Origin of the sequence: Nostoc linckia z4 (assembly GCF_002608075.1) — a bacterium.
In the GTDB taxonomy this organism is placed as follows: Bacteria; Cyanobacteriota; Cyanobacteriia; order Cyanobacteriales; family Nostocaceae; genus Nostoc; species Nostoc linckia.
Genome location: NZ_LAHA01000034.1, coordinates 1 through 57671 on the forward strand (window position 1 = coordinate 1; position 57671 = coordinate 57671).

Here is a 57671-nt window from a genome sequence, read left to right on the forward strand (position 1 = left end):
CACCACCTACTCCCCACTCCCCTGTTCCCCAGACATTGCTTTGAGTTTAGACGTAAAAGACTCAGAACGACGATCGCTTTTTTCTGGAGTAAATTGTCCTATTGGGGGACGAATAGGGGCAGGTGGTAGTAATTTTGGCGGTTCATGAGAGGCTGATGATGTATTTTCTGATGAAGTTTGTCTTTGACTAACAGCTGGGGATCGTCCAAGTGTTGCCAAAGAAGCGGAGTTGTTTGCTGTGGTGGATTTGAGGGCGGTTGTATCTTCTTCTTGGGGTGGAGATGTCTTTTGCTGTTCGCCCCTCAGTTGTAGAGTTGCAATATTACTTTTTTGATAACCATTGCTAATTTTTCCAGGTGGTAATTGAGGCTTTGTTACCTTCTCAAAAACGGGATTTTTCTTGACTGGCGGTAAGGCTGGTGTCGCTACTGAAGTTAGGCTTTGGGGAAACTTGCTACAAACCATACGTTCAAATTCCATGTTGAAATGGTATGTAGCCTGTTGCCGACGCTGCCAAAATACTAAAATTTGCTGTACAGAAACCGCTTTATAACGACCTTGATATAGTGCTTCAATCACTGCCAGGTGTAGCCAATTCAGTGGGTATTGCGTTTGCCAACGTTCAACCAACTCATTGGCAGTATACCCGCTCAGATCGAAACTATAGTGAATTAATAACGCGATCGCCAAATTGGCAGAGGTGTCTGGAAGTGTTGTTAACATGAGGCTGTTAGCTTTTGGCAATAGGTCTAAGATTTTTCACCCATCGCATATAGCGTATCGTGCTTTTAACTACATGGTTTTTTCCCAGAGTTTTCAAGTCGATAGGCAGTGTTTCCCATTCTACTTGTCAACTGCTCAAATGCAAGAGCCTAGAGATTGATTTAATAGTTATCTTCATTACTTAAGCTGTTTTGCATTTAACTTGCACATTCACTAGAGGGGGAGTTTTTCCGGGTTTGCTCAATGAGAGTGTTGACTGTTGACTGTGAATGGTCAACAGCTATGAGATTCGGTGACATTAAGTAGAGTTGACAACTGTATGTTTGTATCATGGATTGTATCCAAACCCCATCGATCCCCGATTAATTGATTCTAAATTCTTCTTTAATGGCAGATGTTCGCCCAATGGCAACTAACGCCTGATAAACCATCGCCGCAGTTTCAGCGTATGTTGCCGGACGTAAAGGTGCAAGCAATTTTGGGTCTGGATAGTTGACAATTATTCTTTTATGTGTTGCAGTTGCAACAGCTTTTTCGGCATAGTCGGGAATTGTATGGCGATCGCTATACACTTCTAAAACATTGCTATCAGCCTGCGGTAGTCCGAGGCCGTTAACTAAAGAGACAATGACTTGTAGCCGTTTGACATTTTGATGTGGGTGGAAAGTGCGATCGCTAAATCCGCCAACAAACCCACCTCTAGCTGCAACTTGGATAGCATTATACGCCCAAAAATCTTTTGATACATCTACAAAATCCGCTGCTGGGCGTTTAGCAGTAGGCTTAAAAGCAATTGCCACCAAAGCCGCGTATTCAGCGCGAGTCATCGGTTTATCTAACTGATACGTATCATCAGGCAAATCGTGAATTAAATCCAGACTCCGCAATGCCTGAATAAATGGTTCTGCCCAATGACCATCTAGAACAGACGGGGAGAGTGAGGGACGCTCTGACGCGGAGAGTGTTTGTGATAAATTCCCCTCGTCCCCATGTCCCCGCGTCCCCGCGTCCCCATGTCCCCGTGTCCCCGCGTCCCCATGTCCCCGCGTCCCCGCGTCCCCATGTCCCCATGTCCCCGCGTCCCCATGTCCCCATGTCCCCGCGTCCTCTTTCCCCGCAATTAGTTCTACCAATCCCTTAACAAGGGAAGGATTCAATTGATTACCTACACAAACCAGCTTTTGTGTAGTGACATTGTGTAAATCAAATTCAGAGTTATTGCGAAAAATATTATCACCAGGATCTTCGCTAGTACCTAAATTGGGGACTGCATTACCGTTGACTAATAAACCACCTTGAGTATTTTTAGCAATGAGATTTTGACGCAGTAGGGGATGGGCATTTCGAGAAAGTGCGATCGCTGTGCGATTTTCTGATAATTTGTTATTGGCAATGGTAGGAGCCGCAAAGTCACTAATTACTATTCCCCAAGAATTTCTTTGAAATATATTTCCCAACACTTCGCCCTGGCTATGACCCGCCATCACTAACCCACTGGCAGTATTTTGCACAAATACATTATCCCCAATTGTTGGTTTAGCAGTGCCAGTGACAAACACACCTTCACGTCCACAGTTACTTAAAGTATTGTTGGCTATAGTAGGTGCAGCCGATTCAATCCAGATACCAGTACCTTTTGCTGAAGTATTCGTGACAGTTACACCTAAAATACTGGCATTTTCTAACAACAGCAACGCAATATTTTGCACTCCAAAACTGGGGCTTTGATACTGACCACTTCCAGAAATTACAATCCCCGCTCCTTTGTTATCTTCATTACCTATAACCTTCACACCTCCACGGATAACTAGAGGAAATACCTCGCCACTAGTCATACTGTAAATACCAGCAGCTAAATGAATGATTGTAGGGATTTTAGTTACTTTTAAAGCACGGGTGAGACTTTTAAACGGACTTAACTTGGAACCGATATTAGTATCATTCCCTGTCATAGGGTTGACATAGAGTGTGAGAACAAGGGTAGAGTTCACCATTGATGATTGAGGGTCAGTTGTTTTAATTATGACAATCATAAATAACACTACTTCTATCAAACTTTGGGAAACTAGTATCACTGTGTGTACAAAATGTATCCACTTTCCTCTTTCTCGCAAGTAGATAAGCCATAGCAAGGAACTGGGGACTGGGTGAAAAGTCTTGTTATGTCTAAGTTTTATCGTTTGTTAATGTCCTCAACCCTTGGTTTTGCTATATTAGGCTGTTAAACTGCACAGTCTTTATGCTGTTGACATATAGCAAATTGCAACTTTGTAAGGTACAGGTAATTTTAAGGGCGTATGGCCATACGCCCCCATGTGTGTACTTTATTTACCTGAAAAACGCTGTATGACGGTTAACAACCAATACAAAAATATATTCAACACCAAACCTAAGAGCAGCTTAATGCCTACACAAAAGCTATAGACTCTTATGCAACACTCCAAGTTCTCATAAAAAAAACCTTGCAAGTTCTGGGAAATGAGCGAATGAAACAGCCTTACTCCCAAATATTCCTGTATTTATACCATTTAAGTTTATAAATGATATAAGTACAAGGTTTTAACGTAGACGCGCAGCGGCTTGCCGCAGGCTACCGCAAAGACGAGGCAGTGCGTTGGGCGGGTTCCCCGACTTGTTCGCGAAGCGTCTCGTAGAGAAGCAACTGCCCTGCAAAGTACACAAAGGAAGAGAGAAACAAGAGAAGTTGAAAAGTTGATTAACCCATCAAAATTAATGCGATAGACCATTAGTTACGAGGGGTAAATAAGTTTGTAGTAAGCACTTTAGTCCTTGATTTTGAAGCACTGAAGTGCTTACTACAAACTCATCAAAATTAATGCGATAGACCACTACTACCACAATAAATTAGAAAAAATAGCAATAAAACTGTTCCCCCAACACTGTTAAGAGTTCTCTACACGCACCAAAGAATTTTTTGTGCAAACCTTACTTAAATACTTTCGAGAACTTTTAGTACTTCTGCTGCTGATTGATATCTTTGAGTAAAGTCGAAATGTGCCATTTTATTTAAAATAACAACTAACTCATTTGTCACCTCAGCTAAATCTCGCCAACTGTGCCAAACATCTGTATTACCATCAGGTTCGGTTTGGATAATAATTTCACCAGTATTTGTATCTCTGCGAAATACTCTTGGGTCTACTCCGGTTAAAGCTTGTATACCCATAATTCCCAATGCATAAATATCGCTGTTTAGTTTTGGTAACCCGCTCATTTGCTCAGAAGGTGCATAACTAGGAGTACCTATGGAAATAGTTTGATTTTCTGGTTGTTGGGGGTGAATTTGTTTAACAGCACCAAAGTCAATTAAAACAATGCGCCCATCTGATTCTCGTCTAATTAAGTTACTAGGTTTGATATCTCGATGAATAACACCATAGCTATGAATAAAAGCCAGCACTTGTAAAACTTCTTTGAGTATCTCCACAACTTTAGTTTGTTTGAGTCGCACGCCAGAGGTTAGCTCCTTATCCATAGCGTGACCCTCGACAAATTCTTGCACTAAAGAAAACTGACGTTTTTCTTCAAAAAAAGCCAACAACTGGGGAATCTGTGAATGTTTACCCAAAATTTCTAAAATTTCAGCTTCAGCGTCAAATAAGCGTCTGACAACATTTAAATATTCTGTATCTTGGCGGGGGGGTCGTAATTGTTTAACTACACACTGGGGATTACCAGGGCGCTTGGTATCAAGAGCTAAATAAGTATTACTAAATCCTCCAGAACCCAAGCGTTCGGTAATTCTATAACGGTTATTTAGTAGCGTCCCTAATGCAATTTCTTGCCCAATAGAATCAGCAATTACTGTTGGCGCTTCATTGGAAGCATCACCCCGTTGGCGTAAAAGACCTTGTAATTCAATAATTAATTGTTGGTGTTCTTGGACTCGTTGGGTGATTTCTTTTTGTTCTTGTTTGGTTTGATAAGCAGTATAGGCAAGGACACTCCCACCACTAAATACTAAACCCAAAATTGGAGGTATTATTGGTAACCATCCTGCTTGAATAAAAATCATAAAATTACCTAGAAATAAAACTGACAAGGCTATTGCTCCTGCCAATCCTAAAGCTAAAGGATGTTGAATTCGCCATACTAATAAACCACCAACTACAGTCCATCCCCAAATCCAAAGAACTTTACCCCACTCAGGAATAAACCAAAATAAAGGCTGTTGATTCAGAACAACACTGAGAATTTGACTAATACTCTGGGCATGAATTTCAATTCCTGCCATCTTGCCAGAATTATCTGACTTACCACTAGCAAATGGCGTATTTAAAATGTCAAGTAAACTACTTGCTGTGGAACCAACTAAAACAATCCGGCCTTTGACCAAATCTGGTTTAACTTTATCTTCAAGTATCTCTGTAATTGTGACTTGTTGGGCAATTTGATGACCAGAACGATAATTAAGCAAAATTTGGTAGCCGCTGGTATCAGCTTTTTCATAACCGCCAGCATTACTTTTTAGGGGTTTAAATACAATATTTCGTAATTTTAATTCCTGATTCGCCGTAAATTCTGGTTGAATACCACCCACTTCTAAATATTTGAGTGCTAGCTGTAAACCGAAGGAATATGTACTTTTACAAGGGTCAGATTCATCCGAACTTACTAATAATAAATTGCGCCGAATAGTAGAATCAGTATCTTCTACAACATCACTAAATCCCACTCGCTCTGGTTCAATACCTTTAGGAGGAGCAATTCCCTGATTTTTAAAACCAGAATGTTTGCATATAGGAATGATGAGATCGCTTTGTTGTAGACGCTGTAGTAGTTTGTCGTGACCAGGCTGTACTGGTAAATCGCGAAAAATATCTAAACCAATAGCTCGTGGTTCGTATTCTTCAAGTTTGCCTAACAGTCGATCTAAAAGTTCACCAGACAGCGGCCAAGTCCATTTTTGGAGATCGTTTTCAGTTAAAGCAACAATCAACAGACGAGAGTCTGGCCCTTGGTCAGTGCGTAATTGCACCATCTGGTCGTAGACTCTCATTTCCAGAGTTTCAAAAACCCCAAGTTTTTGAATACCTACTAGTAAAACTGTAGCGATCGCACTGGACAAAATAACCGGCTGTCTCAATAAATTTTTGAACTTGGCAAACATTTTTTTTCATCAGGGCATTGGGCATTGGGCATTGGGCATGGGAAGAGGCAGCAAAGCATGGAGCAGAGAGGAAAATTTTCTCCGCTGCCCCCTACCCCTCTCCCTCATCTCCTCCACTCTCCATTTAGTGCTAATTTACTACCTGTTTCAAATAATGCACGATCGCTTCTGCGGTTGGTACGTTAGTTGCTAGTAAAACTTGATTAATTGTGCATAATCTCAGCAAGGCTTCTTCATTTGCTTGGCCTGGTTGAGGTTGTAGCAAATCTCTCAAGAAAATCACTGCTAAAATTTCTCCTGAACCAACCAATGAAGCAATTGTTTGAAATCCTCCAGAAGTTGGGGCGGGGGTTTGTTGACTAACAGTTATACCAGCTTGTTGATGTAAAACTTCGCTAACTGATGGCCAGGTAATTGTATGACTGTGTGAGAAAAATTCCTGATGCTCAGCTACAAATTCTCCAAGTTCTGACTTCTTGCTTTCGTGAGCAATGAGTACTATGTTTCTTTGAGCGATGGCTTTTTCAGGCTCAGTGACATCTATTTGTTCTGCAATTTCCTGAGATTCAGTTGCTTGTGGTTCAGAAACTTCTGCAACGGTTGGAGTGATGATTTCAGGAGCTTCGTTTTCTACTGGCTCGAAAGATGGAATTTCCTCCAAAGTGGAAACTTCATTGACATTGATTGCTTCTGGACTTCTATCACTCAAATCAATATATTGATTGCTGAAAACTTCTGAAACGTTATCATCAGGTGCAGTCAATTCTTCAGGAACTTCGCTGACTGTTTCATCAACTGTGACTTCATCTGCATCCGCAGAATCTACTGAATAAGTTGGAGTATCTAAACTTACTAATTCTTCGTTAGTTTCCTCTATAACTTGGCTGGATGTGTCCTGATGTTGAATGTCTACGTCTTCAGGAACTTGGTTGACTGTTTCATCAACTCTGACTTCATCTGCATCTGCAAAATGTACTGGATGAATTGGAGTGTCAAAATTTACTGGCTCTTCCTTGGTTTCCTCTATAGCTTGGCTGGATGTATCCTGATGTTCAATCTCTGCGTCTTGATGAATTTCAGCAGTTTCAGGAGTAACATTACTTGTCACTTCCTCAACATCTGCGGTGTCTGTTGTAGTAATTGGTGTCTCTAAATTTACTGGTTGTTCTGGAGTTTCTTCTTCAATAACTCCAGGAACAACATTCTCCTGGGGTACTCGATTGAATATGTCACGGGGCTGCACGAAGGTAACTTCTGCCTCTAGTGCGGCTTCCAATTCGGCATCGCGCTCCTCAGTAATTTGTGAAACATCATCAGCAGTAATATCACGTGGCTGGACAAAGGTAACTTCTGCTTCGAGTGCGGCTTCTAGTTCGTCGTCCCGCTCCTCAGTAGCTTCGGGAACGGCACTTTCGATTTCACGCCGTTGTTGTACAAAAGTAGCTTCTGCTGCCAGTGCTGCTTCTAAATCTGTAACTTCATTCTCAGTAGTTTCCCTTGGTGTAATTTCCTCCTCAGGAGTTTCGATAACATCTTGAGTTTCATGAGATGCAACTTCGCTGCCTTCTGCAAATTCTACGTTATCTAAATTTACGGTACGTTCTTCTTCTACAACTAATGTACGCAAATCTACAATATCATTACGGACATCGTGTGGAATTTCGCTGATAGGTTCTGGTGGCTGGACTATGTTTTCTGGAGTGGTGGCTTCCACAACAGGGATGTCATCATCAGTTTGAGTAGAAGCAACTGCTGAAACTTCGCTAATTGGCGTTGAAACTTCGTTGACTACCTGTGGTGGTGGACTAGCAACATTAGGATTACTGATATTTTCAGGCGATCGCGATCGAGAAAATAAAGAAGGATCTATAATTCTGAAGACAGTTTCAGGTAATTGCTCAGTCATCGGAGCGATCGCTTCCATAATCAGAACATAATCTGCAATACGGATCACATCTCCATCATTCAAAAGATATGGTCGTTCCTTTTCAGCTTGTTTACCATTAACTATCGAGCCATTTCTACTACCAAGGTCGCTAAAGTAATAAGTGCCACCTTTGATAAAAAACTTTGCATGTTGCCGACTAACATCAGGGCTGTCCAACACCAAATCAGAAGTAGGAGAGCGACCCACAGTCCATTCTCCCCTCGTTACAGTGTCTATGGTTAGGTCAACTTCATTGATTTCACTAAGAGTTGGTGAATAGCTAACTTTTACTTTCATATTAATTTTTGGTTAATTTTATTGATTTCGGCTACCCAACGCTGACGGGTAGTATGTTCTAAATTTAAAATATCATCTTGTGACCAATGAAAATGATAAGCAACAAAAGCTACCTCCTCATATAAATTATCAGAGGGGTAGCTTATGACTCCCCCGCCAGTTCTAGCTCCACCGAAAATTGAGTATTGCAGTGCGGACATTGTGTCGGAATATGTGCATTACCTTGCTGGTTTATTCGATTGTAAAATTCCCGTAGATAAGCAATATCATGTAACAGCAATCCTTCAAGTAATTCCGGGCTAACAGAATTCAAACTACCCAAGCGAGTAATCACACGTGCAAGCATCACCAACACTCCGTAAGCTGGATTTTCTTGCACTTTACGTTCTTTTTGTACCAAAATTTCATCTTTAGCAGTGGCTAAACGCATTACTCCTTGACGATGTACTCGATTTTCACCATCACTCAAACCTCTAGGGAGAGTGAAAGTAAATTCAGTGCAGAGATTATCCTTTTTACGGGGCATTGCGTCGCTTCGCTCCGAATTCAAAATTCAAAATTCAAAAATACAATCCCCATCATAAATTTTGGGGCTTGTATTTTTATTTTTATTCAGTCATTTAAGCAAACAGGGCATTGGGCATGGGGCATTGGGCAAGCAGGAAGTGTGGGAGGTGTGGGAGGAGACGGAGGTGTGGGAGGTGTGGGAGGATGGTGAAAAAATCTTTCCCCCCACACTCCCCACACTCCCCACACTCCCCATGGGCATGGGGCATTGGGCAAGCAGGAAGTGTGGGAGGTGTGGGAGGAGACGGAGGTGTGGGAGGTGTGGGAGGATGGTGAAAAAATCTTTCCCCCCACACTCCCCACACTCCCCACACTCCCCATCTCCCCATCTCCCCATCTCCCCATCTCCCCATCCCCCCATCTCCCCCATCCCCTCAACTCTGAAGCACCACATCTTCTACTGAAGAATTTTCCGCTTCCAAGCCATTAATTCGACGATAAAAATCTTGGAGATAATTTAAATCTTGGGCAAAAAAGTTTTCTACTATTGCAGGACTAATATCAGTTAAAGCACCCAAGTGGGTAATCACGCGGGACAAAATAATAATAGTGGCATAAACTGGATTAGCTTTTACCCTTGGGTCGCGCAAAGGTGCAATCTCATCTATGGCTGTTGATAATCGCATTACACCTTTGCGGTGGAGGTTGCCTTCAGAGTCTAGATACCCTTTAGGCAGTGTAAATTCAAACTCTGTGGGAAACATATTTCTCCTAAATTAATTACATTTCTCGCTTTGAATGGGGAAAAGGGGAAAGGGAAGATTCTTCATTTTCCCTTTAACCTTTCACCTTTTCCCTTTTCCCCTCCCATTTATTGTGTGCGTTGAAATTCCTCAAAAGCAATCTCCAATTCTTCAATTTCTATTTCATGGCTGTTAGCGTTGACATCAGCAATTTTGTAACTGGTAGGCCAAGCCCCAGCTAATTCAAATCTAGCTTCTTTATTAGATGCCTGATCGTAAATAGATAAAGAAATAAATTCACGTTTTTCGGCCCACTTGCCGGCTTCAACATCTTCAAACCACTTCCATAAATCTTTGGAAGCGTTCAACCCTTTACGCAAAGTAATATTCCCACTTTTAGCATTACCAGGAAGTTTTGTTCTCACTGCTTTACCTTTGGAAGCAGTCCCCCATTTTTGAGAAGTGACTTCACAAATTTCAATTACTTCCTGCGTTCTTTTAAAGCCTTGACATTCCAAAAAATAGCCGTCGCTATCATTTTGACCGATGTCTAATCTTAAAAAGAAACGATAATTAGTGAGAATTTCTGGTATGGCAGCCATTGTTTTTGATACTAGTTAAATGGGGACTGGAGAATGGGTAATCAGATTAAAAATATGAGGGAACTCCAGTGGTTAACTGTTGACCGTTGAGGGTTCACAGTCAACAATCAACATTGAAGAAGAATTCAGAAGTCAGAATTCAGGAGTCAGAATCAATTAGTGGGGGATTCAGACCCGCCACTAATTGTTCGCGTAGCGTCTCCCCTTGGGAGAACACCACTAAATCGTTCGCGCAGCGTCTCTGAAAGAGAAGATTTAGTGGAGATCTTAAACCCGATTATTCAGACGCTCCTACGTCGCTCTAAGCGAAGCCATGCCGCAGGCTTTACGCTGCGCTATCCGCCACTCGTACAGAATTCCCAAGCTGAATTCTGACGACTGACGCCTTTATTCTGTTTGATAACAATAGAATATTTTTTGACTTAGAAGTCCCTTATTTCACAATTCCCAATATCTAAGCTCTGACTTCTTTTTGTTGTGCGATAATTTCATAACCCTCAATAGATACTTCAATTTTTTCTGTTGCCGGGTCGTTTTTCGTCACATCAAATTCTGGGCCTGTATATGATTCAGGGAAGCAAGATTTCAGGTTATAACGAATGACTTCAGTTTTCTTATCTTGGGTATAACCAACAACGGAAATTGCTTTGCGATTTTCATCCCATTGACGAGGTTTTCCATCTTCGCTACAAGCTAAAAACCATTTGTGCAAACTTTCATCACCGTTGTAATTCATGGTAATTGTGACATTATTAAACTCTGCCTGCCCTGGAAGATTTTGTCGTAATGTCTTACCATTTTTACTTGAGCCTCTAACACCTTTAGTGGCATTATTTTTTGCACCCAATCCGGTGACTGATTGAACGAATTTTTCAGTGATACCGTCTGCTTCAAAATAGAACACAGACGCAACTACATATTCTCCAGGCATATTTCATCTCCTAAAATAAGTGAATAGTCATTAGTCATTGGGCATTCCAGGGAATGGGGAAAGGGAAAGGGGTAAGGGGGAAAGGGTAAGGGGAAAAGGTTAAATTTATCCCTTTTCCCTTTAACCTTTAACCTTTCCCCCACCTCCTCATCTCCCCATCTCCCCATCTCCCCATCTCCCCATCTCCCCATCCCCCATGCCCAACAATTTATTGCTGTTCGTCAAGTGCATTCCATTGGCTGATACGGAAGATGACAAACTCGGCTGGTCTTACGGGACAAACTCCGATTTCGACATACAAACGACCTAAAATTATGCTTTCTGGTGGATTAAGTTCGGCATCGCATTTAACATAAAATGCTTGTTCTGGTGAATCGCCAAATAAAGCACCTTCACGCCAAATTCGTTCTAAAAAGTTGCTGACGGTACGGCGGACACGGGCCCATAAATCTTGGTCGTTGGGTTCAAAAACTACCCATTGTGTACCTAATTCAATTGATTTTTCTAAGTAACTAATCAACCGCCGGACACTGATATAACGCCACTCGGTTTTATCTGGTTCGACTAAAGTCCGCGCACCCCAGATGCGGATACCCCGATTTGGGAAGCTACGAATGCAGTTGATACCAAGGGGGTTCAATAGTTCCTGTTCGCGGAAGTTGGTGTCGTAACCCAGACCAATTACGCCTCTGGGTACTTCGTTTGCAGGTGCTTTGTATACTCCTCTGGTTTCGTCGGTGCGTGCCCAAACGCCCATGACGTGACCGCAAGGAGGTACTAAAATGGGATTGCCGCGATCGCGTGGATTGGGTACTTTGATCCAAGGATAATACAACGCTGCAAACATCGAACGACGGTTAAATCTATTCAACCAATCCACTGCTTGTTGCGGTTTGACAGCATCAGGTGGTGTATCAAGTAAAACCATGCGGTTTGGTGGATTGGGAATATCACCACTGGCGGAACCTTCGCACATGCTAATCATTAGTTCCATGATGCCGTGGACTTGATCCAAATTCAGCACTTGCTCTTGATAAGCCCGCATCAAGTCAGGACAAGCCAGCATTGTGATTTCATCAATTTCAAAAATACCGCGTACCCCGGTGCGATCGTCTCGTACCCCTTCTAAATCTCGTGAAAATCTGTCCGGCGGTGTAGCAACAATGGGTGGTGCTAATTCGTACTGACCATTAACCGGACGGCGAGTTAAAGGCTGTCCGCTTTGAGTCAAATCTTCTACGGTGACATACATAGAATTTCTCAAAGCCGCTAGCGCATAAGTCGCAACCTGACCGGGTTCGCGGTTCATGGTCAAGTTTTCGTATTGCTCTAAAACTTCATCTCCCCGACGAATTTGAATAGTGAAGTATTCCCCAGTATTTGGAGGAGCTTCTCCTTCAGTACCTTCAGGTAAAGCACGGGGAGAACCATCGGTAATAATGATGTTTACTAATCCCCCTGCTGCTTGTTCGGGGCGCAAAGTAAAGCGCAAAGCTGGACGATTTCCACGAGAATTAATTCGCAGAGTCGCAGGTTCGGGAGCTGTAGGTTTGGGTGCGCCTGGTAATTGAGTTCCGATACTAGTTACCCAGCAGCGACCGCCACCATTCATGAAGTAACCATAAACCGCAAAGGGTAAGTAGGCATTAAAATCAGTGAAACCATCAGAATTAGGACGAGCAAAATAGTTGAGATATTGCGTCCAATTCGTCACCAACATCGGCTTAAATAGCTCAGCATCATCTCGAACATCTTCTGTAAAACCTACAAATCCGGCTACTGCTGTGCTAACACCTTCAATTGGTCGGCTCCCTCGGTCAAATTCTTCAATATAAACACCAGGAGCAAAGTAATCAAGTCGAGCCATGAAAATTCCTCCAACTCTCTTAAGAGCTTAATTATTCAGGATTTAAAAATATTTCTTTGAAAGTATGGCTTTGGTCATCTACCAATGCATTAACATTTTGGGGTAAATAGCCAGGACAATCTATATTTAAAACATAGTTACCCATCTCAAGGTTTTCAAAAAAGAACAACCCTTCTTTATTGCTTTCCATGAATTTTCTAGTCCGCAGCAAAGTAGTTTTTGCCCCCATTAATGGCAGATTTGTTGTTGCACTCTTGACAACACCTGCAATTACTACTCGCCTAGCCATAATTTGGGTACTACCATTACCAGTGCCATGCATTTGATTTCGCAAATCGAAAATTCGTTCCCAAACTAAAGGTACTGTGGTCGCTTGGGTATCAAGAGGCACGGTAACTGTTAAATATAAAGCTGAGCGCAGAGGTACATTCAAAGCGCTCCATAAACTCCCCGGTTCCAGCGAAGGTTGTAGTCCAACCATCATTGGCAAACTACCGTAACCCCGCAATTCAGGAACTAAAAACTCCTCTTCTAAAGCTCGATGACGCATCAGTACGCTTAATGCTTCACTCAAAAAGTGATGCTCGCCTAAAGTCGTCCTATCCCAAGCTGTTAGTAACACCGAAACATCAAACCAAACAGGTGCCCAATTGACAACACCGGCTTGCAAATGGCGCGTAATATTACGTTCAACTTGCCTTCCGGCCTGTTGGAACTGCTTACTCTCACGAATATCATAAATATATAGATTAAGAGTCGGGCCGGCTCCCTCTTCCCTACGATTACTCGGATGGCTGAAGTCAATCTGCTCTGTACTGGTAAGTGAAGTTCCTCCAGCTAGAATTTCCGCCAAAGTTTGAAGAACGAAGATAAGCATGAAGGTGTTGTGCTGGTAACTAAATCCAGATGCATCTAGGTTATCTGTATCACCCTTGTAAAGTAATTAGACTTTTGTCGATATTTTTGGATGGGGCATTGGGCATGGGGCATTGGGCATTGGTTATTCTCAGTGTCTTTGCGTTCCCGCGTCTTTTTTATGAAGATAAGTAACAAAAATTATTGGCTTATACAGGAGTTTTCATGTATTTAGACCACAACCCTATTTCTTTATGTGTATCTTTGCGCCTACACGAACGCGAACGCCTAAAGGCGAATGCATCAGATACAAATCATCTGGTTCATTTACCTGAAAATCACTGTAAATTGCACAGTTACTCATAAGCTTTGTTGATAGTTCACTGTCAACCGTCAACATTTATTACAAACTATAAGCACTATAAAATTCATATTTTATTTTTAAAACAACTTTCTAGAACTCAAAAATTCTACTTTCCCGTTACCTATTGCTTATAAATCAAAACTAAAAACTATATATACTTACAAAATTAAGTTGCGTTTGTGAATAAAAACTTAATAATTCTTTGTAATAATTTGGTTACAAAAATAACTTAATAAAAAAATAAACATTGATGAGACTGCATAAAATTATACTAGACAACAGAAGAGTAAAAATATTTGCTACAAAAAGCGAGTGAAGCTATGACGCTAGGCTTTTCTCAACATAAACTAGAAAATGTCTCTAATTCTTTGAATTCTTCAGATATCAAAAGTTTTTGTCAACTTGAGTCTGAACAATTAACTAGTCAGGAACCAATTTTTTTCGCTCGGATTGTCTATCATGATTATTTACTGAAAAATCATCAAGAAGTTATCAATTATCGTCAACACCAATCTCCGTTTTCTCAAAAAACTTTAATTTATTTGCGTTCAGAAGCTTGGCTGACAGACTTTCCACCTGTGTTTACTGTCAAGAAATTTGAATTGAAAAATTTTTCATCCATTTGTTATATTTGCCCGATAGGCTATAGAAACCAAAAACCAGAATACATCCAAATTATTGCTGATGAATCTATTTCAGATAATTTACAATTATACATAAAACGCTCTGCCATGCTCTTGGGTAAGTATGTAGATATTTACTTAGGCTATGGAAGACAAAAAACTGAAATTCAACTTTTAGAAGATATTTTGCATCGAGTCGGTCATCAATTGCGTAATTCCTTAGGGCTGATTGGATTATATGCACATAATTTATGCTTGGGTTTAAAGGAAAACCCTTGGCAAGAACAAGCAACAATTATCAGCAAAAGTATCGAAGATTTAGATATTAATTTAACGGAGCTTATTGATTGCGGTCAAAGTGTAAAATTAAGGGTTGCTCCCCAAGATTTAAGAAATTTAGTTCTGGAAAGTATCACTCATTTACAACCGTTAATTAATGAAAAAAACCTGCAAATAAATCTTCCTGATACATCGACTACTTTAAAAATAGATAGACTGCAAATGAAGCAAGTATTTGATAATATTCTGAGTAATGCTGTTCATTTTAGTCCGAATTTTGGAATTATTAACTGTAGTTGGCAGATTTTTCAAGAGGAAGTTTTAATCAAAATTTCTGACCAAGGGCCAGGATTATCTCCAGAGGATTTACAAAAAATATTTACCCCTTTTTATTCCCGTCGTCGAGGAGGTACAGGACTGGGTTTAACTATTGCTAAAAAAATTATTTTGGATCATCAAGGAAGTATTTGGGCGCAAATTTTAGCCGAACGTGGGGCACAATTTTCGGTAATTTTGCCGAGGCCAAGAAGTGGATAGATAATTCGTAATGGGCTAACGTAATTCGTAATAAAAAATATGCTTAATAATCAAAAGCTTTCGGTTTTACTGGTGGATGATGAAGAAAGGTTTCGGCAAGGGTTACGTACTCTGCTGAATTTTTATAATACTAGTTCTGCATTACCTGTAGAAGTTGTGGGTGATGCAGATTGTGTAGAACAAGTTTTAAAATTCGCTAACCAGAAGACTCCAGATTTAATTTTGTTGGATATGCAATTAACGGGATGTGATGGAATTACGGTTTTGGCACGTCTGAAAGAAGTTGCCTTTGCTGGTAAGGTTTTAGTATTGTCTGCTCATCAAGAAGATGATTGGATTTTCCGCGCTATGCAGGCGGGAGCTTCTGGTTATGTGTTTAAAAATCGCTTAGCAACTCAATTGTGTGAAGCAATTAATACTGTAACTAAATCGGAAATTTATTTACCTTCAGAAGTTGCGAGTCGATTTTTTCGGTTTTTTCAAGCTTACTCAGATGCGTCTATTAGAGCATGTCAGCAAGTACATTTAACAGAAAGAGAACAAGAAGTTTTATATTGGTTAACTCAAGGTGCTTCTAATGAAGAAATTGCTAAGCATTTATATGTGACAGTTGCTACTGTGAAGGCGCATCTCACGAGTATTTTTGAAAAATTGAAGGTTACTAGCCGTACTCAAGCGATTGTGGCTGCACTCAAGTTAGGATTAGTTAAAGGTTGAGTAAAACGGAATTAGTCGGCGCAATTCACGAAATTTCTCTATGCCTTCACTAGAATCTTTTTATCAAGAATACCCTTGTTCGTATAATTCTCCCTTAAATTGCGATCGCCCTTTTCAAACAGCACAACAAATCAAGGGTGCTAAATTTTGTTTGGAATGTGGTTTTCTGGCGACTTTACCACAGGAAGCTGAGATTAAAGGAAGCCAGGGGACTTATCAAATAAATAGTTATTGTGGCGTGCGGGGTTTAGGTCGTTTATACTCAGGTATCCAACTAAAGGACAAACAACCTGTAATTATTAAAGAATATTTACTACCCAGTCGTTCCTTTAATGAAAACGAAACCATAAAACGTAAAGAAACGTTTAAAAGAGTCGGTGGAATAAGTTTAGCTGATAGTCGCATTCAAAACTTCCGGCTGGTGGAAACTAAAGAAGCGATCGCTGATGATAAAATAGAACGCTGTTATTTAATCGCTAAAGGCATAGACTCATCCCAGACTTTAGCTAAATATATCATTGAAAAGGGAGCAATGACACCCCTCCAAGTGCGGGAATTCCTCAATCAAGCACTACAAACTTTGCAATTTCTTCATACCCAAAAACTGCGTTTTCCTTCCAACCAAGTACAACTCGGTTTAACTCACGGCAACATTAATTTAGATAGTATTTTAATTAAATTAGAAGCACATCAAAAATTTTCTATATATTTTTGTGATTTAGCCATCTGGGAAAACTTATTTATTCCACCGATTATTCCTCAACCAACCCCCGCAAGACCAGAACAAGATTTACAATCTTTAGGAATGGTAGCCTTTTATTTATGGGTGGGAAGAACAACTAATTTATCTTCTAACCAGCCTTTAGATCCTAGAGACAATCAACAATGGCCAGATACAGATAATCATTTAAAACAATTTATTTATCGTTTAATGGGGTTGGAAACTTTTTTTGCAAGTGCAGAAGCGGCTCGTCAAGCACTGTTACAACTTCCCAAAGAAGATAATACTAATATTCCAGTGGGTTCCTCTGGTGCTGTTGAAGTCCAAAAGCGTTTACCAATGCCTTTAATTTTATTGCTGGGAATTCTAGCTTTTTTACTACTAGGGGGAGGAATTTGGTATTGGTTGTTGTCCGGTAAGAAAACAAATGAACCGAATTTGACTCAATGGCGTATGCTTCTACGAGCTTTCGCAGAAGTTCCCAATCTTCCTTCAGGAAATTTTACTTACACAGGAGAAAAAGATAGTACATGGAGTTTTATTTTAACCCAACCAGTAGACGACAGCCGTTTAGGAAATTTATTAACTAAACCCAGACCAGATGCGACAGCAATATATAAATATGAGTCAATTTTATCAGCAGATGTCAATAATCCAATTAAAGGTATAGAAGAAGTACAAACAGGGAAAAAAGACTTTGCAATTACAAGTTTAGAAAATCGCATTACCAGTCAATTGAAAAAAGAACAAATTGCCTATGATGGATTAATTGTTTTCGTGGCATTTAATAAACGAGACTCTAATCTAGCGAATGCTCTGGGAGGGCAAATTAGCCTTGAGCAATTGCGTCAAATTTACACAGGTAAAATTACTAATTGGCAACAAATTAATCCCAAGTTAGCCAATCCTCTGGAAATTAAACCCTTTGCTCCCACCGAACCGGAAGCCATCGCTAAATTTCAAGAAATAGTTTTGCAAAATAACCCCCAAGACAAAGCTTTATTTGCAGCGAAAGTTACTCAACAAGACACCACAAAAACCCAAAACCAAATACGTAGCGAGACTTTAGAGGGACGAGCTACCGGGATTATTAGTTTTGGGATTATCAGTAAAACGTGGAAACAGTGTAGTGGTTATCCCCTAGCCATCGCCAACGGTAACAAGCCAGCTACCCAACCATTGTTTCAAAAACGCGATCGTCGCTCCATCAATCCCTCAGATGACTTGTGTCAGCATGATGATTATTATGTTGATGTTACTACTTTCCAAAGCTATCCTTTGGGATACCCTATTTTTGTAGTGTACCCTCAAGACAGCAACCGCCGAGTCGGTGGTTCTACATTTACCCGGATGCTCACAACTCGTCAGGGTCAGTGTTTACTTAGCAAAGTAGGTCTTGTCGCTTTACAACCTATGCCTGATGATATAAATTCTTATGCCTGCAAATCGGTGCCCTAATCCTAGTTGCGAATATTTTAACCGCGCCCTGCCTAACAATGCTAAGGTTTGTCCCTGGTGCTCCACTCCCATAGGGAATGTAGTGACTCCTACACCACAACCACCTATTCAGCCACAGCCCAGTCAACCACCAATTCAACAACCACCAATTCAACAACCACCAAACCAATACCAGCGAACAGAACAACCCAACTACCAAGTTCCTCAACAAACCCCGGCAGATTATTCAACAGTCTATCAACCACGGGTTTCTTATCCACAAACACCTCCTGTTTATACCCCCCCACCTCAAAGAGCGCCAGTTTTAAAGCTAATTCATAGCAGCGGTAGAGAATTTCACCTCGTTGGTGAAGGAGGTTTTATTGGTCGTCGCAGTCAAAGCCCAGGAATAGCACCGCCAGAAATTGATTTAACTGGTATTCCCCATGAAGGAATAGTCTCTCGTCGTCATGCGCGAGTCGATTGGGACTGGTCGCAAAATGCATATATGATTGTTGACATGAGTACAAATGGTATTTATTTAAATAACAGTCTTCTAACTCCTGGAATGCAATATCGTTTATTAAACGGTGATGCGTTAAGATTTGGTCAAGACAATCTAGTTAATTTTACTGCTTATGTCATGTAACAATTTGTATTTATTGTTTAAGGACAAAGCGCTTTCGTTTGAGCCAAGGCTTCCTTAAAACAGAACTTTGTAACAGAAGACTTTTGAGTTAATGTGCAATTTCAATAGGTAACAACTTACATAGCAAGTTGCAGTTGAATAGACTACAATAATAAAGGTGAATATCTCGGTTTTTACTTAAAATACCATGATTACAGCACAAAAATAACTGGATGTGCTTTCAGCAAAAGAGCGTGACAAGATCGAATAAAATCGAATTCCCTTCAAACTTGGGAGTCGGTTTGCCAAAAACAAGTATAAATAATGACTTGAATTCTGTCGGCAGACGCACGTTGACTCTGAAGTGGCATCTTGTGTTACTCGTAGCAGGGGCTTTACTCCCAGTAGTCCTTTTCGCTGTTGCTGTTGTATATCAACTTTCGCTCAAGGAGCGTGCAGCATCAGAACGCCGTCTGGTTATAGCAGCACGCAATCTCACTGAAGATATAGAGCGCGAGTTTTCCAGCACAACCAGGACTCTCCAAGCACTGGCAGCCTCTGACAGACTCGACCAAAGTGAATTAAAAGCCTTTTATAACGAGGCACTGCGTACAGCACAGACACAGCCGACTTGGTTGAGTGTGGTTCTCTTAACGCCAGACGGACAACAGGTTTTCAATACCTTTCGTCCCTTTGGCATCGCCTTACCAAAAGCAAATGAGCCATTAAGTGTGCGGCGTGTTGTCGAAACACAAAAGCCCACAGTGGGTTATCTTGCCTTTGCACGTCTGAAGCAAAAATGGGTTTTCCCCGTGCGCGTTCCCGTCATCCGCTCAGGCAAGCTACGGTATGTGCTTAGCGCCCTCATCACCTCAGAAGCAATCACTAGTACCATTAAGACCCAGACACCTATTGATGGAGAGTGGACGCGTACTATCATTGATGGTAATGGTGTTGTTGTAGCCCGGACTCGCCATCCTGAGCGCTTTGTCGGGCAGCAAGGTACTCCGTCTTTTTTAAAGCGAATCGCTTCAACAACTGAGACAGTCTACCGCGAGACTACCTTGGAGGGAGCAACAGTGTATGTTGCCTTCAGCCGAACCAATTTTTCTCACTGGACGAGTGCCGTCGTTGTTCCCGTGGAAATCATTGAAAGTCCCACTCGTCGAGCGATGTGGCTTGTTGTTGGCTCTGGCTTGGCATTGCTTGTGGTCAGTGGTGTGGGCGCTCTTATCCTGTCGCAGTGGATTTCTGAAAGTATTGCTTCGGCTGCTTGCGCCGCAGAATCCCTTGCCAAAGGTGAATATCCGCACATCGAACCCTCGCCTATTAAGGAAGTAGCTTTGTTAAGCGAAGCTTTAAAATTTTCCGCTGGCCTACTGCAACAGCGCCAGCGAGAACGGGACGAACACTTAAGGCAGGTGGAGACAGCGCGGGCCCAAGCAGAGAAAGCTAACCGTCTCAAGGATGAGTTTTTAATTACCGTTTCCCACGAACTCAAAACCCCTCTCAACGGTATCTTAGGCTGGGCCCAGTTACTACGTGCTGGGAAGCTCGACCAAGAAAAGACACAACGAGCGATCGCTACCATTGAGCGCAACGCTAAAGCCCAGGCGCAACTAGTAAATGACCTCCTTGACACATCGCGCATCGTGATTGGGAAACTCCGCCTCGAACCACAGCCGCTAAACTTAGCCACTGTCATCATCAGTGCCATAGATTCAGTACGCCACGCCGCCGAAGTTAAAGACATTGATTTACAGCTACAACTTGCCAATGTGGAACCCATCTTAGGAGACCCAAATCGGCTTCAGCAGGTAATATGGAACCTCGTTGCCAACGCTATTAAATTTACCCCCCAAGGTGGGCGCGTTGAAGTGCAGCTTCAGCCTGCTAACTCATTTGTCGAGGTGATTGTACGGGACACTGGTATGGGCATCAAAGCAGAATTTCTTCCACACGTCTTTGAGCGCTTCCGCCAAGCCGACGGCTCAACTACAAGGGAGTTTGGCGGCTTGGGACTTGGTTTGGCCATCGCCCGTCACTTGGTCGAGCTTCATGGAGGCACAGTGGAAGCCCAGAGTGAGGGAGAAGGTAAAGGAGCAACTTTTACTGTTAAACTTCCCGTGGCTACTTGCCAGCAGAATATGAATTCCAAAAAATAAATGATTCTGGTTTGGGCTGTTGACTGTTGACTGTTGACTGTTAACTTCCTTCGGGAGAGAGAACTCTTAACAGTTCGTTCGTTCCCTCTCCCCACTAATATCGTGTCTGCTTGATTAATTATTAAACCCGAAAAACCCCACCCCGCCTGCGGGGTGGGGTGCAATGGCTGTGGGAATCATAACTAATGATGCGGACATGATATTAAGACGGTTTGAGTCCCCCGCCTACAGGCGGAAAGTCTTGGTGCTTGCTCAAATCCCCCACCACAGACAGTCCATGTTCCCTATTCCCTATTCCCTATTCCCTGTTCCCTGTTCCCCGTTAACAGTCTTTTATTTATCAACCAAAATTTTATTAAAATTTTATTTTTTTACGAAATACTATGAATAGAGTTAACGGTATGACATTTTATATCATGTCCGGAAGCCATGTTTGAGGTGTCTACGTTGGACTCGCAATGATATATCATAAGTAATTTATCGGACATGATATTTAGATATCTGTATATTTCCGTATCTCCGCTGATGAGAAGTGATTGCTAAAAACATGTTAGTCAGGGGTAAAATTCTCTGGTTGAGGCTTTGGCGTCAGTTGCTTCGACCAAAGCGCTTTGCTTTTTTAGAAGCTTGCTTGATTGGTTTAGTTTCTGGATTAGCAGCAGTTCTATTAGGACAGACAGTAGACTGGGCAGGTGCATGGCGAGTACGTGTTTCTTATCATTGGCCTGCGTACTTAGTGCTACCAGGTATTGGACTGGTAGGAGGAATTTTAGCTGGTTGGTTAGTGGAGCGCTTCGCCCCTGAAGCATCAGGTAGCGGCATGTCGGAAGTGAAAGCAGTATTGGCTCGCGTACCGATGCCGTTAAATCTGCGGATTGCTTTGGTCAAGTTGGTGAGTGCTACACTCGTGCTTGGTTCTGGAATGCCTCTAGGACGGGAAGGGCCCACTGTGCAAATAGGGGCTGCTTTGGCTAATCAATTGAGTAATTGGGTGCCGACTTCTCCAGAACATCGTCGCCAACTCATCGCCGCCGGAGCCGGGGCTGGGTTAGCTGCGGCTTTTAATGCACCGATCGCAGGTGTACTTTTTGTCGTAGAAGAATTATTACAAGATGTTTCAGGCATTACTCTTGGCACTGCGATTTTAGCTTCTTTCATCGCTTCAGTTATCTCTCGACTCTATGGCAGTCACAGCTTAGATTTGAATCATCTAAATTTAGTACTGCCAGATACAACCTTCTTCGCCCAGGAAATCCCTTTCTACCTCATATTAGGAGTGTTGGCTGGGTTATTGGGCATTGTCTTTAATCAGGGTGTTCTTGCCAGTCTGGCAATTAACCGCCGCGTACTAAACTTGAGTTTACCTTGGCGAATTGGAATTGTTGGGTTAGTTACTGGTGTTGCGATCGCTTTATTGCCCGTAACTTTTCGCAATAATGCCGGACTGAGAGAAATTTTACTTGTGGGTAATGCTGACTGGGTATTTGCAGCGATCGCTCTTTTAGTCCAATTTACCCTCATTATTGTCACTTACGGTTCTGGAGCGCCAGGGGGTTTACTAGTTCCCACTTTGGTGTTAGGAGCTGCCCTTGGCTATTTGGTGGGTACTGCACAAGAGCATTTGCTGGGAATGAGTGCTGCAACAACCTATGCTCATGTGGGTATGGCTGCGTTTTTTAGCGCCGTCTCCAAAGTACCAATTACAGCAGTAATCATTGTGTTTGAAATGACAACAGATTTTAATCTGGTGTTACCGTTAATGATTGTGTCTGTAGTTGCCTATTTAGTGGCGGAAAAAATTGACAAGCGATCGCTCTACGATCTTCTACTAGAGTGGAAAGGAATTCACATTACAAAAGAACCAACTACAGAGGGGCTTTTAGCACAATTAACCGCCGCAGATGTCATGCAACCGCGTGTTGAAACCCTATCTAGTCAGATGAGCGTTGATGAAGCAGTACAGGCATTTTCTCAATCTCACCATCGCAATTTCCCTGTTTTAGAAAATGGTAAAGTCGTAGGCATTATCACCCAAAAAGATTTAATTGATATTGCCTCCCAACAGTTAAGTGGAGATAGAACTGTCAGGGAAATTATGACACCAGAGCCAGTAACAGTCAGTCCCACAGCGACACTAGCCTATGTGCTGCACATACTCAATCGCTATCACCTCAGCTGCTTACCCGTTACAGAAGGCCGAAAACTAGTAGGAATTATCACTCGCAGCGATATTATCCGCACAGAAGCAGAACGCCTCAGTGGTAATACTGAACAGATAGAACCAAAATCAGCACCTTCTTATGTGGTTTACCAAACTCATGCACCAGCCACAGGCAAAGGAAGGCTATTAGTACCGCTGTCACATCCCCAGACAGCCGAGACTTTACTACAAATGGCAGTAGCGATCGCCAAAGATCGCAATTACGAAATAGAATGCTTGCAAGTGATTATCGTTCCATCTAGCCGCGTCCCATCTGAAACACCAGTAGAAACCACCAAAAGCCATCATCTTTTGCAAAGGGCAACACTATTAGCAGAAAAATGGCGAATTCCCATCCACACCCAGATCCGAGTTGCCCATAATGTTGCTGAGGCAATTTTGGAGACTGTAAAAGAACGACATATTGACTTAGTATTGATGGGTTGGAAAGGTACTACATCAACACCTGGTAGAGTTTTCAGCAGAGTAGTAGATACCGTCATTCGACAAGCACCTTGTGATGTTGTTCTAGCTAAATTCGATGATAAAAGAGCTTTCGATCGTTGGTTGCTGCCAATGGCAGGCGGCCCCAACTCCAGACAAGCAATTAAATTATTACCTGCCCTGACTTCTCTAAGTACATTCCCGCAAATCAATGTATGCCAAGTATTCCAATCTCCCGAATCTTTACCCGATACAACATTACTAGATAAATCTGTTCGCTTTCTGCAACGTAGAGTTAAAGGTAAGGTAACAGCTACACCAGTCCTAGCTGATTCTGTTCCTGAAGCTGTACTTCAGTGTGCCGAACAAGAAAATAGTGATGTGATTGTTTTAGGGGCTAGTCGCGAAAGTTTACTACAACAGGTTATTCAAGGAAATATTCCAGAGAATATTTCTCGCAAAAGTAATTGCACAGTGATTATGGTGAAAACTTAATGCTGTTCGTGGGGAATGGGGAGATGGGGAGTGTGGGGAGTGTGGGGAGAGGGGGAGATNAGATGGGGAGATGGGGAGATGGGAAGATGGGGAGATGGGGAGATGGGGAGATGGGGGGACAAGAGAAACAAGGGAAAGAACTTTTCACTTGTACCTATTGCCTTCTAACTCTTAACTCCTAAATTTCTAACTCTTAACTCCTAACTCCTAACTCTTAACTTGTAATGGCTAGTGGTTGTAAGGACGATAATTTTGGACGAAGAATATAGGGATCGATGCCTGCTTTATGTGCCACTAATATGCCCACTGCCTCTAAATATGAGTTTACCTTTATGGCTTTGATCCCCAAAGGTCGGGGAGGAACTTTTATAACAGTTTTATTTTCTTCTACTGTAATTATTTGGCATCGTGTTTGGCTGAGGCTGAGTAAGGCGCTACTACCACAGGCGTTTGCAGGCACGATGGCAGCATCTACTTCATCTGCCCAGATATCATCTTGTTTTAATCCTATCGCTTTTCTTTGGATAAATTGTGGGGCGCGACTCAAACCGACGAGAACGCATGGTAAAAATGTGTAACCCAATTCCTCAGCTGCGGAACGGGGTGATAAGTCCGGTTCTGGGGGAGTGCTAGCGAGAGCAGGTGAATGAGCGCAAGGAATTTGAAAGGTTCGTACTAGTAAATGGCTAATTACGGCTTCTGCGCCGGCTATGGAATCAACTCCTTCACCTTGGCGGTATTTTTGTAGTGCTTCCTCATCCATATCATCTGGGAAACGGGCGACAACTGCGATCGCTTCTGCCCCGGCTTTTTTAATCAGTGTTTCCCCTGCCCTTAACAAGCTATCCGGGTTACCAATTGTCCCCCAACTTGCACCCGATGAAGTAGTCCGTAATTCTACATTCAATGGTGCATCTGTAATTACATAATCTGTTAAAGTCAATCCTAGTGTGGCTCTAGCTGCGTCTGCTGCTTGCAAATGTCTGAGGCGTAACTCTGGCTCAATACCTTGGTCTAAAAGTAAACCTATCTTATTATTCCGCACTGGACGCAAACCCCAACATCCGGCGGCAAATTTATCGAGTCCAAAACCTTCAACATAGAAAGCATTGGGGAGATTCCAGTACAAACTTGCGCCATTGAGGACATTGGGGTGAGTAATCAGGCGATCGCAAACCTGTGCTACAACTTTAGCAACAGGCAAAGCATCACCAGCGTAACCGCCAATAGCAGCCCCAACACCAGTTGGTACGATTAAAATAGCAGTGTATGGATGCATAATTATGGGCATTGGGCATTGGGCATTGGGCATTGAAAGTTAGGAGTTGAAAGTTAGGAGTTAGGAGTTAAGAATTTTTTCCTCTGCTCCCCATACTTCATGCTCCATACCCTATGCCCCATGCCCGACTCTAACTCTCGACTGTCGTCACAACGGCTTCAACTTTAGCCTTTTGCTGGGCAACATCTACAGAGGTAACAGCCCAACGCAGGGGTTCCCCTTGTTTTTTTAACTCTGTTTCAATTGTTTTGAGTAATTCTGCGGGAGTCTCTTGCAGGTCGATTTCTGCGGTAATAAAATGAGTTGTCATAGCCCTAAATCCTGTTAATTTTTAGTTTATACAATAGCTTATCAGGTGCAATGAAATACTGATATGATTTTCCAGTTTTTGTAATCATGGGAGTGAACAGTCATTCAGCTATCAATAAATCAATAGACTTTTTCCAGAAGTCGGGAAAAGTGGAAAGGTTTGTTATTTTTCCTTTTTCCACAAGAGTGCAAAAGTTCTTTTTGCAAAAGTTCTAACATCTATACTGATAACTGTTCACTCACAAAATATTTCAACTTTATGGTGTACGCAACTTCAGTTTTAAAGCCAACCATAAAGCTTGTTCTACTCGTAAATTCTCAATCCTGAATCCTGAATTCTGAATTCTGAATCCTGAATTCTGAATTCTGAATTCTTCTCTAATTACTAGTCTTTGCCAAATTGCAATTGATAAAGTATGTCTTCTTTTTCAGTCTCGATTTTCAAATCAGAAAGGGGTTTAGCAACACAAAGTAATACATAACCTTGTTTTTGTAAATCTGGACTCACACCCATGCCATCAGCTTGATTTACACTACCCTGGCTGATTTGACCGGCGCAAGTTGTACAAACCCCTGCATGACAAGAAGCCGGCAATTCTAAACCCGCAGCTTCGGCCACTGATAAGATGGTTTCATTTTCGGGGACTTGCAAAGTATGAGTTTGACCTTGGTGATGAATTTCTACGGTGTAAGTTTTGGGCATATTGAAAAAAAGTTTTAAGCAAGGGGCAAATTTCTTAATATATCGGAATTAGTTAAAAATATCCAGATATCACCATAAAATTTTAGGTTAAACAGTGATAATTATAACAACTATAATTGCACTCACCAAGAAACTTTGGTCATCAATGTTACAACGTTGACTCTTAAGGTTACAACATCAAGCCTTAAGGTTACAACATGAAGCCTTAAGGTTACAACATGAAGCCTTAAGGTTATAACATTAAGTCTTAAGGTTACAACATGAAGCCTTAAGGTTACAACATGAAGCCTTAAGGTTATAACATTAAGCCTTAAGGTTAAAGCGATCGCAGTTGATTGCAACTAAAGGACTTGCGGTAAAACAGTGTACCAAAAGAGCGGGCTTTTCTACCAGACGGTGCGCCCACGACTAACGTTCAGCCCTTGAATTCCAGCCAGTGGGTTGAGTGTAGTCGAAACTCACAATTAAGTAGGTCAACTTAATTAAACATAAAACAATGGTAGGGTGCGTTATCGCAAAGCGTAACGCACCTCAATTGCTATAGTACAGTCTACAGAGGTGCGTTAGCCTACGGCATAACACACCCTACATTTATTGACATCTACGTATGACGTTTTTTTAGGTTGAGCTACTTATTAGACCTCTTGCAATCAATTGCTTTTTGGACTCTTGTGTAAAGGGGAAAGGGAAAATACCAAACCGTTCCCCGGTTGGTGAGCTTGTCGAACCATTACCCTTCCCCTTTTCCCGACTTCTCTTAGAAGTCTATTGTAGGTTTCGTACAACTTAAACTCAACCTTTGATGATTAAAATACGAAAAATCACGGACATAAATCAAAAATTTTGCTACGAAAAATGTGCTTTTTGCTGAACCAGAATCCAGGTTAATTGAGACAAAATAGCTTTGTAAAACTTTTAAAAGTGTAAATTTATGACTCGAAGAAAACGTAGTTCCCGAATTCTAAAAAAAGCTGAATTTAGAGTTGCGGGGCTGAAAGCTATCGATCCAAATATCAATTTTGATGATACTTACAACTTGCAAAACTTAAATCAATTAATAAACAGTTTTCACAATATGCTTGATGAGTATAACGCTGCTATAGCTATGATTGACTCTTCTAGAAAAAAACTGGATGAGATGGAAAAAACCTTAAGTCATGTTTCAGACAAAATGCTCATGGGGGTTGGTTTCAAGTACGGTAAAAACAGCAATGAGTATGAACTTGCAGGTGGCGTTAGAGACAGCGAACGTATCCGTAAAAGTAGATTGACACGCTTGAAATCTAATACAGATAAAACATCAGATGAAAATGCAATAACCGCCACGCCTTAACGGTAAATCAAAAGTCAAAAGATTTATAGAATCTGCTTTTAACTTTTGTAGAATGGGAACTGTAAAAATTCAAGATGTCCAGTCCCCGACTTATCAAATAAGTCGGGGATATATTTCATTACAAATGATTTACGACTGCTATATAATAAAATTTTGCATTAATTCCAGAACTTCCACAATCTTAACATCGAATGACCCGTTTCATACACGATAAATTTGCCAAAGACTATCTTGAAGAATTACTAAAAAACTACGGAGAAATCAAAGCATCAGAAAAAGTTTCAGGAGAGATTAAAGAAATAGATGTTTTATTCACTCCTGTCAAACAGCAAAGCTCTAATATAGAAATACTAGGTTTGTTAGGAAGATTTGCAGAACATCCTGCACTCATAGAACCCTTCCGTAATCCAGCTTCTATCGATGAAATATGCGACTGTATTCTAAAATTATTAGAAGTAAAGGCTCTTTTACGACGAGAAGCTAAAACCAATAAAACTAAACTCCAGGACTCAGAAATTCCTAAATTGTGGATTCTGACACCTACCGTATCTGAAACTAGGTTGTCTAGCTTTGGAACTATGCAACAAGCAGGTTGGTCACCAGGAGTACATTTTCTGCCAGATGCCTTGCGGACAGCAATTGTGGCGATACATCAACTACCGCCAACACCGGAGACTTTATGGTTGAGGCTTTTGGGTAGAGGAAGCGTGCAGTCACAAGCAATTATTGAGTTGCAGACCTTACCATTAGATCATCCATATCAAAAAGCAACCCTGGAATTAGTTTACAACTTGCGTGAAAATTTAAGAGTAAATCAAGAATTAGAAGCAGACGATCGGGAGTTAATTATGCGACTAGAACCACTTTATCAAAGAAACAGAGAACAAGCCAAAGAAGAAGGCAGACAAGAAGGAAGACAAGAAGGCAGACAAGAAGGCAGACAGGAAGGCAGACAAGAAGGCAGACAGGAAGGAGAAAGAGATTTGATACTGCGTCTACTTAATCGCCGTATTGGTGAAATTAATGCGTTATTAATCGAGCAAATTACAGGATTATCAATTGAACAATTAGAAAACTTAGGAGAAGCGTTATTAGATTTTTCTAGTATTGCTGATTTAGAAGTTTGGTTAAATCAACAATCAGAATAAATTCTCAGTAAATTAATTTATAACTAAGGTAGAGTTTACAGCAACACTTAGAGGTTGTTTTGAAAGTGGTTAGCTGTGACTTTAGGCACTTATCGATCCCCCCTAACCTTTCTTAAAAAGGAAGGAAACAGAACCAAAGTCCACGCCACGTGCTTCTCTACGAGACGCTTCGCGAACAAATCGGCAGAGCCGCCCAACGCAGTGGCTCCCCTTTTGAAGGGTGATTTAAGGGAATCTAAAAGTATTTTCCACATCACTAAGGAGTTTTAAAAGATCCTCTAAACGAGTTTATTCGGAGTCTATAAAAAGTGAAAAATATTTGAGAGACGATAACTAAACTTTCAGTATAAAACTAAATTGCTAATAAGCTATTACTAGTAAAGCTTTGAGTAATAAAAGTAAGGTAAACTTTTATAGCAAAGTCTTGCCTAAAAATATTTCATAATTAAGAGTAGAACAGGCCAACGGAGAATACAAAAATGCTAGAACAATACCGTCAACACGTCGTCGAAAGGGCAGCATTAGGAATTCCCCCCTTACCGTTGGATGCGAAGCAAACCTCAGAATTATGTGAATTACTGAAGAATCCGCCCAAGGGTGAAGAAGATACATTATTGCATTTATTGAGCGATCGCGTCCCCCCCGGTGTCGATGCAGCGGCTTATGTGAAAGCTGGATTTCTTACAGGTATTGCCAAAAAAGAAATCACTAGTCCTTTAATTTCCCCCATACAAGCGGTGCAATTGCTGGGCACAATGGTGGGTGGTTATAACGTGCAAGCTTTAATTGATTTGCTGCAATTGCCCACCGTATCGGTATCCGACTCTTCCGAAACTCCTTTGGTAATGGGAGGACAAGGAAAGGAACCCATCGCCGCCTACGCCGCCAATGCCTTAAGTAAAATTTTGTTGGTATACGATGCTTTCCATGATGTTTTGGAGTTATCGAAAACCAATCCCTATGCCAAACTAGTAATTGACTCTTGGGCGGAAGCTGAGTGGTTTACTGCCCGCCCCACTGTACCAGAAGCGATTACTGTTACAGTTTTTAAAGTCCCTGGGGAAACCAACACCGATGACTTATCCCCCGCCCAAAGCGCCACAACTCGCCCGGATATTCCTTTACACGCCTTAGTAATGTTAGAGTCACGGCAACCGGGAAGTTTAGAAACCATTGCCGAACTGAAAAAGCAAGGACATCCTGTGGCTTACGTGGGGGATGTGGTTGGTACTGGTTCCTCGCGGAAGTCTGCTATCAATTCGGTGTTGTGGCATTTGGGAAATGATATACCTTATGTGCCCAACAAACGCGCAGGGGGGTATATTTTAGGTGGTGCGATCGCTCCAATCTTCTTTAACACAGCTGAAGATGCCGGTGCTTTGCCTATCCAGTGCGATGTCACCAAACTAGAAACAGGCATGGTTATTACCATCCACCCATACAAAGGCGAAATTACAAACGAAGCAGGGGAAGTTATTTCTACCTTCACCCTCAAACCGGATACCATCCTCGATGAAGTCCGCGCAGGTGGACGCATCCCCCTACTCATCGGGCGTACCCTCACCGATAAAACACGCCAAGCCCTTGGTTTAGAACCCAGCAATGTCTTTATCCGTCCCCAACAACCAAACGACACAGGCAAAGGCTACACCTTAGCACAAAAAATGGTTGGTAAAGCTTGCGGCTTAGCTGGCGTGCGTCCCGGTACATCCTGCGAACCCATCATGACCACCGTTGGTTCCCAGGATACCACAGGCCCCATGACCCGCGACGAATTAAAAGAACTCGCTTGTCTGGGTTTCAGCGCAGATTTAGTAATGCAGAGTTTCTGTCACACAGTAGCTTATCCCAAACCAGTAGACATTAAAACCCACCACGATCTCCCCGACTTTTTTGCCCAACGTGGCGGCGTCGCCTTGCGTCCCGGCGATGGTATCATCCACTCTTGGTTAAACCGGATGCTGCTACCAGACACCGTGGGAACTGGCGGCGACTCCCACACCCGCTTTCCCTTAGGAATTTCCTTCCCCGCCGGTTCTGGGTTAGTAGCCTTTGCTGCGGCTTTGGGCGTGATGCCTTTGGATATGCCAGAATCAGTTTTGGTAAGATTCAAAGGTGAATTACAACCCGGTGTCACCCTGCGGGATATTGTCAATGCCATTCCCTACGTAGCAATTCAAAAAGGTTTGCTAACAGTGGAGAAGCAAAACAAAAAAAATGTCTTCTCCGGGCGAATTTTAGAAATTGAAGGTTTGCCAAATTTAAAAGTTGAACAAGCCTTTGAACTCGCCGACGCCACCGCCGAACGTTCTTGTGCAGGTTCCACCATTAAATTGAGTGTAGAGACAATTTCAGAATATTTGCGTTCTAACGTAGCACTTTTGAAAAACATGATAGCACGGGGCTATCACGATGCCCGTACCATCCTCCGGCGCATTGCCAAAATGGAAGAATGGTTAGCAAATCCCGTGTTATTAGAAGCCGACGCCGATGCCGAGTATGCCGAAATAATTGAAATTGATTTGAACGAAATCAAAGAACCAATTGTTGCTGCTCCCAATGACCCCGATAATGTTAAATTATTATCGGAAGTTGCTAACGACCCAGTGCAAGAAGTATTCCTGGGTTCATGTATGACAAATATTGGTCATTATCGAGCAATGGCGAAAGTTTTGGAAGGTGCTGGTGAAGTGAAAACCCGGTTGTGGATAGCACCACCAACCCGCATGGACGAACACCAATTAAAAGAAGAAGGAGTGTACGCCATTTTTGGGGCTGCGGGTGCGAGAACCGAAATGCCAGGATGCAGTTTGTGTATGGGAAATCAAGCGCGAGTCGCTGATGGAACAACAGTATTTTCTACCTCTACTCGCAACTTTAATAATCGCATGGGCAAAGATGCCAGAGTGTATCTTGGTTCAGCAGAATTAGCCGCAGTTTGCGCGCTATTAGGACGCATTCCCACAGTAGCGGAATATTTAGATATTGTGGCGAAGAAAATCGATCCTTTTGCTGATAATTTGTATCGCTATTTGAACTTCGATCAAATTGCTGGTTTTGAGGATGAAGGGCGCGTGATTTCCAAAGAAGCACAAGCTTTATTGGTGTAATTTTAAATTAGGTGGGCTTTTTTAGCTCACCTTCAATTGAATGTGTTGGAAAACTCACAAAAATTATATGAATACTTCATCAGCAAATTCAAATATCTAGAATAAAGTCGATTTTCTTAGATAAATATTGAATGCAAATCAAAGGATAACTTCAAATATTAAAAACTTATTATTTGCTATGAAGATATGATTTTAAATCAAAAATTAGCAGAAACTTGATAATATGAATTAATGACTGTAACCTGAATTGAAAATTAGTTACAGCCTGATTCAATACCCTATAAAATCAGCTTTAAACCAAGGAAAGTAATCTAGTTAAATATTGATTATCCATTGCAGCTAGAAATTATTTGTTTTTTACTCCTACCTTCACTCGTTTCTCTTTACCTAATAGATTAACTGCAATGTGGCGCAGAAGTGCAAAATTTTGTGGTGCGTTATCTTTTCTTATACGACAGTCATCTGCTCTTTCAGAGCCGCTTCGCGAACATTTAATCCTACGTCCAATATCCAATGTAGTGAATTTTCAATTCCCCAATGGCTACGAATAGAATTAGCAAACTTTTGGGCGTTATCCTCCAGGCTACTAATAAAATAACGGGTTTCTACCGTTGTCTCGCCATTTAATTCCCGTACAGAYTCCACCATGCCTATGCTATTTAATTTTGTCCAGACTCAATCTGGGTCAAGCTTTTCTTCAATATTAGATAACATTAGATAATGACGTATTTCGTCTTCCATCTGTGCAAAGTGAGCCAGCGCGTTGGGCGGCTTTGCCGACTTGTAGCGACTGGCGGTCAGTAATCGTAATTCTGGGCTTAAGCTTTACGCTTTTTGGTGCTTGATTTTACTTTTACAATGACTTTACCATCAAAGCCTCATTGCTCAACCTCCATCCCAGAGTGCGATCGCTATCTTTCTCTATTTCTTAGTAAACTTGTACTATATTTAGATGCGTTCGCCCTGATTTCGTCTTCCATCTGTGCAAAGTGAGCCAGCGCGTTGGGCGGCTTTGCCGACTTGTAGCGACTGGCGGTCAGTAATCGTAATTCTGGGCTTAAGCTTTACGCTTTTTGGTGCTTGATTTTACTTTTACAATGACTTTACCATCAAAGCCTCATTGCTCAACCTCCATCCCAGAGTGCGATCGCTATCTTTCTCTATTTCTTAGTAAACTTGTACTATATTTAGATGCGTTCGCCCTGCACATACAATAACCTGTAGGAGCGAACGGCTGTACCCTGCGGGAAGGCAGAGCCTACGCTCTGACGCTTGTATTTGTATCATTTATAAAGTGAAATGGTATTAGGAGTGATGATTAATATTTCTATGACTTATTACGTAATCTACGACGGAAATTGTAACCTCTGCGTTACCTTAGTGCAATTACTAGAAACCTTAGACCGAGGAAAGTTGTTTCAATACACTCCCATGCAAGATGAAGAGAAACTTTTGCAATGGAGAATTACAGCCAAAGATTGCGAACAGGGAATGATTTTAATTGATGGTAGCGATATCTCTAGGCGTTGGCAAGGTAGTGATGCAGCAGAAGAAATTGGGCGGTTATTGCCATTAGGAAGTGTATTTGTAGATGCTTATCGGGCGTTACCGGGGATGAAATGGGCAGGCGATCGCTTTTACGAACAAATCCGCGATAATCGTTACACTATCTTTGGCAAGCGTTCTAGTATTTACCAATCAGCATACTGTGTTGATGGCAGCTGTAAGGGGTAGGGGATGGGGGGATGGGGGGATGGGGAGACAAGGGGGACAAGGGGGACAAGGAGAATAAATTCTGATTTTCCAGTCATCAGTCATCAGTCAACTGTCATCAGTCATCAGCCACCAGCCAACACCAAAAAATGTTCAATAACTTAATTTATCATTAGACAGAGTTTTGTAGTTCTAAATTCAGTCCTTTGATACTAGTAAAAAGTCCAGTGGAACCACCATGATTCTATTTGTTTGGCGTGTTGGTCAAGAGTGTGTGACAACATGAAATTACTAGACGCCAAAATCCGGTACACAACCTGATTGAAGGGGGAAATCTGCGTGAGAATTGGTGCTCATTATTTGGGTAACGGAGAGTGTGAATTTACAGTTTGGTCTCCGACGTTAGATAGCGTTGCTGTGCAAATTTTGACGCCAGAACCGCAGGTAATTGCGCTTAAACCTCAAGCAGAGGGATACTGGCAGACGAAGGTGAATGATGTGTATCCAGGTACGCTTTATAAGTATGTGCTGAATGGAGAAAATGCTTTCCCCGATCCAGCATCGCAGTATCAACCTGAAGGTGTACACGGGCCATCTCAAATTATAGATCCTCAGTTTCAGTGGACTGATGAAGGATGGGCTGGAATTCCTGTGGAGTCGATGATTTTCTACGAACTTCATGTGGGGACATTCACCCCTGAAGGCACTTTTGCTGCTATTATTCCCCGTCTCCCGGAATTACGAGAACTGGGAATTAATGCCATTGAAATCATGCCGATTTCTCAGTTTCCCGGAGATACCCATATTGAGCCTGCTTTGGCATACCGTAACTGGGGGTATGATGGCGTTTATCCTTATGCTGTGCAAAATTCCTACGGAACTCCAGCTGATTTAAAAAAATTGGTGGATGCTTGCCATGAAAATGGTATTGCTGTTGTGCTGGATGTGGTGTATAACCACTTTGGGCCAGAAGGTAATTATATTGGTCAGTTTGGGCCATACTTTACCAAAACCTATAAAACGCCGTGGGGCAATGCGATGAATTTCGATGATGCCCTGAATATGGGCGTGCGAAATTATTTTATTGAAAATGCGATTTATTGGTTGGGTGAATTTCATATTGATGCACTGCGGTTAGATGCAATTCAAGCAATTTATGATTTGGGAGCAAAGCATTTTTTGTGGGAATTAGCAGAAGCAGTTCATCATTTTTCCCAACAAGGGCAAAGATGGAAACGTCATTTAATTGCCGAAAGCGATTTAAATAATCCGCAAATCATTCGTCCGGTGGAATTGGGCGGATATGGAATCGATGCCCAATGGAGTGATGATTTTCACCATGCCTTACATACACTTTTAACAGGCGATCGCCAAGGATATTATCAAGATTTTGGAACATTTGCTGACTTAGCAAAAGCTTATCAAGATACTTTTGTTTATGATTGGAAATACTCGGTGGATCGCAAACGATATCATGGTTTATCTTGCAGCGATCGCCCTTTATCACAGTTTTTAGTCTGCATCCAAAATCACGACCAAATCGGCAACCAAATGAAAGGAGAACGCCTCAGTGCGCGCGTCTCTTTTGAAGGATTAAAATTAGCCGCCGGCGCTGTGTTACTCTCACCTTATTTGCCTTTATTATTCATGGGCGAAGAATACGGTGAAACCGCACCATTCATTTACTTTGTTAGTCACTCAGACCCAGATTTAATTCAAGCAGTTCGAGCCGGACGCAAAGAAGAATTTGAACCATTTCATTATGAAGACGATCCCCCAGACCCAGAATCCGCAGAAACATTTTTACAGAGCAAACTCAACTGGGAATTACGCCATGAAGACAATCACAAAGTTTTATGGAATTGGTATCGTCAATTAATTAATTTACGCAAAACTCATCCAGTACTTCTTAACCAAGACCGCAATTCTATCCAAGCCACTAGCGATGAAGACAAGCAATTAGTTATCGTTCGTCGTTGGAGTGAAACGAGTGAATTAATATTTGTATTGAATTTTAACTCGTCTCCAGTGACAATAACTTTGCCAATTCAAAACAAAGCTCACAAACTATTAGATTCAGCAGACACCTCATGGTCTGGGCCTGGTTCCCAAGCCCCTGAATATCTATCTGCGGGAGAAGAAATTAAACTACAACCCATTAGTTTAGTACTGTATGAAAGGGAGTAGGGAAATAAGGAGATGAGGAGATGGGGAGGTGGGGAAAAGAGTCATAACTTAAAGTTTTAGCCTTCAAGGCTTAACATTAAACTTTAAAACCTCAAACTCCTAACTTTCAACTCCTCATTAGACCTCTGGCAAAAGTTCTTTTTTGGGCCTTTGCGCGTTAGCGTACCCCTCCGGGGAAGCAAGCTACGCTTTGCGTAGCCCGATAAAAAATTATTTATGCAAGAGGTCTATTCAACAGTCAACAGTCAACAGTCAACATTCATCACTCCCACGAAATACAAGTATGCGAATTCCAAGAGCAACTTATCGAATTCAGTTTACACCCCAGTTTGGCTTTGACAATGCAAAAGCCATCGCCGCTTATCTTTCTGATTTAGGCATTTCTGATTTGTATGCTTCGCCGATTTTCAAGGCGCGGTCTGGTAGTACTCACGGTTACGATATAGTAGACCCGACTCAACTCAATCCGGAACTGGGAACTAATGAGTCCTTTGATGCATTAATTAGTGAAATCCAATCTCTGGGAATGGGTTGGTTACAAGATATTGTGCCCAACCACATGGCCTATAGCAGCGAAAATGAGTATTTAATGGATATCTTGGAACACGGGCCAGATTCCAGTTATACTGATTACTTCGACCTTTCTTGGAATGTACCATTTGGCGATCGCCAACAACGAATTCTCGCTCCTCTATTGGGAGATTTCTATGGCGTATCTTTGGAAAATGGACACATTCAACTGCAATATGAACAAAATGGCTTAACTGTCAACTATTACAGTTTAAAACTACCCCTGCGCTTAGAGTCTTACACCAAATTTCTCACCTATAATCTGGGCAAACTCACGCGCACGCTAGGCCGCAATCATCCTGATTTTATTAAATTATTGGGGATTCTGTACATTCTGAAAAATGTGCCTTCAGAAGTTGCGGGTAAACAGCGACAAGACCAAATTGCATTTATCAAAGGATTAGTTTGGGAACTTTACAATACAAACGATGCCATCCGCGAGTTTATTGTAGAAAATCTCAAAACTTTTAATGGAGAACCGGGTAATTCTGAAAGCTTTAATCTCCTAGACGATTTACTCAAAGACCAGTTTTATCGTCTCGCCTTTTGGAAAGTCGGGGCGGAAGAAATGAATTATCGGCGATTCTTTACGGTCAATGAATTGATTTCTGTCAAAATTGAAGAATTGCGAGTTTTTAATAACACTCATAGTTTGATTCAAAAGCTAGTTGAAGAAGGTAAATTTACAGGTTTACGCATTGACCACATAGATGGACTGTATAACCCGACTCAGTATTTAGAAAGGCTGCAAGAAAAAACGCCAGATGTTTACATCACCGTGGAAAAAATCTTGGAATTAACTGAAGATTTGCCAGAAAATTGGCAAATTCAAGGTACATCTGGTTACGATTTTCTAAATTATGTCAATGGTGTATTTTGCAATAACGAAACCGAGTTTTTGTTTGATAAAATCTATCATGCTTTTATTAGCAATAAACTCAATTATGCTTCTTTAATCAAGGATAAAAAACAGCTAATTATCGAGAAAAATTTAGCAGGTGACATAGATAATTTAGCCATTCTACTAAAAAATATTTCCAGCAAATATCGCTATGGAAATGACTTTACTATCAATGGACTCAAAAGAGCGATCGCCGAAGTTTTAACACTGTTCCCAATTTACCGTACTTATATTACTCCCGATGGAATTGGAGAAGGGGATAAACTCACCATTCAAGAGGTAATTAATCAAGCTAAAGAACAAGCTCCTTTATTGCAGCATGAGTTAAATTTTATTGAAAAATTGATGCTCCTAGAATTCGATAATTCTCTTTCCCAAACAGAACGGGAACAGTGGATCTATTTTGTTCTCAGAATGCAGCAATACAGCGGCCCCCTCATGGCCAAAGGTGTGGAAGACACAACATTATATGTTTACAATCGCTTGATATCCCTCAATGAAGTGGGAGGAAATCCCAGCCATTTTGGCATTTCTGTAGCTGACTTCCACAGCTTTAACCAAAAGCACCAAGCAACATGGCCTCACACCATGAACGCCACAGCCACCCATGATACTAAACGCGGTGAAGACGTGCGAGCAAGGTTAAATGTATTGTCAGAATTGCCAGAAGAATGGGAAGAACAAGTCAACATCTGGAGTCATTATAATCAAGGACATCGCCAGATTCGCCACGGATTTGCCATGCCCGATCGCAATGATGAGTATTTTCTCTATCAAACCCTAATCGGTGCATATCCCTTAGCCGCAGAAGAACAGGAATCTTTCGTAGAAAGGGTGAAGGAATACATCATCAAATCAATTCGAGAAGCAAAAGTACATACTGCATGGTTGCGGCCTGATAGCCAATACGAAGAAGCTTGCACTTCCTTTGTAGAAAAAATCTTGAATCCTGCAACTTCTGGGCAATTTCTCGAAGCCTTTCATCCTTTTCAACAGCGAATTGCCGATTATGGAATGTTTAATTCCCTTTCCCAAACTCTACTTAAAACTTTAGCTCCGGGCGTACCTGATTTTTATCAAGGAACGGAACTTTGGGAATTAAGTTTAGTCGATCCAGATAACCGCCGTCCCGTGGATTTTGAACAACGACGCAGTTATTTAACCGCCATGAAAGAGCAAATCCAAACAGATATCTTAGGATTGATTCAAGAATTGCTCAAACACAAAACCGACGGCAGAATCAAACTGTTTTTAACGGCACAATTACTCAAAGCCAGAAAAGATTATCTCTCACTATTCCAAGACGGAGATTATCTGCCGTTAGAAATTCATGGAACTCACGCTAATCATATTATTGCCTTTGCGCGACAATTAAAGAATCAAACAGCGATCGCCATCGCACCCCGCTTTTTCACTCGCCTCATTCAACCTGGAGAAAATCCCTTGAGTGAGTCAGTCTGGAAAGATACGCGCCTACAATTACCCTCTGGAACTTCGTCGTCTTGGAAAAACGTCTTAACTCACCAACCATTACAAGCCAAAGAAACATTATCTATCGGATCTGCCCTCGCGCATTTTCCGGTTGCATTGTTGGTTAGTAGTGCTGAATGAAAAGATAAAATCTCATATCGTGTCCGGTAAATTACTTGTGATATGTCATTGCGAGTGCAACGAAGTGGAAGGACGCAATCGCAAGAATTCTGCGATTACTTCACTTCGCTATCGCTACGTACCCTGCGGGAACGCCAAGGGCGAACGTAATGACAAGCATTTAGCCGGACTTGATATCACGCACAAACCCAAAGGCGCAGAGAAAACGCTGGAAAAACTCTGCGTTCCTCTGCGATTTCCTTAGCGTTCCTATGCGTTTAAAAGTAATTTCCACTCCACATTATGACTACTCCATCACTCACCACCGCGCAGATAGACGCAGTACAATCCCATATCAAAAAAACCTGGAAAACCTTAACCCGATCGCACGAACATCTCGTACAATCTGCCAAAGATAGTAAACTAGACCACAGTTCAGAAACTCCCTGGATTGTCTACATTTCACCTTTGGAAGATTGTCCTAACGTGCAAACTGTGTTAGAGCGATCGCTATCTCGTCAGGATATGCAAAGAATTCAAATTCGTACTTTGCCGCCTGAGCCAGAAGCAATTCAAGAACATGGATTACTATACCTGCCAGGGCCTTATGTCGTCCCCGGTGGTCGCTTTAACGAAATGTATGGTTGGGACAGCTACTTTATATTATTGGGACTTCTACATGATGGCGAATTGGAACTAGCCCAAAGCCAAGTAGACCAATTACTTTACCAAGTGCAGCATTACGGTACTATCCTCAATTCCAACCGGACTTACATGCTGTCGCGATCGCAGCCCCCCGTCCTGAGTATGATGGTGATGGCGCTATTCCAGCACACCCAGGATGAACAATGGCTCAGGTCAACGGTACCGCTACTAGAACAGTTTTATTATTACTGGGTAGTGCCGCCGCACTTAAATCCTGGAACCGGCTTATCGAGATTTTATGCTTTTGGCGAAGGCCCTGCACCAGAAGTCTTGTTTTCCGAACGAGATGAACAGGGAAGAAGCCATTACGACCGCGTTAAGGAGTACTATCAAACCTTTGAAATTGAAGATTATGATGTTAATCTTTACTACGATCGCGAAAAGGACGAATTAACCAGCCTATTTTATAAAGGCGATCGTACCATGCGCGAGTCCGGTTTTGATATCACTAACCGATTTGGCCCCTTCAGCGCTGATATCCTCCATTACGCTCCTGTGTGTCTGAACAGTTTGCTGTATCAGATGGAACAAGACTTAGTACAAATAAATGAGATTTTCGGCAACGAAGATCTGGTGCAACAATGGCGCGAACGTGCAGAAATTCGCCGCCAACGCATCGACCAGTTTCTTTGGGATGAAGAACACGGGCTTTATCTCGACTATCACCTCCAGAGTGGCGAACGCCGCCGTTATGAATTTGCCACGACATTCTATCCCCTTTGGCTGGGAATTGCTTCCCCATCCCAAGCCCAGCGCTTGGTAGAAAATCTTTCTTTGTTTGAAGCCCCAGGTGGTATTTTTACCAGTACTCGTGTTACCGGCAACCAGTGGGACGCCCCCTTTGGCTGGGCACCATTGACCTTAATCGCTGTCCAAGGACTTCACCGCTATGGATATCATACAGAAGGCGATCGCATTGCTAACAAATTCCTCGCTATGGTGGTCAAGGAATTCGGGCGTCACAACACTTTAGTGGAAAAATATGATGTCCAACGCTGTTCTGCCAACGTTTCCAGTGAAATCTGTTTTGGATATAGTTCTAACGAAGTAGGTTTCGGCTGGACAAATGGAGTGATTCTGGAACTTTTAGCAGCGTCTCAGAAAAAAGGTTAAAGTGTTGACCGTTGACTGTTGACTGTCAACCGTCAACAGTCAACAATAGTAATGAAATATTTTTTTACTTGCAATTCCCTTAGATAATTCCAGCTTGTTGAAAAATATTTTGCGGTGTAAATGGAATTTTTTCTAGTAACGAATCAGCTAAAGTATCGTTACCTCTTTTTGTCTGTGGTGGTGTATTGGGATAGAAAATTGTTACCGTTTTTGCTCGCGTATCAACCACCCAAACACAACAAACACCAGCTTTGAGATAATCAGTTGCTTTTTCGGCAATTTCACCAAAAGTCTGACCAGGGGAAATAATTTCAATCACTAATTCTGGTGGCACAGGACAAGGTTCATCTAATACCCAGTCAGCAGGAAGACGGCGGTATGAAACATAAGTCAAATCTGGTACGGGCATCCAATCTTGTTGATTTAGTGTTAGTTTGATTGCCCATTCAATGACAACCCGACCCTTTTCTTTTGCCCATGCAGACAATAGTATAAATAAAGCACCTGTGGTCGAGCCATGAAAAAATTTTGGTGACATTTCATCGTTTTTATATTTGGGTACAGCTTCACCGTTCACAAATTCGTATGTAATATCACCTTCGGGGAGTGCCAGAAATTCTTCTAGACTTAGCCGTTGATTAGAAGACTGAACCATAGGTATTGAATCAAAAAAGCTTATTTTTAGTTTAGGCCATCGCCTAAACAAATAAGCTCTTCCACATTTGAGGCTGTTGACTGTTGACGGTTCACAGTTAACAGTCAACAGTCAACAAACTTTTCAGTTTTCACCAGCCAAAGGGACACGGATTGTAAATGTACTACCTTGCCCTGGTTCAGATGTGACATCGATTGTGCCTTGATGTGCTTCAATGATGCAACGAGATAGATATAGCCCTAAACCACTACCAGAACGTTGGTGTTTACCTTGGCGAAATCGCTCGAATAAAATTGCTTGGTCTTGTTTGGAAATTCCTGGCCCTGTATCCTGGATACTGATAATTACCTCTGGTAAATTAACATCGCAGCGAATATTTACAGAACCTTTGTCTGTAAATTTGATGGCATTGCCGATGATGTTTGTTAAAACTCGTCGCAGTTCTACGCGATCGCCCATTACCGTACTTGTAGTTTCGCTTTTATCAATGTTGACGGCTAACCCTTTTTCTTCAGCTAAAGGAGTTAATTCTTGGGCGACTTCATTAACTAATTCCTGAAGATTACAAGGTGCAATTTTTAAAGTTTTGCAGCCCGCTTCATGACGATAAACTTCTAACAAAGTATTTACCATTTCTAGCAGGTCTTGATTACTGCCAATCATGGTATTAATTATTTCTTGTAATTGTGGCGAAACGTCGCAAAACCTCCCTTCCAGTAATAATTTTAAAATCCGATTGGAGGCTACTAGGGGTATGCGTAAATCGTGGGTAAAACGCGAGACAAAATCTGCCCGTAAATTCGCCATTTGATCTCGTTCGTCAATGCTATGCTTGAGGCGGAGCAGCGATCGCACTCGTGCATGTAGTTCATCAGGATCGAATGGTTTACGAATAAAGTCATCTGCACCAGCATCCAGTCCTTGCACAACGCTGGATTCATAGTGAGCGGTAATCAACAAAATCGGGATAAAAGGCAACGCTTGATTTTTGCGGATGCGTCGAGTAAATTCATAACCATCTATCCCTGGCATCATCACATCTAACAGAATTAAATCTGGTGGTGATTGCTCAACCATATCTAGAGCAACTTTACTATCTTCCACCAAGCTCAGTTCATAGTCGTTATCTTGTAGGACTGCTTCTAATATCAGTAAATTGTCAAATATGTCATCGACAACGAGAATTTTATCTTTTTTAACAGTTTTAGTTAAGGACATGGCTAAATATAATAAGAAGTGCTTGGCTATTCCTCGCAAATCTAGTAATAGCTTACTCCAATAGTGTTGACATAATTAAAATTTCACATTTTCCTTTAAACTTTCCTGAATTTTCGACATCTTTTTTGAATAATTATACTATTTTCTTCGTCAATTCAGTATGAAAAGTACTAAATGTTACTTATTATTCAGTATGTTGTCCGCCAAATTAAATTTGTAAGTAGAATGTAATACAAATTCCCAATTGACGCATACCTTAAGATAAGCTAAAGCTACAAAATTCATCCATGAAAAACGCCTATATTACAAGGGTTTCGGACGGTGTATCTGTGGCACTCTTTTTTTCAATTGGTGTAACATTGAAGCAGCTTAGTGATTCATTTTATGTGCATCATTAGTGCTACAGCAAGGATCGGCGATGGAACATTAAGCGATTCGTAGTTGCTATCAGATTTGGAAAATCAGTTGTAGCGCATAAAACATACATCTTGGCAAGAATGGACAAAAATAGTTTTTTTGATTGAATTGTATTGTTTAGATGAAACTCTTGCCTCTAGAAAAACCTACAAGATAAGGTTATTTAATGTCTAATGGTAGATGCGCTCCTGGAAACAATAGCAAACATATTGCTTTTTGTATAAAATCCTGAATTGGAGAACAGGATTATTTTAATGTGTACTCTAGATAGATAACAGTAAAGTTAAGCAACTATGGATGAAATCAAGATCCTCGTCATCGAAGATCATAACCTTACGAGAATCGGTTTGCGGGCTGCCTTACAAACTCAGCCAGAAGTCAACATTGTTGGTGAAGCCGCTAATGCCGCAGATGGAATCGAGCTTGTGAAAAGTCTCAAACCTGATATTGCTACTATTGACATTGGTTTGCCTGATATGGATGGTATCGAGCTAACGCGCACAATTAGGCAATATCAAGCAGAGACAGAGGACTATACAACAAAACTGCTCATTTTAACAATGCAGAATAGCGAGCAGGCAGTGTTAGCTGCATTTGCAGCAGGGGCTGATTCCTATTGTATGAAGGATATCGAAAGTGAGAGACTAATAGAGGCTGTGCGAACAACCCATGCAGGTAGCTCATGGATCGATCCAGCGATCGCAGACCTTGTACTCCAGCAAATACGCCAAGATTTCCCCGATGCTAGCAGAGGATCGGCAACCAAAAGAGTGTTGATTGAAGGTATTGACCCAGATATCGAAAAAACTATCGTCAGTTATCCTTTAACTCAACGGGAAATGGATGTTTTAGAGTTGATTGTCGCAGGATGTGACAATGCAGAAATCGCCAAAAGACTGTATCTCACAGTGGGCACTGTCAAAACTCACGTCCGTGGTATTCTCAATAAACTCTGTGTTGCTGACCGTACACAAGCTGCTGTGCGTGCTTTACGTGCAGGATTAGTTCCTTAAAAAATATAGCAGAGAAGAGCAAACAGGGAAGTTGGTATCCGAATTTTAACGGCAACTGCTATCAAAAGATAAAAGTAAAAAGAAATACTCTATTATTCTTTCTTTTGCCTTTTAACTTTCGCTTTTTTGCACTTGACAAAGGTAAAAAAATACGTAACAATTAGAAATTGTGGATAAAGATAATTGCCAGCGGAACTGGCGGAATTGGCAGACGCGCTAGATTCAGGTTCTAGTGCCGCAAGGCTTCCGGGTTCAAGTCCCGGGTTCCGCATAATCAATTTTGGATTTTGGATTTTGGATTAATCTAAAATCTAAAATCTAAAATCTAAAATCATGTTGACCAGCTTACAAAATCCTTTAGTCAAGCAAATCCGCAAGTTACACTCTACCAAGGAGCGCCACAAGCAGGAGTTATTTTTGCTGGAAGGGACGCACCTGTTAGAGGAAGCTTGTGCGGTGAATTACCCCCTAGAAACGGTGTGTTGTACCCCAGATTGGCAAGCAAACCACCCGTCATTGTGGGAGGAAGCTTGTAGGCGATGCAGCCGCGCCGAAATTGTCAGTAAAGAGATTTTAGATGCCATCGCCACCACAGTGCAACCCGATGGTGTGGTAGCAACAGCAAAACGCAGCAATGGTCAAACTCAAGTACCATTTACTGGTTTAGTCCTAGCTTTAGAAACAGTACAAGATCCTGGTAACCTGGGTACGATGATTCGTACTGCGGCGGCCGCTGGAGCGTCCGGGTTGTGGCTCAGTGGAGATAGCGTCGATTTAGAGAACCCCAAAGTGCTACGTGCTTCAGCAGGGCAATGGTTCCGCCTAGCAACGGGAGTCACCGAAGATTTAAAAGCGATAGTACAACAAAGCCAGCAAGCAGGAATGCAGGTAATAGCAACATTGCCGAATGCAAGCTTAACTTATTGGCAAGTGGACTGGCGAAAACCGAGTTTAATATTACTGGGAAATGAAGGTGCTGGTTTGTCAGCAGACTTAGCCGCGATGGCAGACAAGCAAGTGAGAATTCCCTTGAGTCCTGGGGTAGAGTCTTTGAACGTAGCGATCGCAGCTGCGTTAATGTTGTACGAAGCTCAGCGGCAAATGACTCAGGAGTAGGGAGTGGGGGGGTGGGGAGATGGGGAGATGGGGAGAATAATAATTCACCAGTCATCAGTCATCAGTCATCAGTCCCCAGTCCCCAGTCCCCAAGTTTTATTTCGTTTTTTGCTCCAAATATTGTTCAATGTCGGCAACAGCGTCTTCAAAAGCCGCTAAATCAATATTTGTCAAGTCTTTATTGAGTTCGACTTCATCAGCACTCTGGTTATCCAATTTTGGCGTATCTTCATCCTCAGTAGGATTTTCTTGTAAGATATCCTCCAATTGTTCCAGTGCTTCTTGAAACTCTAAATCGGCATCGTAGTGCAGTGGTCGGTGGCTTGGCTCCATAATTTTGACTTAAAAATCCTATTGACTAGCGTAATTTTTATTAAATTTTGCATATATAACATCATATTTGTGGTTATCTGCTTTATCAACTTTAGAGCGATCGCTATTTTTGGCGAGTGACTTCTGGGACTTACGCAACGCTGATATTGTCATTGCGACGGAAACGAAGTGTAGGGAAGCAATCCCAGAGTTTTGGTCATTACTTCACTTTGCTTGTAATGACGTAAAATCGTAGTTATTGCCTCAGTCGTGAGCTTAAAGTCGTTGACTGTTGATATCATGTCCGCCTAATCACTTATCAAAAAAATTCCCCGCGTCCCCACGTCCCCACGTCCCCGCGTCCCCGCGTCAGTCCTAATGATAAGTCTTCAACCGGACATGATATGAGAGCTAGTTGCTATCCTAAGAAAACGGGAACCTTGTTCTCCTGCGAACCGGACAAGCCTCTTAAGCCGTCCAACCCACTGGCTTTTGTTAACTGTCAACCGTCAACAGCCGACGACGAGTCAATGTGCAAGTTAAATGCAAAACAGCTTAGTTTACCTATTTATACATCAATAGCCCTTCCACATTACTATTAAGAAGTTAGTGCAAGCTCAAGTATTCAAGAAGCTTTCTTTGCCTGTTGCCTATTCCCTGTTATATGATTGAAACCACAGTTCGCAAACAATATAACAATCTGGCGGCCATATACGATCGCCGTTGGAAAAAGTATATTGATAATACACTTTCTTCGCTCAAAACCTGGGCAGAAATATCACCGTTAGATACTGTACTTGATATTGGTTGTGGAACGGGTGAATTAGAAAGATTGCTATTAACTGATTATCCAAACCTCAAAATTGTTGGTGTAGATATTTCAGAACAGATGCTCGCAATTGCCGAGAACAAATGTAGCGGTTATCCGCAGGTTTCATTTCAAGTTGCTAGTAGCTTAGCGTTGCCATTTCCTAACAATAGTTTTGATGTCATTGTATCAGCCAGTGCATTCCATTACTTTAGCGAACCATTGGCAGCATTAATAGAAATGAAACGCGTACTCAAGCCCAATGGCAAAGTGGTAATTTTGGATTGGTGTAAAGATTATTTATTTTGTCAAATATTGGATATCATACTGAAGATTTTTGACCCAGCACATCAGCAGTGTTACACCCAAGATGAATTGCATCATTTCCTGAGTTGTGCCAATTTCGTAGTTTCTCGTGGGACTAAAGTTCGTTTGGGAATTTTTTGGGGGCTGATGCTAGCTACAGGAGAAGCAGAGTGAAAAAGAATTCTAGATTAGGGCTTAGGCAGCAATTAGGCAAGGAATTGTGAAAAGGAAAATCTGGGTGGGATTCTAGGATATGCTTAAGTAAGTGAAAGATTTGCCAAAATAAAGTAAGAATGAAGCTGGCAGCAAGAGTAAGTCAGGTAACACCTTCATTAACCTTAGCGATCGCAGCCAAGGCTAAGGCAATGAAGACAGAGGGCATAGATGTTTGTAGTTTTAGCGCTGGAGAACCAGATTTTGATACCCCAGCGCATATCAAAGCCGCAGCAGCAAAAGCTTTGGATGAAGGCAAAACCAAGTACGGTGCAGCTGCCGGAGAACCAAAGTTAAGGGAAGCGATCGCCCATAAACTTAAAACTGATAACGGTCTTGATTATAAGTCAGAGAATGTCATCGTCACCAATGGCGGTAAGCATTCTCTGTACAATTTGATTGTGGCGTTAATCGATCCAGGTGATGAAGTCATAATTCCTGCACCCTACTGGCTAAGTTATCCGGAAATGGTGACCTTGGTGGGTGGAGTTTCAGTAATTGTCCCCACAGATGCAAGCACAGGCTATAAAATTACTCCCGAACAACTGCGTCAAGCCATCACCCCCAAGACAAAGTTATTTATCCTCAACTCTCCATCTAATCCCACGGGGATGGTTTACACCCCAGATGAAATTAAAGCATTGGCAGAGGTAATAGTTGATGCAGATATCTTTGTCGTCTCTGATGAGATTTACGAAAAAATCCTCTACGATGGTGCAGAACATATCAGCATTGGTTCTCTAGGCAAGGAAATTTTTGACCGGACTTTAATCAGTAATGGATTTGCCAAAGCTTATTCCATGACGGGCTGGAGACTTGGCTATTTAGCGGGGCCAGTGGAAATTATTAAAGCCGCCAGTTCCATCCAAGGACATAGTACATCTAACGTCTGTACCTTTGCTCAATATGGAGCGATCGCCGCACTGCAAAGTCCCCAAGACTGTGTAGAAGAAATGCGTCAAGCCTTCGCCAAACGCCGACAGGTAATGTTAGACAGACTCAACGCCATTCCCGGACTGAGTACCGCTAAACCAGATGGCGCTTTTTATCTTTTCCCCGACATCAGCAAAACAGGTTTGAAATCCTTGGAATTTTGCGACGCCTTACTAGAAGAACATCAAGTAGCAGTCATTCCCGGAATTGCCTTTGGCGCTGATGACAACATTCGCCTTTCCTACGCCACCGATTTAGCGACGATTGAAAAAGGGATGGATAGGTTAGAGAAATTTGTCAAGTCGCGTATTTAGTTTAGTTGTGATTGGATTTAAAAATAAAAATGTCCTCTTCTAACAGGGAGGACTTTTTTCTATTTTTTTTAGCGCACATGAGCTTATTCAATTATAATTAAAATCTCTGTGCATCCCGGCTTCACTATGTCCCCGCGCTCTTGTTTTTCTATATAGCTTTTCACCTTTCACTATCTCTTCATATTGCTGTTCGTATGGAGTGAATCTAATGGATTCTTGTCTTCCTAAGCCCAAAATGCCAAAAGTACAAAGGCTATTAAAAAACAGTTCGTGTACCCGCTTTTGAAGTATCTGATTGAAATATATCAAAACGTTACGGCAAAGGATGACATTAAATTCGTTAAAAGAGCTATCTGTTGCTAAATTATGCTGGGCAAAAACAATATTTTCCCTTAAGGATGCTCGAAAAATAGCGTTGTCATAAGCTGCCGTATAATATTCAGAAAAAGACCTTTTGCCTCCTGCTTTGAGGTAAAGATGAGTATATTCCTGCATAAGTTTTAGAGAAAAAATACCACTTTTGGCATTTTGTAATACTTTTTCGTTGGTATCAGTTGCATATATGCGACAACGGTGATAAAGCCCTTCTTCTTGTAGGAGAATTGCCATTGAATAGACTTCTTCACCCGTAGAACATCCAGCGTGCCAAATACGAATAAAAGGATAGGTTTGCAAGAACGGAATAACTTGACTTCTAAAGGTGTTATAAAAGCTAGGATCGCGAAACATTGATGTTACATTTACTGTCAGAGCCAGCAAAAATTTTTCTAAATAGTTAGGGTTGTGGAGTAACCGCTCTTGCAAAGCAGAAATATTAGTTAACCCTTCTAAACTCATAAAACCGAGAATACGGCGCTTAATTGAAGAAAGGGCGTAATTGCGGAAATCATAACCATAATACTGATACACCCCTTCCAAAAGTAGACGTATTTCGATGTCCTCTAAGCTAGGTTTTGGCACAGTCATAATGATATGATTTATAATGGGCTTCTCTACGAGACGCTGCGCGAACGCCCTGCTCACAAGACAGTAATTTTTAATTCTGAGTTCATGGATGAATAAGCTTTTTGAAAGAATGCTTCTGCAATTCGGGTGGTTTGTACCATCAATATTTGAGACTGGTTAGTTTTTGATAACCCAACTGAATCTTACGATAAAAAGTGTTGTTGGAGCGATTAAATTTTAAATTTGATAACTGTACTAACTTTGGACTTCAATTTAACCAAGTGGCTGTGACTCCTAAAACAGCGATCGCAATTATCGAAATCCCAGCTAGCAATCTCACTTGATGGCGTAAAGTCTTAATCTCTTGGTTAAGACTTTCAGCCTGTAGTGCAGAATATGGTTCAACTGGTGTAACTTCAATGGCTACTTCTCGCGGTTTAGCTGGAGTACTTCCAAAAGTAACTTGAGAATGTAACCAATTAGCAATCAGTTGCGGGCAGTTCTTTTTAAACCAGTTATAGGCTAAAGTTCTAAAAACTGGTTTCGACATCCGCGCAATTAATTTCATCAACCTGTTTATGGGTTGTGGGCGAAGCTTTTGGTTAATTAAGTTCACCGAGCCAACATCATAAAGACAATCCAGAATTAATTTCACAGTGGCTTCTTCACTGTTAATTAGATTTTGCAGTAACAGCAGAACATCATGCATACGCTCTGCTTCAATAAATTTTTCTGCCAATGTTTCTGGAGGAATTACTGATGTATTGGGGGAGTTTTTTCTTACTATTGTCATATTAATAACATATCAACGATGTTGATTTCAGTACAACTATCTACCGAGAGAAAGATGCTTAATCCACAGAAATAACCCAAAAAGTTGCATGAAATAGAGGTATTTCCTCCAAAGACAGAAGTTATATAGATTATTTTATTACTGAAGTGAATTTCCTGTCATTGATATTGTTTTAACCAAAAGATGGGGAGGTGGGGAGGTGGGGAGGTGGGGAGATGAGTTTTTCCCCTCTGCCCTATGCCCTATGCCCCATGCCCCATGCCCCATGCCCCATGCCCCATGCCCATTTACCTATATAACCAAACCCTGAGCAGTGAAAGCAGTTGTTCGGTATCTACAGGTTTGGTAATATAATCAGATGCGCCGGCTTCGATGCATTTTTCGCGATCGCCTGGCATGGCTTTGGCTGTTAAAGCGATGATTGGTAAGGAACGAAATTGTGGTTGCTGGCGGATGGCGCGGGTGGTTTCGTAACCATCCATTTCTGGCATCATGATGTCCATCAAAACTATGTTGATGTCGGGATTAGCTATCAGCTTCTCAATGCCATCTCTGCCATTTTCGGCAAACAGTACTTCCATGTGATAGCTTTCTAAAAAGCTAGTAATGGCAAAGATATTTCTCAGGTCATCATCGACAATCAAAATTTTGCGATTGGCTAGCACTGGATCGGTTTGGTGCAGCTGTTCGAGTATTTGCCGCTTTGGTGCTGGCAGATTTGCCTGGACGCGATGCAGAAACAAAGCTGTTTCGTCTAATAATCGTTCTGGCGATCGCACGTTTTTAATAATAATTGTCTCTGCTAGCCCCCGCAGTTGGGTTTCTTCTTGGCGACTGAGTTCTTTGCCTGTGTAGATGATTATTGGCAATTTCACTAGTCTGGGTTCTAGCTTGATTTGCTCAATGAGTGTAAACCCGGTCATGTCGGGGAGACCCAGGTCTAGTACCATACAATCAAAGTGCTGCGATCGCAATATTTCCAGTGCTTCTTTTCCTGTACCTACTGCTGTACTGTGGACATCGCTATTACCAATGAGTTCGATAATACTTTGGGCTTGTATGGAGTCATCTTCTACTATTAAAAGATTTTTGACTTGACGCTCAATAAAGCTTTTAATCTCAGTCAATACTTGATTGAGGGCTTCTGGAGAAACAGGTTTTTGGAGGTAAGTAATTGCTCCTAGCTTTAATCCCCGTTGCTGTCTTTCATCCACAGACAAGATATGCACTGGGATGTGTCTGGTGCTGGGGTTATGTTTGAGACGATCCAGCACTGTCCAACCATCCATCTCTGGCATGTGGATATCTAGCATAATGGCGTTCGGCTCGAATTGTTGTGCTAGGGCTAGACCTTGTTTGCTTTGTAAGGCTACGATTCCTTTAAAGCCTTGCTGGCGTGCCATGTCTAGTAAGATGCGGGCGAATTTATCGTCATCTTCGATAATTAACAAAACGCGATCGCCTGATTCAATTGTTAGCCGGTCATCTGGAATTTCGCTGATGCTGGAAACCATCTTCGGCGATGGAGAAATATCTCCTTGAGAGGTAGTCCGGCTTTCAACCGTCACTACTTTTGGTATGGAGGGTGCTAATTTGGTAGGAACATTTTTAGGCTTTTCTGGTTTGCCTTCAAATTCAATTTGTGGCGTCGAAGGCTTTCTCGTTAGCGGTAAGTAGAGAGTGAAAGTACTTCCTGCGCCTGGTTGGCTGATTAGTTCAATCCTGCCACCTAAAAGTTGAGCTAATTCACGACTGATGGATAAGCCTAAGCCAGTTCCGCCATACCTGCGGCTAGTTGTGCCGTCTGCTTGCTGGAATGCCTCGAAAATAATTTTTTGTTTTTCTGGTGGAATGCCAATGCCGGTATCGCTAACTGCAAAAGCGATGGTGGGTTGTTCCCCTGGGGCTACTTCAACCATACTAATTTGTAACTTCACCCCTCCCTGTTGAGTAAACTTAAAGGCGTTAGCTAAAAGATTTTTTAATACTTGTTGCAGACGCTTGGAGTCGGTAGAAATTACTGGGGGTAATTTGTCGTCTAGTTCAATGGCGAAACTGAGTTTTTGATTTTCGGCAAGTTGACGGAAAGTATGCTCTACAGATGTCTGTAAATCCGCAAAGGCCAGTTGCTCAATTTCTAGGGAAATTGTACCAGACTCAATTTTTGCCAAATCTAAAATATCATTAATTAATTCGAGTAAATCAGTTCCAGCAGAGTAGATTGTGCGGCTATACTCTACCTGTTTTTCGGTTAAATTATTCAGAGAATTATCTGATAGCAGTCTTGCTAAAATTAACAAGCTGTTTAGCGGTGTCCGTAACTCGTGGGACATGTTCGCCAAAAATTCTGATTTATATTTGGAAGATAGTGCCAGTTGGTCGGCTTTTTCTTCTAATGACTTCCTAGATTGCTCGATTTCCCGATTTTTGCGGGCAACTTCCTGATTTTGCATTTCTAGAAGTTCTGCTTTTTCTTCTAGTTCTTCGTTGAGTTGCTGCAATTCTTCGTTGGACTGCTTGATAAGAAATTGTGATTCTTGTAATTTTTGGGCTTGTTCTTCTAGTAGTTGATTACTTTGTTGTAGTTCTTCTTGCTGACTTTGCAGTTCTTCTGTTAAAGCAACAGATTCGGCTAGTAGTTGCTGAGTTTGTAATTGTGAAGCGATGTTATTTAAAAATACACCCAAAATTTCACTTAATTGCTCTAGAAATGTCAGGTGTAAGTCTTTAAAAGGTGCAAAGGCAGCAAGTTCAATGACTGCATTTACCTGGTCTTCAAATATTATGGGCAATACAATGATATTTAGCGGTGGAGCTTCTCCCAAGCCAGAACTAATGCGGATATAATCGCTGGGAACTCCAGTTAAGAGAATTCTTTGTTTTTCTAGGGCGCATTGTCCCACCAATCCCTCGCCCAAGCGAAACTGATTTGCCAAGTTTTTCCGCTCTTGATAAGCATAACTACCCAACAACTTCAGCACTGGCTCATCGTTGATTGAGTCCATAACATAAAAAACGCCAGCGGACGCCCCAACTAAGGGAGCGAGATTCGACAATATCGTCCGAGATACACTTTCTAAATTTCGCTGCCCTTGAAGCATTTGGGTAAATTCAGCCAAATTAGACTTGAGCCAGTTTTGCTCGTCGTTTTTTTGAGTTGTGTAGCGCAGATTGGCGATCATTTGGTTGAAGGTGCGCTTCAGTACGCCAATTTCATCTTCGCGATCGCTTTCTGGCAAATTTACCGATAAATCCCCATCGGCCACCTTTTGCACTAACTGAGAAACTCGCCTCAGCGGTAGTGAAATGTGTCTGGTGAGAATAATTCCAATCAAAACTAAGATTGCAGCAAATAAAGGAATACTATAAACAATAGTCGCCAGTGTTTGGCGAGCCGCTAACTGTGCCCGCTCAGAACGCTGCTTGAGAAGTACATTTTCTTCATTTTTTATTGCCTGGAGTAGTTTTTGGATTCTATCCATCAACTGCTTGCCCCTGTCTGTGGCAACAGCTTCCTGGGCAACTTCTAAGCCTTGGTTCTGTCGTAAGTCAATGACATTTTTCATTACAGCCATCCTCTCGGTTAGGAGTGGCTCTAACATATTCAACCGATTTTGTTGGTTGGGGTTATCTAGTGTTAATTTTTGAAGTTCCTTGAATGTTTGATTCAGCGATTGCATAGCAGCGTTATATGGTTCTAAATAACGCTGTTCTCCAGTAATAATGTAACCACGTTGCCCAGTCTCGGCTTTTGTCAGTTGTAAGTTTAGGTCTTCAATCTGACTTAATACCTGATAAGTATGGTTTTCTTTGCGCGAAGTTTCAATTAATTCATTGGTACTTTGATAGGAGATTAGACCAATTGAGGTCAGAATTGCTACGCTTAAGGTAAAACCTGCCCCAATTTTGGTTCCAATCTTCAAACGGTTCAACATTTTTAAAAAACAGTTAATTTCAATTTTTTGTAGTGTTTATCAATATTTAGATGCTCTTCCAGCTATTTAAATACTCTTTGCCAATTTTTAGCAAATCATATCTGTTAATTTTTTTCATCTCAGTTCGGCTTCAGGACTCAATTTTGATTTATTGCATGATAAAATCATGCTTTTAGTCTCTCAAAACTAAGGTTTTAGTTTATCTAGAACTGAGTTGTTTTTTAGTTATTTATATATTAATGTTAGAAACTTTTTATCGATATTTTAACATCATAGCCTGATTAAGCCTTGAGACAGTATAACTTATTTCAAAAGAAGCAACCACTTGATTTTTCAATTTATCCTCGCGGTGGATAATTAAATTTGAAACTGCGATTATAAATTGAATATCCAATTTTCATCAAAAAAAGGTGGTTGTTATGAGTGCAGTAATTGAGCTAGCAAGACCAAAATTTTGCCAAGGACAAAAGGTAGAATTTATTGGTGGATTAGGAACCATAATACAATGTTGTCGTAACTCTGGAAATTGGTCATATCTTGTGGAAATGGAAATGGGTATAGAACCAGAAATGGGCAGAATTGGTTGTGAGACTACTATTTTACTATTTGAAACAGATATTATTTTACTCGAAGACTACCCCCTTGCAGCTTAGGATTTTAGGATGTCATGATTGTTTTGCAAGGCTCAAATCCCCGACTTATCTAAAAAGCCGGGGATTGAAATAGATGAGATTAGACATTTGCTTAGAGGTTATTAATCACCTGGCGATCGCCTTGAATAGACTCAGGTACGGATTGCTCATAAATCCGAAAGTTTTGAATCTTGTTACTCTCTAAAATAGCCCTTGCACCTGCCATATAGATATCAGTAGCATTTAGAAATACAATAAAATTGCCAAGATTCACTTGATGTTCGTAATATTTGGCTAAATCTTCGGGAAATTCTAAAGGATAATAGTTATTTTTAGTCATTACAGAAACTTGACTCATGGGAAAGCCAGCTGTTTGAAGTTCTGTAAGTGCTGTTTCTAGATGTTGACGCTGACAAAAAATACCAACTCCATATTTATAGCGACTTTTGGGGGATAAATATGGCTGATAAATACCCCGGTGTTGAATGCTGTGGCGATTAAAAATCCTCTGAGCAAAATGAATTTCGGTTTCTGTACCTGTTACTATGACCAAATAGTAACCTTGGAAAACTAAATCGCTATAAACCCGCGCTTGTCCCTCAGGAATTCCCAAAGGTAGTAACGCACCAGCCAAATTTCCGGCGCGTATGCCGATCGCACCACCTATTATGGTGGTAGCGATGGTTGCTGCCTCTGCTCCGGCTACCATGACTGGGCCCATACCAGGAATTGCCAGCTGAGTGATACCGCTAACAAGACCGCCTAATGTACCACCAGTGGATTCCTCAGATGCCTTGCCAGCAACTTCTCTAGCCTTGACAGCGGCAATCTCACTTTGTTCTTCCGCCTTGCGCGCAATTACAGAAACTTTGTGCATTGGAAAGTTTGCAGCTTGTAGTTCCTGGAGTGCCAATTTTGCTTCTGAACATTTAGCGAAAATTCCGATAAATTTCCGCTCTTTTTCTAATGTCATTTTAGTTGCTTTGATTCAAAATCATTCCTAATTTATTAACTAAACTCTGAACAATTAAACAGCACTACGAGTTAGTAATCCCCAAAGGAAAATTAACAGCATTGCACCCAGAACAGCAAATAAAATACTTCCCAGTGATAAAGCTCCTACAGATGCCGCCGCCGCCGAACTACTCCCCAACAAAACTTGGCCTAAATAACCGCCAACTACCGCTCCCAGAATTCCTAACACAATGGTGGAAACAATACCACCACCTTGAGTTCCTGGGTAGAAAAACTTAGCTAAAGCACCTGCAATTAAACCTAAAACTAGCCAAGCAATGATATTACCCATAATCTTTCTCCCTGTGAAAATGTTGTTTTTTTGACATTTTTATATTAAAATTTTTATGATAAGTTGCCGATCTATCTAGAGAACTAATATCAAAAATCTTCAGGCATTATTTGATGTTAGCTGTTCACCGTTGATGGTTGGGAGTTAACAGTCAACGCTTTAAGCAGAAATAGCCCCAAAAAGCAGAAGTCAGGTTTAAAGCCTTGCCTGTAAGAGACCATTTATCGAACAGAATTCAGGAGTCAGGAGTCAGAATTCAGTTGGTTATTCTGTATGACTGAAGGCGTCAGTCGTCAGAATTCAGCATTAATTCTGTACGACTGGGAGATGAATAACCGGGTTTAAAACCCCCACCAAATCTACAATTTGGTGGTCAACAAGAAAGTCGCGGGTTTGAATCCCCGACTGTAAGCGTTCGCTTTAGCGTCTCGTAGAGAAGCGTGAGCGAGTCTTCGATAGCGAGTACTCGGAGGTCGCGTATTGATTCTGACTCCTGTTAGCGGTAGCGGGGCGTTTAGCTCATTCTGACTTCTGAATTCTGACTCCTGAATTCTGAATTCTTCTTCAACAAATCTAGAAAAAATTAGATGTTCTAGTCAATTAAACAAGCTTAGAGTATTAAGAGCAATATTTTTTGAGCTTCATGAATCACACAATCCATAGAGATAGATTAATATCTGAAATTAAACAATGTCTCTTATTAGCTGTTCCTTTGGCGACAGCACAGTTAGCTCAATCATCTACTGGATTTGTGGATACGGTAATGATGGGTTGGTTGGGAAGTGAGACTATTGCATCTGGAGGTTTGGGGGCTACACTCTTTACTTTTTTGCTTTTAATTACTACGGGTATTGTCACTGCTGTTAGTCCTTTAGTTGCGGAAGCATACGGAGCCGGAAAGCCTCAAGAAGTAGGTAAGATTGTCCAACAAGGATTGGGAATATCTTTGTTATTGAGTATACCGATTGTAATAATACTTTGGAATGGGGGCGCTTTATTACTGTTATTGGGTCAGAATGCCGCCACAGTAGCATTAGCAGAAACTTATTTAAGAGCGATCGCATTTGGTTTTATCCCTGCTTTAGGCTTTGCTGTACTCAAAGGTTTTCTTTCTGCTGTGTCTCAACCGCAGTTAATTACCATCACCGTTGTGTTAGGTACTTTGTTTAACATTACAGCTAATTATGTTTTGATGTTTGGCAAATTAGGACTACCTGCCTTAGGGCTAGCTGGCATTGGTTGGGCAAGCGCGTTATCACTTTGGAGTATGTTTATTGCTTTAGTAATTTATATATATAGCCAGCATCGATTTATAAATTACCGGATATTTGACACTGCATTTCACTACACTTTTACCAAGGAAAATTACCGCATTTTTTGGCAAATTTTTCAAATTGGATTACCAATTGGCGGATTAATTGCAGTGGAAGGAGGACTGTTTACAGTTGTCACATTTTTAGTAGGACAAATAGGAACTACTTCCCTAGCTGCTCATCAAATCGCCTTGCAAACAGCTTCTATGTCTTTTCAGATTGCACTTGGTATTTCTTTAGCAACAACCGTCCGTGTTGGACAATTAGCCGGAGAGCAAGATTTAATTGGTGTTCGCCTAGCTGGATATGTAGGTATTAGCTTGGGTGCTTTGTCTATGGCTATTGCAGGAATTATTTTTTGGTTCTTACCAAAGTCAGTTATTTCTCTTTACCTTGACATCAACAATCCTAATAATCAAGATGTAGTGAATTTGGCAATTAAATTACTTGTAGTAGCCGCCATTTTTCAAATTGTTGATGGCGTGCAAGTCACCGCAGCCGGAGCATTACGAGGCTTAAAAGATACGCGAATTCCTATGTTAATTGGTATTTTTGCTTACTGGGCTATTGGTTTATCTATTGGTTATG

The 57671-nt window shown here is 41.5% G+C and carries 45 protein-coding genes, 1 tRNA gene and 1 pseudogene (1 of these 47 running past the window's edge); 22 read left to right on the top strand and 25 right to left on the bottom strand.

Annotated elements, in window-relative coordinates; all coding sequences use genetic code 11:
* Nucleotides 1-6 precede the first annotated feature (6 nt).
* The 9 genes from VF06_RS23515 to VF06_RS23550 all read right to left on the bottom strand — a co-directional run bounded on the left by VF06_RS23515 (nucleotide 7) and on the right by VF06_RS23550 (nucleotide 9930).
* The gene (locus tag VF06_RS23515) at nucleotides 7-723 is read right to left on the bottom strand and encodes a hypothetical protein (RefSeq protein WP_099072768.1); all 717 of its coding nucleotides are present in this window, start codon (nucleotides 721-723) and stop codon (nucleotides 7-9) included.
* 362 nt (nucleotides 724-1085) lie between these two features.
* Nucleotides 1086-2717 carry a DUF1565 domain-containing protein gene (locus VF06_RS23520; RefSeq protein ID WP_099072769.1) on the bottom strand — a complete coding sequence of 544 codons (1632 nt, stop codon included), beginning with the start codon at nucleotides 2715-2717 and terminating at the stop codon, nucleotides 1086-1088.
* Nucleotides 2718-3673: 956 nt separating this feature from the next.
* Nucleotides 3674-5854 carry a CHASE2 domain-containing serine/threonine-protein kinase gene (locus tag VF06_RS23525; RefSeq protein ID WP_099072767.1) on the bottom strand — a complete coding sequence of 727 codons (2181 nt, stop codon included), beginning with the start codon at nucleotides 5852-5854 and terminating at the stop codon, nucleotides 3674-3676.
* A 130-nt stretch (nucleotides 5855-5984) separates the two neighbouring features.
* Nucleotides 5985-8078, bottom strand: coding sequence for an FHA domain-containing protein (locus VF06_RS23530; RefSeq protein ID WP_099072766.1), 2094 nt, complete (start codon nucleotides 8076-8078; stop codon nucleotides 5985-5987).
* Nucleotides 8075-8278 carry a DUF6760 family protein gene (locus VF06_RS43400; RefSeq protein WP_099072765.1) on the bottom strand — a complete coding sequence of 68 codons (204 nt, stop codon included), beginning with the start codon at nucleotides 8276-8278 and terminating at the stop codon, nucleotides 8075-8077. The genes VF06_RS23530 and VF06_RS43400 overlap by 4 nt, the downstream gene beginning before the upstream one ends.
* On the bottom strand, nucleotides 8221-8604 hold the full coding sequence (locus tag VF06_RS23540; protein ID WP_099072764.1) for a phage tail assembly protein: 384 nt from the start codon (nucleotides 8602-8604) through the stop codon (nucleotides 8221-8223). The genes VF06_RS43400 and VF06_RS23540 overlap by 58 nt, the downstream gene beginning before the upstream one ends.
* Nucleotides 8605-8690: 86 nt before the next feature.
* Entirely contained in the window at nucleotides 8691-8990 is a 300-nt protein-coding gene (locus VF06_RS41160; protein WP_180267933.1) for a hypothetical protein, read from the bottom strand.
* 29 nt (nucleotides 8991-9019) lie between these two features.
* Nucleotides 9020-9349 (bottom strand): hypothetical protein, encoded by a 330-nt coding sequence (locus tag VF06_RS23545; protein ID WP_099072908.1) that lies wholly within the window; start codon nucleotides 9347-9349, stop codon nucleotides 9020-9022.
* A 107-nt stretch (nucleotides 9350-9456) separates the two neighbouring features.
* Nucleotides 9457-9930, bottom strand: coding sequence for a phage tail protein (locus VF06_RS23550; RefSeq protein ID WP_180267633.1), 474 nt, complete (start codon nucleotides 9928-9930; stop codon nucleotides 9457-9459).
* Between the two features lie 159 nt (nucleotides 9931-10089).
* Here VF06_RS23550 and VF06_RS39430 point away from each other — a divergent pair, with 159 nt between their 5' ends.
* A complete protein-coding gene (locus VF06_RS39430) occupies nucleotides 10090-10305 on the top strand; it encodes a hypothetical protein (protein WP_143861869.1) in 216 nt (71 codons plus the stop codon).
* Nucleotides 10306-10384: 79 nt separating this feature from the next.
* Here VF06_RS39430 and VF06_RS23555 read toward each other — a convergent pair whose 3' ends face one another.
* From VF06_RS23555 to VF06_RS23570, 4 genes are read right to left on the bottom strand one after another with little or no spacing between them, the layout of a single operon-like run.
* Nucleotides 10385-10861, bottom strand: a complete 477-nt coding sequence (locus VF06_RS23555; RefSeq protein ID WP_099072907.1) for a phage tail protein — start codon at nucleotides 10859-10861, stop codon at nucleotides 10385-10387.
* Nucleotides 10843-11052, bottom strand: coding sequence for a hypothetical protein (locus tag VF06_RS23560; RefSeq protein WP_099072906.1), 210 nt, complete (start codon nucleotides 11050-11052; stop codon nucleotides 10843-10845). The genes VF06_RS23555 and VF06_RS23560 overlap by 19 nt, the downstream gene beginning before the upstream one ends.
* 17 nt (nucleotides 11053-11069) lie before the next feature.
* A complete protein-coding gene (locus tag VF06_RS23565) occupies nucleotides 11070-12728 on the bottom strand; it encodes a phage tail sheath family protein (RefSeq protein WP_099072905.1) in 1659 nt (552 codons plus the stop codon).
* Between the two features lie 31 nt (nucleotides 12729-12759).
* The gene (locus VF06_RS23570) at nucleotides 12760-13605 is read right to left on the bottom strand and encodes a Pvc16 family protein (RefSeq protein ID WP_099072904.1); all 846 of its coding nucleotides are present in this window, start codon (nucleotides 13603-13605) and stop codon (nucleotides 12760-12762) included.
* 662 nt (nucleotides 13606-14267) lie between these two features.
* On the opposite strand from VF06_RS23570, the gene VF06_RS23575 reads away from it, so the two are divergent.
* The 6 genes from VF06_RS23575 (at nucleotide 14268) to VF06_RS23600 (ending at nucleotide 24193) form a co-directional block, all read left to right on the top strand.
* On the top strand, nucleotides 14268-15386 hold the full coding sequence (locus tag VF06_RS23575; protein WP_099072623.1) for a sensor histidine kinase: 1119 nt from the start codon (nucleotides 14268-14270) through the stop codon (nucleotides 15384-15386).
* A gap of 39 nt (nucleotides 15387-15425) precedes the next feature.
* On the top strand, nucleotides 15426-16103 hold the full coding sequence (locus VF06_RS23580; protein ID WP_099072622.1) for a response regulator: 678 nt from the start codon (nucleotides 15426-15428) through the stop codon (nucleotides 16101-16103).
* Between the two features lie 40 nt (nucleotides 16104-16143).
* The gene (locus tag VF06_RS23585; protein WP_099072621.1) at nucleotides 16144-18282 is read left to right on the top strand and encodes a substrate-binding domain-containing protein; all 2139 of its coding nucleotides are present in this window, start codon (nucleotides 16144-16146) and stop codon (nucleotides 18280-18282) included.
* A gap of 82 nt (nucleotides 18283-18364) precedes the next feature.
* Complete coding sequence (locus tag VF06_RS23590; protein WP_244918075.1) at nucleotides 18365-18910, top strand: FHA domain-containing protein; 546 nt, start codon at nucleotides 18365-18367, stop codon at nucleotides 18908-18910.
* A gap of 233 nt (nucleotides 18911-19143) precedes the next feature.
* Nucleotides 19144-21054, top strand: a complete 1911-nt coding sequence (locus VF06_RS23595; protein ID WP_244918076.1) for a sensor histidine kinase — start codon at nucleotides 19144-19146, stop codon at nucleotides 21052-21054.
* Nucleotides 21055-21601: 547 nt separating this feature from the next.
* Nucleotides 21602-24193, top strand: coding sequence for a chloride channel protein (locus VF06_RS23600; RefSeq protein WP_099072618.1), 2592 nt, complete (start codon nucleotides 21602-21604; stop codon nucleotides 24191-24193).
* A 214-nt stretch (nucleotides 24194-24407) separates the two neighbouring features.
* Here VF06_RS23600 and VF06_RS23605 read toward each other — a convergent pair whose 3' ends face one another.
* The 3 genes from VF06_RS23605 to VF06_RS23615 form a co-directional block, all read right to left on the bottom strand.
* A complete protein-coding gene (locus VF06_RS23605; RefSeq protein ID WP_099072315.1) occupies nucleotides 24408-25472 on the bottom strand; it encodes a DUF3326 domain-containing protein in 1065 nt (354 codons plus the stop codon).
* 130 nt (nucleotides 25473-25602) lie between these two features.
* Complete coding sequence (locus VF06_RS23610) at nucleotides 25603-25782, bottom strand: DUF8621 family protein (protein WP_099072314.1); 180 nt, start codon at nucleotides 25780-25782, stop codon at nucleotides 25603-25605.
* A 384-nt stretch (nucleotides 25783-26166) separates the two neighbouring features.
* The gene (locus VF06_RS23615; protein ID WP_099072313.1) at nucleotides 26167-26484 is read right to left on the bottom strand and encodes a 2Fe-2S iron-sulfur cluster-binding protein; all 318 of its coding nucleotides are present in this window, start codon (nucleotides 26482-26484) and stop codon (nucleotides 26167-26169) included.
* Nucleotides 26485-27415: 931 nt separating this feature from the next.
* Between VF06_RS23615 and VF06_RS23620 the strand changes: the two genes are divergently transcribed.
* The 3 genes from VF06_RS23620 (at nucleotide 27416) to acnB (ending at nucleotide 32075) form a co-directional block, all read left to right on the top strand.
* Nucleotides 27416-27817, top strand: a complete 402-nt coding sequence (locus tag VF06_RS23620) for a hypothetical protein (RefSeq protein WP_099072312.1) — start codon at nucleotides 27416-27418, stop codon at nucleotides 27815-27817.
* 191 nt (nucleotides 27818-28008) lie between these two features.
* Nucleotides 28009-28965 carry a DUF4351 domain-containing protein gene (locus VF06_RS23625; RefSeq protein ID WP_099072311.1) on the top strand — a complete coding sequence of 319 codons (957 nt, stop codon included), beginning with the start codon at nucleotides 28009-28011 and terminating at the stop codon, nucleotides 28963-28965.
* Between the two features lie 479 nt (nucleotides 28966-29444).
* Nucleotides 29445-32075 (top strand): bifunctional aconitate hydratase 2/2-methylisocitrate dehydratase, encoded by a 2631-nt coding sequence (gene acnB, locus VF06_RS23630; protein ID WP_099072310.1) that lies wholly within the window; start codon nucleotides 29445-29447, stop codon nucleotides 32073-32075.
* Between the two features lie 346 nt (nucleotides 32076-32421).
* On the opposite strand, the pseudogene VF06_RS42890 reads toward acnB, so the two are convergent.
* Nucleotides 32422-32810: pseudogene (locus VF06_RS42890) on the bottom strand (ISAs1 family transposase); the annotation flags it as partial.
* 594 nt (nucleotides 32811-33404) lie between these two features.
* Here VF06_RS42890 and VF06_RS23640 point away from each other — a divergent pair.
* The 5 genes from VF06_RS23640 (at nucleotide 33405) to VF06_RS23655 (ending at nucleotide 40854) form a co-directional block, all read left to right on the top strand.
* Complete coding sequence (locus tag VF06_RS23640) at nucleotides 33405-33809, top strand: thiol-disulfide oxidoreductase DCC family protein (protein ID WP_099076587.1); 405 nt, start codon at nucleotides 33405-33407, stop codon at nucleotides 33807-33809.
* Between the two features lie 318 nt (nucleotides 33810-34127).
* Entirely contained in the window at nucleotides 34128-35975 is a 1848-nt protein-coding gene (gene treZ, locus VF06_RS23645) for a malto-oligosyltrehalose trehalohydrolase (protein WP_099068185.1), read from the top strand.
* 283 nt (nucleotides 35976-36258) lie between these two features.
* Nucleotides 36259-39057 carry a malto-oligosyltrehalose synthase gene (treY, locus tag VF06_RS23650; RefSeq protein ID WP_099068184.1) on the top strand — a complete coding sequence of 933 codons (2799 nt, stop codon included), beginning with the start codon at nucleotides 36259-36261 and terminating at the stop codon, nucleotides 39055-39057.
* 19 nt (nucleotides 39058-39076) lie between these two features.
* Nucleotides 39077-39301, top strand: coding sequence for a hypothetical protein (locus tag VF06_RS39435; RefSeq protein ID WP_143861738.1), 225 nt, complete (start codon nucleotides 39077-39079; stop codon nucleotides 39299-39301).
* A gap of 38 nt (nucleotides 39302-39339) precedes the next feature.
* Complete coding sequence (locus tag VF06_RS23655; RefSeq protein WP_099068183.1) at nucleotides 39340-40854, top strand: trehalase family glycosidase; 1515 nt, start codon at nucleotides 39340-39342, stop codon at nucleotides 40852-40854.
* Nucleotides 40855-40933: 79 nt separating this feature from the next.
* Here the strand turns inward: VF06_RS23655 and VF06_RS23660 are convergent, their stop codons facing one another.
* Together VF06_RS23660 and VF06_RS23665 are read right to left on the bottom strand one after the other, a co-directional pair.
* Nucleotides 40934-41509, bottom strand: a complete 576-nt coding sequence (locus tag VF06_RS23660) for a Uma2 family endonuclease (protein ID WP_099068182.1) — start codon at nucleotides 41507-41509, stop codon at nucleotides 40934-40936.
* Between the two features lie 123 nt (nucleotides 41510-41632).
* Nucleotides 41633-42727, bottom strand: a complete 1095-nt coding sequence (locus VF06_RS23665; RefSeq protein WP_099068181.1) for a sensor histidine kinase — start codon at nucleotides 42725-42727, stop codon at nucleotides 41633-41635.
* Between the two features lie 710 nt (nucleotides 42728-43437).
* Between VF06_RS23665 and VF06_RS23670 the strand changes: the two genes are divergently transcribed.
* The 3 genes from VF06_RS23670 to VF06_RS23680 all read left to right on the top strand — a co-directional run bounded on the left by VF06_RS23670 (nucleotide 43438) and on the right by VF06_RS23680 (nucleotide 45273).
* Nucleotides 43438-44157 carry a response regulator gene (locus VF06_RS23670; protein WP_099068180.1) on the top strand — a complete coding sequence of 240 codons (720 nt, stop codon included), beginning with the start codon at nucleotides 43438-43440 and terminating at the stop codon, nucleotides 44155-44157.
* A 189-nt stretch (nucleotides 44158-44346) separates the two neighbouring features.
* Nucleotides 44347-44428 (top strand) — tRNA-Leu (locus VF06_RS23675).
* A gap of 62 nt (nucleotides 44429-44490) precedes the next feature.
* Nucleotides 44491-45273, top strand: a complete 783-nt coding sequence (locus tag VF06_RS23680) for a TrmH family RNA methyltransferase (RefSeq protein ID WP_099068179.1) — start codon at nucleotides 44491-44493, stop codon at nucleotides 45271-45273.
* A 96-nt stretch (nucleotides 45274-45369) separates the two neighbouring features.
* On the opposite strand, the gene VF06_RS23685 is transcribed toward VF06_RS23680, so the two are convergent.
* Entirely contained in the window at nucleotides 45370-45606 is a 237-nt protein-coding gene (locus VF06_RS23685) for a hypothetical protein (protein ID WP_099068178.1), read from the bottom strand.
* A gap of 643 nt (nucleotides 45607-46249) precedes the next feature.
* Here VF06_RS23685 and VF06_RS23690 point away from each other — a divergent pair.
* Both VF06_RS23690 and VF06_RS23695 read left to right on the top strand, forming a co-directional pair.
* Nucleotides 46250-46873: a class I SAM-dependent methyltransferase gene (locus VF06_RS23690; protein ID WP_099068177.1), complete on the top strand. Its 624-nt coding sequence runs from the start codon at nucleotides 46250-46252 to the stop codon at nucleotides 46871-46873.
* Nucleotides 46874-46992: 119 nt separating this feature from the next.
* Entirely contained in the window at nucleotides 46993-48159 is a 1167-nt protein-coding gene (locus VF06_RS23695) for a pyridoxal phosphate-dependent aminotransferase (RefSeq protein WP_099068176.1), read from the top strand.
* 87 nt (nucleotides 48160-48246) lie between these two features.
* On the opposite strand, the gene VF06_RS23700 is transcribed toward VF06_RS23695, so the two are convergent.
* From VF06_RS23700 to VF06_RS23710, 3 genes are all read right to left on the bottom strand, one after another.
* Nucleotides 48247-49125, bottom strand: coding sequence for a CheR family methyltransferase (locus VF06_RS23700; RefSeq protein WP_099068175.1), 879 nt, complete (start codon nucleotides 49123-49125; stop codon nucleotides 48247-48249).
* 247 nt (nucleotides 49126-49372) lie between these two features.
* The gene (locus VF06_RS23705) at nucleotides 49373-49897 is read right to left on the bottom strand and encodes a hypothetical protein (RefSeq protein ID WP_099068174.1); all 525 of its coding nucleotides are present in this window, start codon (nucleotides 49895-49897) and stop codon (nucleotides 49373-49375) included.
* Between the two features lie 287 nt (nucleotides 49898-50184).
* The gene (locus VF06_RS23710) at nucleotides 50185-53832 is read right to left on the bottom strand and encodes a response regulator (protein ID WP_099068173.1); all 3648 of its coding nucleotides are present in this window, start codon (nucleotides 53830-53832) and stop codon (nucleotides 50185-50187) included.
* A 419-nt stretch (nucleotides 53833-54251) separates the two neighbouring features.
* Between VF06_RS23710 and VF06_RS23715 the strand changes: the two genes are divergently transcribed.
* Nucleotides 54252-54485 (top strand): hypothetical protein, encoded by a 234-nt coding sequence (locus VF06_RS23715; RefSeq protein WP_099068172.1) that lies wholly within the window; start codon nucleotides 54252-54254, stop codon nucleotides 54483-54485.
* Between the two features lie 91 nt (nucleotides 54486-54576).
* On the opposite strand, the gene VF06_RS23720 is transcribed toward VF06_RS23715, so the two are convergent.
* Complete coding sequence (locus VF06_RS23720) at nucleotides 54577-55437, bottom strand: hypothetical protein (protein WP_099068171.1); 861 nt, start codon at nucleotides 55435-55437, stop codon at nucleotides 54577-54579.
* Between the two features lie 54 nt (nucleotides 55438-55491).
* The gene (locus VF06_RS23725) at nucleotides 55492-55770 is read right to left on the bottom strand and encodes a GlsB/YeaQ/YmgE family stress response membrane protein (protein ID WP_099068170.1); all 279 of its coding nucleotides are present in this window, start codon (nucleotides 55768-55770) and stop codon (nucleotides 55492-55494) included.
* Nucleotides 55771-56413: 643 nt separating this feature from the next.
* Between VF06_RS23725 and VF06_RS23730 the strand changes: the two genes are divergently transcribed.
* On the top strand, nucleotides 56414-57671 hold the 5' portion of the coding sequence (locus VF06_RS23730; RefSeq protein WP_099068169.1) for an MATE family efflux transporter. It continues 158 nt past the right edge of the window; the window shows 1258 of its 1416 coding nt (coding positions 1-1258); the start codon lies at nucleotides 56414-56416; its stop codon lies beyond the right edge, outside the window.

Bases quoted from the DNA above. Each gene is read 5' to 3' on its own strand.
- VF06_RS23670 (WP_099068180.1), top strand. From the start codon at position 43,438: ATGGATGAAATCAAGATCCTCGTCATCGAAGATCATAACCTTACGAGA.
- VF06_RS23610 (WP_099072314.1), bottom strand. From the start codon at position 25,782: ATGACAACTCATTTTATTACCGCAGAAATCGACCTGCAAGAGACTCCC.
- VF06_RS23665 (WP_099068181.1), bottom strand. From the start codon at position 42,727: ATGTCCTTAACTAAAACTGTTAAAAAAGATAAAATTCTCGTTGTCGAT.
- VF06_RS23620 (WP_099072312.1), top strand. From the start codon at position 27,416: ATGACTCGAAGAAAACGTAGTTCCCGAATTCTAAAAAAAGCTGAATTT.
- VF06_RS23555 (WP_099072907.1), bottom strand. From the start codon at position 10,861: ATGCCTGGAGAATATGTAGTTGCGTCTGTGTTCTATTTTGAAGCAGAC.
- VF06_RS23695 (WP_099068176.1), top strand. From the start codon at position 46,993: ATGAAGCTGGCAGCAAGAGTAAGTCAGGTAACACCTTCATTAACCTTA.
- VF06_RS23565 (WP_099072905.1), bottom strand. From the start codon at position 12,728: ATGGCTCGACTTGATTACTTTGCTCCTGGTGTTTATATTGAAGAATTT.
- VF06_RS23530 (WP_099072766.1), bottom strand. From the start codon at position 8,078: ATGAAAGTAAAAGTTAGCTATTCACCAACTCTTAGTGAAATCAATGAA.
- VF06_RS23680 (WP_099068179.1), top strand. From the start codon at position 44,491: ATGTTGACCAGCTTACAAAATCCTTTAGTCAAGCAAATCCGCAAGTTA.
- VF06_RS23700 (WP_099068175.1), bottom strand. From the start codon at position 49,125: ATGACTGTGCCAAAACCTAGCTTAGAGGACATCGAAATACGTCTACTT.
- VF06_RS23615 (WP_099072313.1), bottom strand. From the start codon at position 26,484: ATGCCCAAAACTTACACCGTAGAAATTCATCACCAAGGTCAAACTCAT.
- acnB (WP_099072310.1), top strand. From the start codon at position 29,445: ATGCTAGAACAATACCGTCAACACGTCGTCGAAAGGGCAGCATTAGGA.
- VF06_RS23655 (WP_099068183.1), top strand. From the start codon at position 39,340: ATGACTACTCCATCACTCACCACCGCGCAGATAGACGCAGTACAATCC.
- VF06_RS23640 (WP_099076587.1), top strand. From the start codon at position 33,405: ATGACTTATTACGTAATCTACGACGGAAATTGTAACCTCTGCGTTACC.
- VF06_RS41160 (WP_180267933.1), bottom strand. From the start codon at position 8,990: ATGGGGAGATGGGGAGATGGGGAGATGGGGAGTGTGGGGAGTGTGGGG.
- VF06_RS23525 (WP_099072767.1), bottom strand. From the start codon at position 5,854: ATGTTTGCCAAGTTCAAAAATTTATTGAGACAGCCGGTTATTTTGTCC.
- VF06_RS23605 (WP_099072315.1), bottom strand. From the start codon at position 25,472: ATGCATCCATACACTGCTATTTTAATCGTACCAACTGGTGTTGGGGCT.
- VF06_RS23545 (WP_099072908.1), bottom strand. From the start codon at position 9,349: ATGTTTCCCACAGAGTTTGAATTTACACTGCCTAAAGGGTATCTAGAC.
- VF06_RS23580 (WP_099072622.1), top strand. From the start codon at position 15,426: ATGCTTAATAATCAAAAGCTTTCGGTTTTACTGGTGGATGATGAAGAA.
- VF06_RS23705 (WP_099068174.1), bottom strand. From the start codon at position 49,897: ATGACAATAGTAAGAAAAAACTCCCCCAATACATCAGTAATTCCTCCA.
- VF06_RS23690 (WP_099068177.1), top strand. From the start codon at position 46,250: ATGATTGAAACCACAGTTCGCAAACAATATAACAATCTGGCGGCCATA.
- VF06_RS23720 (WP_099068171.1), bottom strand. From the start codon at position 55,437: ATGACATTAGAAAAAGAGCGGAAATTTATCGGAATTTTCGCTAAATGT.
- VF06_RS23585 (WP_099072621.1), top strand. From the start codon at position 16,144: ATGCCTTCACTAGAATCTTTTTATCAAGAATACCCTTGTTCGTATAAT.
- VF06_RS23715 (WP_099068172.1), top strand. From the start codon at position 54,252: ATGAGTGCAGTAATTGAGCTAGCAAGACCAAAATTTTGCCAAGGACAA.
- VF06_RS43400 (WP_099072765.1), bottom strand. From the start codon at position 8,278: ATGTCCGCACTGCAATACTCAATTTTCGGTGGAGCTAGAACTGGCGGG.
- treY (WP_099068184.1), top strand. From the start codon at position 36,259: ATGCGAATTCCAAGAGCAACTTATCGAATTCAGTTTACACCCCAGTTT.
- VF06_RS23570 (WP_099072904.1), bottom strand. From the start codon at position 13,605: ATGCTTATCTTCGTTCTTCAAACTTTGGCGGAAATTCTAGCTGGAGGA.
- VF06_RS23600 (WP_099072618.1), top strand. From the start codon at position 21,602: ATGTTAGTCAGGGGTAAAATTCTCTGGTTGAGGCTTTGGCGTCAGTTG.
- VF06_RS23685 (WP_099068178.1), bottom strand. From the start codon at position 45,606: ATGGAGCCAAGCCACCGACCACTGCACTACGATGCCGATTTAGAGTTT.
- VF06_RS23560 (WP_099072906.1), bottom strand. From the start codon at position 11,052: ATGGGGAGATGGGGAGATGGGGAGATGGGGAGATGGGGAGATGAGGAG.
- VF06_RS23575 (WP_099072623.1), top strand. From the start codon at position 14,268: ATGACGCTAGGCTTTTCTCAACATAAACTAGAAAATGTCTCTAATTCT.
- VF06_RS23520 (WP_099072769.1), bottom strand. From the start codon at position 2,717: ATGGTGAACTCTACCCTTGTTCTCACACTCTATGTCAACCCTATGACA.
- VF06_RS23625 (WP_099072311.1), top strand. From the start codon at position 28,009: ATGACCCGTTTCATACACGATAAATTTGCCAAAGACTATCTTGAAGAA.
- VF06_RS23515 (WP_099072768.1), bottom strand. From the start codon at position 723: ATGTTAACAACACTTCCAGACACCTCTGCCAATTTGGCGATCGCGTTA.
- VF06_RS23710 (WP_099068173.1), bottom strand. From the start codon at position 53,832: ATGTTGAACCGTTTGAAGATTGGAACCAAAATTGGGGCAGGTTTTACC.
- VF06_RS23725 (WP_099068170.1), bottom strand. From the start codon at position 55,770: ATGGGTAATATCATTGCTTGGCTAGTTTTAGGTTTAATTGCAGGTGCT.
- VF06_RS23540 (WP_099072764.1), bottom strand. From the start codon at position 8,604: ATGCCCCGTAAAAAGGATAATCTCTGCACTGAATTTACTTTCACTCTC.
- VF06_RS23660 (WP_099068182.1), bottom strand. From the start codon at position 41,509: ATGGTTCAGTCTTCTAATCAACGGCTAAGTCTAGAAGAATTTCTGGCA.
- VF06_RS23550 (WP_180267633.1), bottom strand. From the start codon at position 9,930: ATGGCTGCCATACCAGAAATTCTCACTAATTATCGTTTCTTTTTAAGA.